The 55317-nt window shown below is 68.7% G+C and carries 51 protein-coding genes and 1 tRNA gene; 24 read left to right on the top strand and 28 right to left on the bottom strand.

Features of this window, described 5'->3' with window-relative positions:
* Positions 1–451: 451 nt before the first annotated feature.
* Positions 452–1045 (bottom strand): mechanosensitive ion channel domain-containing protein, encoded by a 594-nt coding sequence (locus tag AC06FA_RS18475; RefSeq protein ID WP_478069553.1) that lies wholly within the window; start codon positions 1043–1045, stop codon positions 452–454.
* Between the two features lie 37 nt (positions 1046–1082).
* Positions 1083–1262 (bottom strand): hypothetical protein, encoded by a 180-nt coding sequence (locus tag AC06FA_RS18470; RefSeq protein WP_478069552.1) that lies wholly within the window; start codon positions 1260–1262, stop codon positions 1083–1085.
* A 124-nt stretch (positions 1263–1386) separates the two neighbouring features.
* On the opposite strand from AC06FA_RS18470, the gene AC06FA_RS18465 reads away from it, so the two are divergent.
* Genes AC06FA_RS18465 through AC06FA_RS18455 form a run of 3 tightly spaced genes read left to right on the top strand, consistent with a single transcriptional unit; the run spans position 1387 to position 3367 of the window.
* Entirely contained in the window at positions 1387–1962 is a 576-nt protein-coding gene (locus AC06FA_RS18465; protein ID WP_312709848.1) for an RNA polymerase sigma factor, read from the top strand.
* Positions 1959–2477 (top strand): hypothetical protein, encoded by a 519-nt coding sequence (locus tag AC06FA_RS18460; RefSeq protein ID WP_478069551.1) that lies wholly within the window; start codon positions 1959–1961, stop codon positions 2475–2477. Before AC06FA_RS18465 ends, AC06FA_RS18460 begins: the two co-directional genes overlap by 4 nt.
* Positions 2478–2488: 11 nt before the next feature.
* A complete protein-coding gene (locus AC06FA_RS18455; RefSeq protein WP_478069550.1) occupies positions 2489–3367 on the top strand; it encodes a DUF4097 family beta strand repeat-containing protein in 879 nt (292 codons plus the stop codon).
* A 47-nt stretch (positions 3368–3414) separates the two neighbouring features.
* On the opposite strand, the gene AC06FA_RS18450 is transcribed toward AC06FA_RS18455, so the two are convergent.
* The 3 genes from AC06FA_RS18450 to AC06FA_RS18440 all read right to left on the bottom strand — a co-directional run bounded on the left by AC06FA_RS18450 (position 3415) and on the right by AC06FA_RS18440 (position 5492).
* On the bottom strand, positions 3415–3597 hold the full coding sequence (locus AC06FA_RS18450; RefSeq protein WP_478069549.1) for a hypothetical protein: 183 nt from the start codon (positions 3595–3597) through the stop codon (positions 3415–3417).
* 11 nt (positions 3598–3608) lie between these two features.
* Complete coding sequence (locus AC06FA_RS18445; RefSeq protein WP_478069554.1) at positions 3609–3995, bottom strand: YkgJ family cysteine cluster protein; 387 nt, start codon at positions 3993–3995, stop codon at positions 3609–3611.
* 135 nt (positions 3996–4130) lie between these two features.
* Positions 4131–5492 (bottom strand): Hsp70 family protein, encoded by a 1362-nt coding sequence (locus tag AC06FA_RS18440; protein WP_478069548.1) that lies wholly within the window; start codon positions 5490–5492, stop codon positions 4131–4133.
* Between the two features lie 441 nt (positions 5493–5933).
* On the opposite strand from AC06FA_RS18440, the gene AC06FA_RS18435 reads away from it, so the two are divergent.
* Entirely contained in the window at positions 5934–6269 is a 336-nt protein-coding gene (locus AC06FA_RS18435; protein ID WP_312709856.1) for a zinc ribbon domain-containing protein YjdM, read from the top strand.
* A 6-nt stretch (positions 6270–6275) separates the two neighbouring features.
* Here the strand turns inward: AC06FA_RS18435 and AC06FA_RS18430 are convergent, their stop codons facing one another.
* Complete coding sequence (locus AC06FA_RS18430) at positions 6276–7427, bottom strand: tetratricopeptide repeat protein (protein ID WP_478069547.1); 1152 nt, start codon at positions 7425–7427, stop codon at positions 6276–6278.
* Between the two features lie 231 nt (positions 7428–7658).
* Here AC06FA_RS18430 and AC06FA_RS18425 point away from each other — a divergent pair, with 231 nt between their 5' ends.
* From AC06FA_RS18425 to AC06FA_RS18410, 4 genes are all read left to right on the top strand, one after another.
* Positions 7659–8261 (top strand): HD domain-containing protein, encoded by a 603-nt coding sequence (locus AC06FA_RS18425; protein WP_478069546.1) that lies wholly within the window; start codon positions 7659–7661, stop codon positions 8259–8261.
* Between the two features lie 49 nt (positions 8262–8310).
* On the top strand, positions 8311–8490 hold the full coding sequence (locus tag AC06FA_RS18420) for an oxidoreductase-like domain-containing protein (RefSeq protein WP_108756846.1): 180 nt from the start codon (positions 8311–8313) through the stop codon (positions 8488–8490).
* The gene (locus tag AC06FA_RS18415; protein WP_478069545.1) at positions 8487–9104 is read left to right on the top strand and encodes a DUF998 domain-containing protein; all 618 of its coding nucleotides are present in this window, start codon (positions 8487–8489) and stop codon (positions 9102–9104) included. The genes AC06FA_RS18420 and AC06FA_RS18415 overlap by 4 nt, the downstream gene beginning before the upstream one ends.
* Positions 9105–9175: 71 nt before the next feature.
* Positions 9176–10513 carry a virulence factor family protein gene (locus AC06FA_RS18410; protein WP_478069544.1) on the top strand — a complete coding sequence of 446 codons (1338 nt, stop codon included), beginning with the start codon at positions 9176–9178 and terminating at the stop codon, positions 10511–10513.
* Between the two features lie 45 nt (positions 10514–10558).
* Here AC06FA_RS18410 and mprF read toward each other — a convergent pair whose 3' ends face one another.
* Complete coding sequence (gene mprF, locus AC06FA_RS18405) at positions 10559–13120, bottom strand: bifunctional lysylphosphatidylglycerol flippase/synthetase MprF (protein WP_478069543.1); 2562 nt, start codon at positions 13118–13120, stop codon at positions 10559–10561.
* Between the two features lie 190 nt (positions 13121–13310).
* Here mprF and AC06FA_RS18400 point away from each other — a divergent pair, with 190 nt between their 5' ends.
* The gene (locus AC06FA_RS18400) at positions 13311–13658 is read left to right on the top strand and encodes a RidA family protein (protein ID WP_108750666.1); all 348 of its coding nucleotides are present in this window, start codon (positions 13311–13313) and stop codon (positions 13656–13658) included.
* Positions 13659–13817: 159 nt separating this feature from the next.
* Here AC06FA_RS18400 and rnfB read toward each other — a convergent pair whose 3' ends face one another.
* The 8 genes from rnfB to AC06FA_RS18360 all read right to left on the bottom strand — a co-directional run bounded on the left by rnfB (position 13818) and on the right by AC06FA_RS18360 (position 21874).
* Positions 13818–14231, bottom strand: a complete 414-nt coding sequence (gene rnfB, locus AC06FA_RS18395) for an Rnf electron transport complex subunit RnfB (RefSeq protein WP_478069542.1) — start codon at positions 14229–14231, stop codon at positions 13818–13820.
* 23 nt (positions 14232–14254) lie between these two features.
* On the bottom strand, positions 14255–14845 hold the full coding sequence (locus AC06FA_RS18390; RefSeq protein WP_108750664.1) for an HAD family hydrolase: 591 nt from the start codon (positions 14843–14845) through the stop codon (positions 14255–14257).
* A 75-nt stretch (positions 14846–14920) separates the two neighbouring features.
* On the bottom strand, positions 14921–16996 hold the full coding sequence (gene metG, locus AC06FA_RS18385; RefSeq protein ID WP_478069541.1) for a methionine--tRNA ligase: 2076 nt from the start codon (positions 16994–16996) through the stop codon (positions 14921–14923).
* Positions 16997–17098: 102 nt separating this feature from the next.
* Positions 17099–17548, bottom strand: coding sequence for a DUF2147 domain-containing protein (locus AC06FA_RS18380; RefSeq protein WP_108750662.1), 450 nt, complete (start codon positions 17546–17548; stop codon positions 17099–17101).
* Between the two features lie 448 nt (positions 17549–17996).
* Positions 17997–18398, bottom strand: a complete 402-nt coding sequence (gene gloA2 / locus AC06FA_RS18375; RefSeq protein WP_478069540.1) for an SMU1112c/YaeR family gloxylase I-like metalloprotein — start codon at positions 18396–18398, stop codon at positions 17997–17999.
* Complete coding sequence (locus AC06FA_RS18370; RefSeq protein WP_478069539.1) at positions 18395–20302, bottom strand: DUF885 domain-containing protein; 1908 nt, start codon at positions 20300–20302, stop codon at positions 18395–18397. The genes gloA2 and AC06FA_RS18370 overlap by 4 nt, the downstream gene beginning before the upstream one ends.
* Before the next feature lie 94 nt (positions 20303–20396).
* On the bottom strand, positions 20397–21194 hold the full coding sequence (locus AC06FA_RS18365) for a queuosine precursor transporter (RefSeq protein WP_478069538.1): 798 nt from the start codon (positions 21192–21194) through the stop codon (positions 20397–20399).
* On the bottom strand, positions 21191–21874 hold the full coding sequence (locus AC06FA_RS18360) for a DUF502 domain-containing protein (protein ID WP_108750658.1): 684 nt from the start codon (positions 21872–21874) through the stop codon (positions 21191–21193). The genes AC06FA_RS18365 and AC06FA_RS18360 overlap by 4 nt, the downstream gene beginning before the upstream one ends.
* Before the next feature lie 74 nt (positions 21875–21948).
* Here AC06FA_RS18360 and AC06FA_RS18355 point away from each other — a divergent pair, with 74 nt between their 5' ends.
* Positions 21949–23226 carry a hypothetical protein gene (locus tag AC06FA_RS18355; RefSeq protein WP_478069537.1) on the top strand — a complete coding sequence of 426 codons (1278 nt, stop codon included), beginning with the start codon at positions 21949–21951 and terminating at the stop codon, positions 23224–23226.
* 16 nt (positions 23227–23242) lie between these two features.
* Here AC06FA_RS18355 and AC06FA_RS18350 read toward each other — a convergent pair whose 3' ends face one another.
* From AC06FA_RS18350 to trxA, 5 genes are all read right to left on the bottom strand, one after another.
* Positions 23243–23701 (bottom strand): DUF4442 domain-containing protein, encoded by a 459-nt coding sequence (locus tag AC06FA_RS18350; RefSeq protein WP_478069536.1) that lies wholly within the window; start codon positions 23699–23701, stop codon positions 23243–23245.
* A gap of 310 nt (positions 23702–24011) precedes the next feature.
* The gene (locus AC06FA_RS18345; RefSeq protein ID WP_478069535.1) at positions 24012–24464 is read right to left on the bottom strand and encodes an REP-associated tyrosine transposase; all 453 of its coding nucleotides are present in this window, start codon (positions 24462–24464) and stop codon (positions 24012–24014) included.
* A gap of 262 nt (positions 24465–24726) precedes the next feature.
* A complete protein-coding gene (locus AC06FA_RS18340; RefSeq protein WP_478069534.1) occupies positions 24727–26349 on the bottom strand; it encodes a CHASE2 domain-containing protein in 1623 nt (540 codons plus the stop codon).
* Positions 26346–27998 (bottom strand): FecR family protein, encoded by a 1653-nt coding sequence (locus AC06FA_RS18335; RefSeq protein ID WP_478069533.1) that lies wholly within the window; start codon positions 27996–27998, stop codon positions 26346–26348. Before AC06FA_RS18335 ends, AC06FA_RS18340 begins: the two co-directional genes overlap by 4 nt.
* Positions 27999–28148: 150 nt before the next feature.
* Entirely contained in the window at positions 28149–29006 is an 858-nt protein-coding gene (gene trxA / locus AC06FA_RS18330; RefSeq protein WP_478069532.1) for a thioredoxin, read from the bottom strand.
* A gap of 143 nt (positions 29007–29149) precedes the next feature.
* Between trxA and AC06FA_RS18325 the strand changes: the two genes are divergently transcribed.
* From AC06FA_RS18325 to AC06FA_RS18290, 8 genes are all read left to right on the top strand, one after another.
* Complete coding sequence (locus AC06FA_RS18325) at positions 29150–29749, top strand: DUF998 domain-containing protein (protein ID WP_478069531.1); 600 nt, start codon at positions 29150–29152, stop codon at positions 29747–29749.
* Positions 29750–29831: 82 nt separating this feature from the next.
* Positions 29832–32474, top strand: a complete 2643-nt coding sequence (leuS, locus tag AC06FA_RS18320; protein ID WP_478069530.1) for a leucine--tRNA ligase — start codon at positions 29832–29834, stop codon at positions 32472–32474.
* 138 nt (positions 32475–32612) lie between these two features.
* Positions 32613–33194, top strand: coding sequence for an LPS-assembly lipoprotein LptE (locus AC06FA_RS18315; protein ID WP_478069529.1), 582 nt, complete (start codon positions 32613–32615; stop codon positions 33192–33194).
* A gap of 12 nt (positions 33195–33206) precedes the next feature.
* Positions 33207–34244, top strand: coding sequence for a DNA polymerase III subunit delta (gene holA, locus AC06FA_RS18310; protein WP_108753754.1), 1038 nt, complete (start codon positions 33207–33209; stop codon positions 34242–34244).
* Positions 34245–34247: 3 nt separating this feature from the next.
* Positions 34248–34913 carry a nicotinate-nucleotide adenylyltransferase gene (gene nadD / locus AC06FA_RS18305; RefSeq protein WP_478069528.1) on the top strand — a complete coding sequence of 222 codons (666 nt, stop codon included), beginning with the start codon at positions 34248–34250 and terminating at the stop codon, positions 34911–34913.
* Between the two features lie 58 nt (positions 34914–34971).
* Positions 34972–35382: a ribosome silencing factor gene (gene rsfS, locus AC06FA_RS18300; RefSeq protein WP_312709891.1), complete on the top strand. Its 411-nt coding sequence runs from the start codon at positions 34972–34974 to the stop codon at positions 35380–35382.
* A 65-nt stretch (positions 35383–35447) separates the two neighbouring features.
* A complete protein-coding gene (gene rlmH / locus AC06FA_RS18295; RefSeq protein WP_197584414.1) occupies positions 35448–35918 on the top strand; it encodes a 23S rRNA (pseudouridine(1915)-N(3))-methyltransferase RlmH in 471 nt (156 codons plus the stop codon).
* Between the two features lie 22 nt (positions 35919–35940).
* Positions 35941–36017, top strand: a tRNA-Asn gene (locus tag AC06FA_RS18290).
* Between the two features lie 217 nt (positions 36018–36234).
* Here the strand turns inward: AC06FA_RS18290 and arcD are convergent.
* The 4 genes from arcD to AC06FA_RS18270 form a co-directional block, all read right to left on the bottom strand.
* Positions 36235–37656: an arginine-ornithine antiporter gene (gene arcD / locus AC06FA_RS18285; protein ID WP_478069527.1), complete on the bottom strand. Its 1422-nt coding sequence runs from the start codon at positions 37654–37656 to the stop codon at positions 36235–36237.
* 108 nt (positions 37657–37764) lie between these two features.
* Positions 37765–40575 (bottom strand): TonB-dependent receptor, encoded by a 2811-nt coding sequence (locus AC06FA_RS18280; RefSeq protein WP_478069526.1) that lies wholly within the window; start codon positions 40573–40575, stop codon positions 37765–37767.
* Between the two features lie 225 nt (positions 40576–40800).
* A complete protein-coding gene (locus tag AC06FA_RS18275; protein WP_478069525.1) occupies positions 40801–41460 on the bottom strand; it encodes an energy transducer TonB in 660 nt (219 codons plus the stop codon).
* A 267-nt stretch (positions 41461–41727) separates the two neighbouring features.
* Positions 41728–42465: an SIMPL domain-containing protein gene (locus tag AC06FA_RS18270; protein WP_108753748.1), complete on the bottom strand. Its 738-nt coding sequence runs from the start codon at positions 42463–42465 to the stop codon at positions 41728–41730.
* A 130-nt stretch (positions 42466–42595) separates the two neighbouring features.
* Between AC06FA_RS18270 and AC06FA_RS18265 the strand changes: the two genes are divergently transcribed.
* From AC06FA_RS18265 to tldD, 4 genes are all read left to right on the top strand, one after another.
* Positions 42596–43204: a Maf family nucleotide pyrophosphatase gene (locus AC06FA_RS18265; protein ID WP_478069524.1), complete on the top strand. Its 609-nt coding sequence runs from the start codon at positions 42596–42598 to the stop codon at positions 43202–43204.
* On the top strand, positions 43197–44684 hold the full coding sequence (rng, locus tag AC06FA_RS18260; protein WP_312709896.1) for a ribonuclease G: 1488 nt from the start codon (positions 43197–43199) through the stop codon (positions 44682–44684). Before AC06FA_RS18265 ends, rng begins: the two co-directional genes overlap by 8 nt.
* Before the next feature lie 30 nt (positions 44685–44714).
* Complete coding sequence (locus AC06FA_RS18255; protein ID WP_478069523.1) at positions 44715–48581, top strand: YhdP family protein; 3867 nt, start codon at positions 44715–44717, stop codon at positions 48579–48581.
* Between the two features lie 63 nt (positions 48582–48644).
* On the top strand, positions 48645–50090 hold the full coding sequence (gene tldD, locus AC06FA_RS18250) for a metalloprotease TldD (RefSeq protein WP_478069522.1): 1446 nt from the start codon (positions 48645–48647) through the stop codon (positions 50088–50090).
* Between the two features lie 41 nt (positions 50091–50131).
* Here tldD and yjgA read toward each other — a convergent pair whose 3' ends face one another.
* Positions 50132–50716, bottom strand: a complete 585-nt coding sequence (yjgA, locus tag AC06FA_RS18245) for a ribosome biogenesis factor YjgA (protein WP_478069521.1) — start codon at positions 50714–50716, stop codon at positions 50132–50134.
* A 68-nt stretch (positions 50717–50784) separates the two neighbouring features.
* On the opposite strand from yjgA, the gene pmbA reads away from it, so the two are divergent.
* The gene (gene pmbA / locus AC06FA_RS18240) at positions 50785–52152 is read left to right on the top strand and encodes a metalloprotease PmbA (RefSeq protein WP_478069520.1); all 1368 of its coding nucleotides are present in this window, start codon (positions 50785–50787) and stop codon (positions 52150–52152) included.
* Between the two features lie 87 nt (positions 52153–52239).
* The gene (locus AC06FA_RS18235) at positions 52240–52602 is read left to right on the top strand and encodes a DUF4870 domain-containing protein (protein WP_478069519.1); all 363 of its coding nucleotides are present in this window, start codon (positions 52240–52242) and stop codon (positions 52600–52602) included.
* A gap of 123 nt (positions 52603–52725) precedes the next feature.
* Here AC06FA_RS18235 and AC06FA_RS18230 read toward each other — a convergent pair whose 3' ends face one another.
* The 3 genes from AC06FA_RS18230 to tilS are packed head-to-tail and all read right to left on the bottom strand — an operon-like array spanning position 52726 to position 55177.
* Complete coding sequence (locus AC06FA_RS18230; RefSeq protein ID WP_478069518.1) at positions 52726–53604, bottom strand: polyprenyl synthetase family protein; 879 nt, start codon at positions 53602–53604, stop codon at positions 52726–52728.
* Positions 53594–53854 carry an exodeoxyribonuclease VII small subunit gene (locus AC06FA_RS18225; RefSeq protein WP_006381978.1) on the bottom strand — a complete coding sequence of 87 codons (261 nt, stop codon included), beginning with the start codon at positions 53852–53854 and terminating at the stop codon, positions 53594–53596. Before AC06FA_RS18225 ends, AC06FA_RS18230 begins: the two co-directional genes overlap by 11 nt.
* 36 nt (positions 53855–53890) lie before the next feature.
* Positions 53891–55177 carry a tRNA lysidine(34) synthetase TilS gene (gene tilS, locus AC06FA_RS18220; protein WP_478069517.1) on the bottom strand — a complete coding sequence of 429 codons (1287 nt, stop codon included), beginning with the start codon at positions 55175–55177 and terminating at the stop codon, positions 53891–53893.
* Positions 55178–55317 lie beyond the last annotated feature (140 nt).

Here is a 55317-nt window from a genome sequence, read left to right as displayed (position 1 = left end):
CTTCGCAAGCAAAGCGCCCTCACCCATGGGGGCTCGTAGGCGCCATCCATGGCGCCTGCGGTCCCGCCCACCCACACCGCCCCACCTCTGACAGATTCCCGCGATCGGGGGGATCCACGCCATGCGTGGATGGATCTCTGTCGTAATCGAAAATTTCGAATTGAATTCGAAACGCATCCACGCATGGCGTGGATCTACTGTCAGACATCGCAGCAACGGGATCCGACCCCGTGCCGTTCCGGCAGATCGCAGGAAACTGTCGAAGGCGGGGTGGGTCCGGTTGCGGGGGTGTCCGCGGCATGGATGCCGCGGCCAAGCTTACATGGACGTACTTGCAGCGTCCCCCGCAACCGGACCCACCCCGCCACCCCACGGAATGCACGCTTTTGCCGTTGCCGTTGCCGTTGCTCGTAGCAGGTGCAGGGCTGCAAGCCCTGCAGAAGAAAACCCCTCAGCCGTCGCCCTGGATGCCGCCGGGGGCCTGGGACGGGTCGCGCCAGCGCCGCACCGTGCGCTGGAAGAACAGGTTGTTCGGCAGCTGCAGCACCGTGCCCTGATGGCCATCGCCGGTTTCCTGCAGCGTGGTGTAGATCAGGTTCACGTCGATCACCCGGCCCTTCAGGCCCGGCTTCTCACCGTTCTCCAGCACTTCGATGTAATCGTGCAGGCGGAACGGGCGGGTGGTGAAGATCAGCAGCGTGCAGAAGATGTTGGACAGCACGCTCCAGGCGGCGAAGAAGGCCACCGCACCCACTGCCGCAAAGCCGGTGAAGGCGGTCCACAGCACCGATGGCGACGCGCCCAGCAGGCTGAGGATGTACAGCAGCGCGCTGAAGTACACCACGAAGCTGCTGATCCGCCGTGCGCCCATCGCCATTTCCTGCGGCAGGGTGTAATGGTCGGAAAAGCGCCGGATCAGGCGCCGCGCCAGCACCCGCAGCAACCAGGCCGCCAGCAGCGTGACCAGAATCTGCAGGCCGATCCCGATGTCGTGCAGCCACGGGTGGGTCCAGGCCGGCAGGTGATCCTTCAGTGACAACATCATGGGGCGACAACAAGGCAGCGGAAAACAGCCCCCGATGTTACCCGGGGTGCGGCGCTGTTTCGACTGTCGGTGCCCAGTGCAGGCAGACCAGGGCCTGCCGGTGGCGCTGCAGGCAGGCGCTCTGCGGTTCGGTGTGCCACTGCAGGCTCAGGCCCAGCCCCTGCACGGCGATGCAGGTGGCGATGGCCAGCAGGGCAGCACAATGCGGGGCGGACATGCGGTCTCCGGGCCAGGGGCCGTGCGGGGGATGCCTGCATGGATGCAGCGGACGCAGAAAAGGTTGCAGGCGGACCACGCGGGCGACCTCTAAACCTTTTGCCGGGGCGCTGCATCCAAGCGCTATGCTCGACACCACCATGCCGCCCCCTGCCGCCACGGATGCGCCCGATGAGCCCGCGTTGATACGGGCCGCAGCGGCGGGCGATACCTCGGCCTACGAACGCTTGTACCGCTGTCATGCACCGCGCCTGTTCGCGGTGCTGTGGCGGTTGTGCGGCGGCCAGCAGGCGCGCGCCGAGGATGCATTGCAGGAGGCGTTCCTGCAGGCCTGGAAGGCCTTGCCCGGCTTCCGCTTTGAAAGCAGCCTGGCGACCTGGCTGCACCGCCTTGGGGTGAACGCGGCGCTGATGGAGCTGCGCACACGCGCCGGCGGGCACGACCACGACAGCCTGGATGACATGGAGGGTGGTCTGCCGGAACTGGCCGTGCATGACCGTTGCGCCGGCACCGAGCGCGATCTGGAACGTGCACTGGCGATGCTGCCGCCGCGCGCCCGTGCCGTGCTGGTGCTGCATGACATCGAAGGCTGGAAACACCATGAAATCGCCGAGCAACTGCAGATGGCCGTCGGCAGTTCCAAGGCACAGTTGCATCGCGCGCGCGGTCTGTTGCGTGCGCGGCTGGGAGACATGACATGACCACACCCGATCCCGATCACGACCTGCTGGCGCGGCTGCGCGCGCTGCCACAGCAACGCACGCCGCCGGCGGAAGGCTGGGCGCAGTTGTCGGCACAGCTGCCACCGCGCGCACCGGTGCCGCAAGCCACCACCCCGCCCCCAGTGGTGGTGCTGCGGCGCCGCCCGCTGCGCCGCGCGTGGTGGCCACTGGGCGCGGCGCTGGCCGCGGGCCTGGCGGTGATTGCGGTGGCGCCGTGGCGGCCAGACAGCGGGCCGGCGCCGGGCAGCCTGCAGGTGCAGGCGAACGCGATGACCGCGCAGTACCAGCAGGCGGTGGCATCGCTGCCGGCAGAACGTGCGCCGGAATGGCAGCCGGCGCTGCAGGAACTGGACCGCAGCGTGGTGCAGATCCGCGCCGCGATGGCGCAGGACCCGCGCGCTGCACATCTACTGGCCCAACTGCGGCGCACCTACGCGCTGCGGCTGGAACTGACCCGGCAGGCGGCACAGGCCGCCGCCGGACTGACAACCTGAGGAGATTCCCGATGCGAGCCTTGCTTCCCTTGTCTGCTGCGCTGCTGCTGTTGCCCTCGTTGGCGCTGGCCGACACCCGCGTGGACGAACGCCACGCCCTGGCCAGCGGTGGACGTATTGAACTGAGCAACGTCGCCGGCAAGGTCACGGTGCGTGGCTGGGACCGCAACGATGTGCAGCTGACCGGCAGCCTCAGCGACGGCCTGCAGCTGCGTCAGGAAAAAAGCGCCAACCGCGTGCGCTGGGAAGTGGAATACCCGCGCCGCAGCAACAGCGGCGGGGCAACGCTGGTGCTCAATGTCCCGCGTTCGTCCGAACTGCTGCTCAGCACCGTCAGTGCCGACCAGGACATCAGTGGTATCGACGTGCGCCGGCTGCAGGCCGATACGGTCAGCGGCAATCTGAGCGCAGCAGGGCGCAGCGCCGACAGCAAGCTCAACACCGTCAGCGGCAACGTGACCGCACGGCTGCAGACACCGCGCCTGGACGTGAACACGGTCAGTGGGCAGATCCAGGCCGGTGGCGGCGTCTCCGGTGATATCGGAGCACAGACGGTGTCGGGCAGGGTCGGGGTGGACGCCGGTCGCATCCAGCGCCTGGCGGTGGAAACGGTGTCCGGCGGCATCGATCTGTCGGCGTCTGCGCTGGCGCCGGGCGGCCGGATCAGCGTGGAATCGGTCAGTGCCTCGGTCAGCCTGCGGCTGCCGCGTGCGGTGTCGGCACAACTGTCCGTCAACAGTTTCAGCGGCTCGATCAACAGCGATGCAGGCAGTGTCGAGCGCCCACGATATGGCCCGGGCAGTCATCTGGACACCCGGCTGGGCAGTGGTGATGGGGATATCCGTGTGCAGTCGCACTCGGGCAGCGTGCAGGTCCGTCTGGACCGCTGAGCCGGCCCGGCAGGCCGCGGCGGCAGCGCCGCCGCGGTCAGGGTGGGTCAGCTGGCTTTCTTCAGCGCCCAGGTCGTGCCAAGTACTTCGATCTTGCCACCACTCTTGCGGAACGCGGCCAGATCGGACGCGATCGAATCGCTGCTGACCACGGTGCTGGCGGTCGCGCCCTTGCGTTCGCTGCGGATGCTGTTGCTGGCCTTCGCGGGGGTCTTTGCCTTGCGGGGCATGGTTGCTCCTGTCAGGTGGAAGGGGAGGAAAGCGACCAGGCATCGGCCTGGCGCAGGTAGTCCTGCCGCTCGCGGCGGCAGTCATCGCCGCCCATCGCAAACTGGCGGCAGATCGCCGGGCGCTGCGAATAGATCGTGCAGCGCAGGTGATAGGGATCGATCGCCGCGCACCAGCCTTCTTCGTTGCGCGCCATCACGGCACGGCCGTGTCTGTCGCGCGCGGTATACTGGCGGGGCACGTCGTCGCCCGCCTGCAGCAGCACGGGCAACCGGCAACAGACCGCATCACAACGGCGGCAGTCGATGGGTGCTGGTGCTTCTTCAGGTTGTGCGGCCACAGGGGCCAGGCGGGTGCCCAAAGCGGGTCTCGATGGCGGCTCGGGTAGTACGCGGACCATGAACGAGCCAGAAGGCATGGCCGCAAGGCCCGCTGCGCGGGCCGGGCCCTACCCGGAGACACACACCGGCGCAGCCGGCGGAGGGTAGAGCCCTATCAAGCCTACCGAGGGTAGCAAACTACGCGTAACGAATTGTTAATCCTGGCTGGCTGCCGCCAGGGCCAGGCCCTGCACCACGCCCAGCGAGGGCTCCCCGTGCACCATGCGGGCGCCGGGGAAGGCCTCGGCCGCGGCCTGGCGCAGGTAGCCGGCGCGGGACATGCCGCCGGTCAGGAACACCGCGTCCGGATCGCCGCCGATATCACTGCGAACCTGCGCCAGCAGGGTCTGGATCTGTTCCAGGTAGCCGCGCGCGGCCGCGGTCAGGCCCTCGGCGGTGCTGTCGGCGTGCAGGTCGCGGGCGATGTAATCCAGCGTACTGCGGTGCTGCGGGCTGCTGCTCAGGGCGATCTTGGCGCGTTCCACGTCGCGGTACAGGCGCGCGGTGTTGCCGGTGTCCTGCAGCGCCTGCAGGCGGTCGCCCCACGGGGCGTCCACATGGTCGTACTTGTGCAGGCGGAACTCGCGCTGGCGGGTCATGTCCTGCACCGTGGCCGCTTCCACGTAGTGGTGGGCGGGCACGCGGGTGATGCCGCGGCCGAACAGCGGCATGTAGCTGGACAGGCTCAATGCCAGGTCGATATCGGTGCCGCCGCGGGCGATACCCCAGGCGCGGTGGATGCGCGGTGCCGCGTCGCCACCGACCTCGGCATGGGCGATATCGGTGGTGCCGCCGCCGATATCGACGATCACCGCCTGGTGCCGCTCACGGCTTTCGGCGTGGTAGTGCATGGCGGCGGCCGCGGGCTCTTCCAGGAAGTCGATCTGGTCGAAACCGGCCTGGCTGGCGGCCTCGCGCAGGATATCCAGGGCCTGGGCGTTGCCGGCATCACCGATGGAGCTGCGGAACTGCACCGGGCGCCCCAGCAGGGCGGCGCGCAGCGGCTGGCCCAGCTGTGCGCTGGCGGTCAGGCGGATGTGTTCCAGGATGTGCGCGGCAATACCGGTGATGGTCTGGCGGGCACGCGGGTGCAGGTTGTAGCCCAGCATCGACTTCGGGCTCTGCACCAGGTTGCCCTCGTGTTCTTCGAAGTAGGCTTCCAGCGCTTCGTCGCCGTACACCGCGTTCTGCAGCAGGTCGCTGGCGCTGCGTTCCTGCCCGGCGCGGGCTTCCATCCACTCGCGGCGCAGGGCACGCAGGGCCTCGCGGCGCAGGGCCTGGGGCGGGCGTTCCTGGCCGGCGGCGCGGGCCGCACGCGCGGCGCTGTCGATCATCTGCTGCAGCTGGTGCTCCTGCCCGGCGTCGAGCTGGAAGTCGTCCGGATCGGGCACCACGCCGGGGAAGTAGACGCTGGTGCGGAACTGCTCGGCATCGCCGAAGCGGATCGGCAGCAGGTGGCCATCGCGCACGATCGCGGCGGCGGAGTTGCTGGTACCAAAGTCGATGCCGAGGCGCATGGGGGGGATCCGGGGGGCAGGCGGGGGCCGCGCACTCTGCTGCAGATCGGGGCGTCCTGCAAGTTTCAGTCGGCTTCGGTTGGGATTGGGCGCCTGCCTGCTGTGCTCGGGCGGCGCGGGGAGGGGCGGCCGGGACACGCGGTAAATACGTCCATGTAGCTCGTAGGCGCCTTGCACGCGTGCGCTGTCCTGCGCACACGGCAAGACCGGGGTTGGGCGTCCTGCCCAACCCGCCCGAGGCATGCCTCGGGCCCATGGCGCCTACGGTCCCGTCCGCCCCTCCCCACGCCGCCATGACAGTTCCCTGCGCCGCGGCAGCAAAAGGCAGAGTCCGCCCATCCGCCCCAGCGAGATCAATCAAAGCGCCCCACACCGGAAAAATGAGCAGAACCAGCAGCCGGTTACAATGGCGGCTGTTGATTCATTTTGAGGTACTTGCCGATGTCGTCCGCCCCCGCTTGCCCGCAGTGCACCCTGGAAAACACCTATGCCGATGGCGCGCTGTGGATCTGCGCCGACTGCGGTTTCGAGTGGACCGCCGAGGAGGCGACCGGCGCCACGCTGGTCGTGCGTGACAGCAACGGCAACACGCTGCAGACCGGTGACACCGTCACTGTCATCAAGGATCTGAAGGTGAAGGGGTCTTCGATCCCGCTGAAGCAGGGCACGGTGATCCGCAACATCCGCCTGGTGGAAGACGATGCCGAGCACATCGAAGGCAACTCGGACAAGATCAAGGGCCTGGTGCTGAAGACCTGTTTCCTGAAAAAGGCCTGATCGGGTTCAGCGCCGCAGCTGCTGCTGCGCGCGCCAACGGGCCAGGCTGTCCAGCTTGGCCTGGTAGTGGGCCTGCTGTGGGGGGCCACCCAGCGCCTGCGCCCGCAGCAGTTCGCGGTCGGCGCGCTGCACCTGCCCGCTGAGGAAATAGGCGCGGGCCAGACCGAAATGGAACTGGTGCGCGTTGTCGTACAGGCGCACGGCGCGGCGGTAGTAGTAGATCGCCCGCCGCAGGTCGCCGTTGCGCTCGGCCTGCGCGCCCAGCATGTACTGCACGAATGGATCTTCGCGCTGCGCCGACCGCAGCTGCCGTTCCAGGCCGCTGGCCTGCGCGGTCAGCCCCAGTTGCCGGTACAGCGCCGCCGTGTTGCTCAGGGCTGAATCATGGCCCGGCTCCAGTTGCAGGGCGATTTCCAGCGCACGCCGCGCCGCGGCCAGGTCGCCGTCGCGGCTGCGCAGCACGCCGATGTTGTTCCAAGCCGCGGCGAACGACGGGTCCTGGGCCAGGGCGGCATCGAAGAAGGCCTGCGCGCCTGTCCGGTCATGCGCGGCCAGGCGCTCGGCGCCGCGGTTGTTGTAGAAGTGCGCCAGTGCCCGTTCGGTGGTGATCGGGTGCGGACCGCGGCGGTCGTACAGCACGTTGCGGTCCAGGTCGACCGTGCCGTTGCGGCCGTCCACCAGCACGCTGGCGTTGACATGGCCCACGCTGTAGACAACGCCCTGGTCCTGGTCCTGGTACCACGACACCACCCGGTCCACTTCCTGCACGCGCGCCTTGATGCCGGCTTCGCGCGCCAGGGTGACGAACATCAGGGTGAAGGCCAGGCAGTTGGCGCGCCGTTGCTGCCAGATCTCGGAGACGGTGTAGGTCGCGTTGGCGTCGTACTGCAGGTCCATGCCCTGCGAGCTGAAGATCATCGCCACCAGTGACTGCAGGCGCTGTTCGCGCGAGTTCCAGCGGCTGGTCACCTGACTGCGCAGCATCTGCCGCAACGGTGGCGGGATCGCCAGCACCTGCTGCGGCGACGGCACGGCGGTCGGCTGGTCGGCCACCTGCTGCACGGATGACGCGGGCGAGGGAACGGTGGGCTGCTGTGCCGGCGCCGCGCCGACCCACAGCGCGGACAGCAGCACGCAGAAGGCAGGAAAGCGGCACATGGTGGATCCCTGCGCGGCGGCGGCGGGTGCCGTCTGCCGGCAGTGTAGACCTGCGGCAGCAGCGCGGCGCACACCGTCCGTCGGCATGCGCGTTGATCCACAGGGGATGTGGACCAGCGCCTCACAAAGCTGTGGACAACTGCGTGCAGCGCTTGCCCGGCAAGCGTTGTGAGTGTGTGGTGAAAAACTGTCCAGCTTGCTCTGTCCAGGCGCTGGCGGGATCATCGTGGCATGGACTTCGCCCCGATTGCCCTGACGCCCGCGCATTGGCAGGCGCTGGAAGCGGCCTACGCCACGCCGCCCCGTGCCTACCACCACTTCGGCCACGTGCGCGCGGTGCTGCAGCACTGCCAGCAGGTGGCCGCCGGACCAGGCTGGCAGCAGCCGGTCGAGGTCTATCTGGCGGCGCTGTACCACGACGCGGTGTACCAGGCCGGGCGCAAGGACAACGAGGCACGCTCGGCGCAGTTGGCCCTGCAGGCCATTGCCGAAGTGCCCGCTCTTGCGCAGGTCGATGCCGCGCGGGTCGAGCAGCTGATCCTGCTGACCGCGCGCCATGGTGCGCTGGGTCCCGATGAGGTGGACGCCGAAGCAGCGCTGTTCCTGGATTGCGACATGGCCATCCTGGGCGCGCCGGCGGAGGTGTTCGACGCCTACGACCGGGGCGTGGCCGAAGAGTACCGGGGCGTGGTGCCGGGCTTCCTGTACCGCGCCGGTCGCCGCTGCTTCCTGCAGGGGCTGCTGCGCGCACCGCGCATTTTCCTCAGCGACTTCTTCCACCAGCGCCTGGATGCTGCGGCACGGGCCAACCTGCGCCGGCAGCTGGAACGCTGAGCGGGGCCGTTACACTGGCGCGGTGTTTCCTGTCCTGTCTGATCTGCCTGTGACCGATCCCGTGCCCGATCCCGACCCGCGCCCGCTGCCGCCGGAAGAACCCGGCCCCAACGAGTGCTGTGGCAGCGGCTGCCCCTTGTGCGTGCTGGACCTGTATTCGGAAGAACTGCAGCGTTACCGCAAGGCCCTGGCCGAATGGCAGGCGCGGCACCCGCAGGAGGCGCCGTGAGCCGCGCGCGGCCGGCCGCCCTGCTGGCGCTGGTGGCGCTGCTGCTGTTCGTGGCCACGGCCCTGTGGACGCAGTTCGCGCGTACCGACCTGGACTGGGTGCGGGCCACCCTGAGCCTGTACCTGCACGGCCCTTGGGGGCTGGCGCTGCGCACGGCCTACTGCCTGTTGGCGCTGGCCATCGCGGTGCTGGGTGTTGCGCTCTATCGCGGCAGCCGTGGGCCACGGCGCAGTGCTGCCGCGCCGCTGCTGTTCAGCGTGGCCGCGCTGGGCCTGGCCACGGTGGCGATCGGCGACAGCTGGCTGCCGCAGCTGGCGCCGCTGGTCGCGCCGCTGGTACACGGCCTGGCCGCCAACACCGCGTTCCTGTGTGCCAGCGTGGCCATGCTGCTGCAGGCCTGGTACCTGCGCCGCGAGCCGGGCTGGCAGCGCAGTGCGGCGCTGTTGTGGGCGTGGGCATGGCTGGCATTCGTGCTGCTGTGGGTGCACGTGCTGTGGCGTGACGGCCCGCCGCGCGGGCTGGGGCAGAAGCTGGTGATCGTGGTCATTGTCGGCTGGCTGCTGCAGCTGGCCGCGTCGCTGTACCGCCGCACGCGTATCGCCAGCACCGGCTGAACCGCCCACGCCGGTACATGCCGTGCACGCGCTGGCAGCGTATCGTGTGCGCATTCCAACGGGGATGCGACATGACGCGTGCAGGGCTGTGCGGGGCGATGGGACTGGTGTTGGCGCTGCTGGCCGGGTCGGCCGCCGCCGACGTGCAGCAGGTCAGCCACGGGCGTTTCGACCAGGTGCCGGTGCATTCGCCTGCCGGAGCGCCCAAGCGCGTGGTGATCTGGTTCCAGCAGAGCACCGCAGGCGCAGCCGAACGCGCGCCGATCGAAGCCCTGCGTGCCGACGGCGCACTGGTCGCGGCCGTTGACGTGGACCACCTGCGCGGCGTGCTCAAGCGCGAGGGCAACAGCAGCTGCGCATTCGGCGCCGGTGATGTGGAGAACTTTTCGCGCTGGGTGCAGGCCTACCTGCATCTGCCCGACTACCACCTGCCGCTGGTGGGCGGTGATGGTGAAGGCGCCGAGCTGGCCTACAGCCTGGCGGCGCAGGCCGATACGCAGGTGTTCGCCGGCCTGCTGACCAGCGGCTTCTGCCCGGATCACAGCCACGAACGCATGGTCTGCGGCGACGGGGTGAAGCACGGTCGCCTGCAGCCGGCCGAACTGAACCTGCCGTGGTTGAATGCCGCAGGCGGCGAGGGCTGCAAGGCCGGTCATGCCGATGCCTTCGTGCAGCAGGTGGCCATGGCCCGTAGCTTCAAGCGCACCGCCGCCGGCGATGCCACGCCGGGGCTGGTGGCCGCAGCACGGGTGATGGGCGCGCAGGCCGGGGTGAGCTTGGCGCCGCCGCCCGATGCGCTGAAGGGCCTGCCGGTGGTGGAGGTGCCTGCACGCGGCGACGGTGACACCTTGGCGGTGTTTGTTTCCGGCGACGGCGGCTGGGCCGGGCTGGACAAGAACGTGGCCGAGTCGCTGGCCGAGCACGGCGTGTCGGTGGTCGGCCTGGATTCGCTGCGCTACTTCTGGACCGCGCGCACGCCGAAAGGGTTCGCGGTGGACCTGCAGAAGATCATCGAGCACTACCGCCAGCAGTGGCACCGCGACAAGGTGATGCTGATCGGTTTCTCGCAGGGTGCCGACGTGCTGCCGGCCAGCATCAACCAGCTGGACGCCGCAACCCGTGAGCGCGTGCAGCGCATTGCCCTGCTGTCGGTGGGGCGCAAGGCCGACTTCGAATTCCATGTCAGCAACTGGCTGGGCGGTGGCGGCGATGGCCTGCCGATTGCCCCGGAAGTCGCCCGATTGCCGGCGGCGAAGACGCTGTGCGTGTTCGGCGAAAAAGATGCTGATGCGCTGTGCCCGGACCTGCCGGCCAACGACGGCGTGCAGAAAGTGAAGCTGCCGGGCGACCATCATTTCGGCGGCGATTACGATCGCCTGGCCGAGGTGATTTTGAAGGGCGGCGCGTAAGCCCCAGGCGTTCGCCGGGCCATGCCCGGCGCAAAACCTGCACGGTCAGCCGCGGCGCGGGTCCAGCGAGATCAGCCGGGTGGCATCCAGCAGCGCGGCGGGCAGGTGCATGCCGCCGGGTGCAGCCAGATAGCGCGGCCGCCACTGCGGGGCGAACTTCGACTTGAAGCGGCGCAGGCCGCTGAATCCATAGAAGCGTTCGCCATGCCGCGCCAGCAGTCCGGCCAGCCGGTTCCAGCGCCCGGCAAGGCGATGCTGGGCCAACCCGGACAGCGGCGCCATGCCCAGCGAGAAGCGGGCATAACCCTGCGCACGGCCCCACAGGAACAGCTCGATGAACAGGAAATCCATGGTGCCCTTCGGCGCCTCGTTGACGTGGCGCATCAGGTCCACCGACAGCTCGGCACCGGCGGGTGCCTGCCACAGGTTGGCGAAGGCCACGATCTCGCCTTCGGCCTCGACCAGCGCGATCGGGAAGCGCACCAGGTAGGCCGGGTCGAAGCTGCCCAGCGAAAAGCCCTTTTCATCGCCGGCCTTGTCTTCCAGCCAGGCGTTGGAAACGGCCTGCAGGCGCGGCAACAGGGCGGGGATCTCCTCCACCGGCGCTACCCGGAAACTGAGGCCGCCGCGCTTGCCGCGGTTCCAGGCCTGGCGCAGGTCCGCGCGCTCGCGCCCTTCCAGGCCGAAATCGTGCAGCGGCACCATCGCTTCTTCGCCCAGCTTGACCAGGCCCAGGCCCAGATCCAGGTAGGTCTGCCAGTAGGCTTCGCCGACCTGGTAGAACACCGGGCGCAGGCCCAGCCGGTCGGCTTCTTCGCGGAAACGCCAGATCAACGCGCGCGCTACCTCGGGCGGCCCGACCGGATCGCCCATGGCGATCAACGATCCGCCGTAGCGCTGCATCATCACGAAGCCCTGCTGCGCTTCGTCGCGCAGCACGGCCTTGTCGGCGGTCAGTACCAGGCAGGCCTGGGTATCGCTGGCGCCGGCCAGCACCGGTGCCAACGTCTGCAGGGTGGCATCGTCGGCCGCCGGCAGCGGCGTGCGCGTGCTGTGCAGCAGTCGGGCCAGGCCGAAAATCACCAGCGCGATCGCCACCACCAGCAGCGCACGCAGGGCGCGCGGGGCATTGCCGGACAGCGCGAACTGCCACCACAGCTCGTTCTGGTATTCCACGTGGCTGTAGGTGAAGAACAACAGCCAGGTAACGGCCACCAGCACCAGCCCCAGGTTGCGCAGCCAGGGCCAGGACCACGCCTCATCCAGCAGCGCGCCCTGGCGGTAGAACTCGCGGCGTGCGGCCCACAGGGCCATCGCCACCAGCAGCGCAGAGAGCGCGATCAGGGGTTGGCCACCGCGCAGCCAGATCGGCAACGGGGTGATCACGCAGATGGCCATGGCCAGTACCCAGGCGGCATGGCTGCGCCGGGCCAGGCCCTGGCCGATCAGCAGCAGGGCCACGCCAGTCAGGCTGCCGATCAGGTGCGAGGTTTCCAGGATCGGCAGCGAGGCGTTCAGCAGGTGCCGGCGTGGCGTGGGCAGGGTGCCATCGATCACCAGCGCCGCGCCCACGCTGAAGGCGGCCAGCGCGATGATCTGCGGCAGCCACGGGCGCAGGGCGTGCCAGCCGGCGCGGGTGGCACCGGCACTGGCCTGGAACGGTTGCCGCAACGCCGGCGCCAGGGCCAGCAGGGTGGCCAGCAGCAGCGGCAGCACGTAGTAGGTCACGCGGTAGATCAGCGCGGCGGCAAGCACGGCGGCCGGGGCCACCTGCGGCAGCAGCTTCAGCAGGCTCCATTCGAACACGCCCAGCCCGGCCGGCACCGTGGACACCAGCCCGGCCAGCACCGCCACCAGGTACAGGCCAACAAAGCCGGGCAACCCGGTGGGGGTGGAGTCGGGCAGCAGCACGTAGAAGGCGGCACTGGCCAGCACCAGTTCCACCACGCTGAGTGCGGTCACGCCCAGCATGGTGCGGCGGTCGGGCAGCCACAGGCCATGGCCGAAGATGTGGAAGGTACGGCCGTGGCGGCCGACCAGCAGCACGGTGAGCGCATATGCGGCCAATGCGGCGATGCCGACCACGCGTACCGCGGTCGGGTCCAGTGGCAGGGCCAGCGCCGCCGCGGCCGGTTCCATGCACAGGGCCAGGCCGATCAGCAGCCACGCACCGAACATGAAGCCCAGCGTGCTCATCAGCACCACCTGGCCGATCTGTGCCAGGTCCAGGCCGGCACTGCGGTAGCCGCGCAGGCGCACCGCGCCGCCGGTCAGCGCGGCAAAGCCGACGGTCTGGCCCAGCGTGTGGGCCAGGAAGGCGGTGATGCCGATCCGCGCCGGATGCACGCGGATGCCGCTGCGGCGCAGGCCGATGGCATCGAAGCCGATCAGGCAGGCATAGCTGGCCAGGCCCAGCAGCACCGTCAACGCGATCTGGCCCAGGCTGAGGTTCTGGAAGGCGTGGCGGATGGCGCGGTAGCCGTTCTCGTCGAATTCGTTGGCCAGCCCATGCAGGGCCAGGGCCAGGATCAACAGGGGGATGACGATGGTGGCGACGCGCTTCCAGGTGGACGCGGCGGAAGGTGTGGAATCGGTGGGGGCGGTCATCGGCGCAAGGGTGCGTCAGTGGGGGCGAGGGCGGTGTCAACGCAGCGTGGCGCATCGTGCGCCTGTCGCCGCCGTTTGACCAGCGTTGCACTGTGCGCAGGCTGGCCGGATGCAGTGGCCGCGCCGGGCACACACTTCGCACGCCGGGTGGGAGAGAATGCAGGTCTGTCCACCCGCAGGAGCCACGCCCATGATGGAGCGTTACGACGTCGGACCGCGTATGTCCGAAATGACCGTGCACAACAAGGTCGCCTACCTTTCCGGCCAGATTCCGGAAGACACCAGCCAGGACATCACCGGCCAGACCCGGCAGGTGCTGGCCGAGATCGACAAGCTGCTGGCGCTGGTGGCCAGTGACCGCCAGCACGTGCTGCGTGCGGAAGTGTTCCTGGCCGACATTGCCGATTTCGATGGCATGAACAAGGCGTGGGATGAGTGGGTGGTTGAAGGCGCAACCCCGGCCCGCGCCACGTTCGAGGCCAAGCTGGCGCACGCCGAGTGGAAGGTCGAGATCGTGATCACGGCGGCGGTGCCGTAACGGCAGACGACCAGCGAAAGGTGGGTAGAGTCGACTGTCAGTCGACTGCTCTGGTAGTCGACTGCTCTGGTAGTCGACCGTCGCGCGCAGCGCAGGATTTTCAATCCTGGGCGCGAGGAGCAGTCGACTGACAGTCGACTCTACCCCCACCGCCGGCGGCTACAGCGGCTGCAGATCGATGCAGTCCACCGGGCACGGCGGGATGCACAGCTCGCAGCCGGTGCACAGGTCGGCAATGACGGTGTGCATGTACTTGGCGCCGCCCACGATCGCATCGACCGGGCAGGCCTGGATGCATTTGGTGCAGCCGATGCAGTCCGCTTCCACGATCACTGCCACCTGCGGTGCCTTGTGCGCGCCGCGCGTGCGGTCGAACGGCAGCGCCGGAACGCCCAGCACCTGCGCCAGTGCGCGCGCCCCGGCATCGCCGCCGGGCGGGCAGCGGTCCACGCCGGCGTCGCCACGGGCCATCGCCTGCGCGTACGGGCGGCAGCCATCAAAGCCGCATTGGCCACATTGGGTCTGCGGCAGCAGGCGGTCCAGGCGTTCGGTCAGGGGCGGGATCAGGCTCATGCGTGGCGAAGGCTGCGCGTTGGTTATTTCAGGGGCTTGCCGCGATACCAGCGCTCGTGGGCGAGGGCCAGCATGGGGCGGTCTTCGTAGCTGTCGCCGTAGGCGTGGATGCGCACATAGCGTGACAGGTCGAAGCGGCGGCGGATGTGGTCGACCTTGCGCGGGCCACAGTCGCCATCGGCGTAGCGCCCGGTCAATCGACCGTCCTGGCTTTCCAGCCGGTTGCAGATCAACTGCAGGCCCCACTGTTCGCACCACGGCCGCAGGTACAGATCCAGCGAACCGGACACGACCACCACGGTGTGCTGTTGTTCCTTGTGCCAGCGGATCTGTTCCAGCATTTCCGGCCGCATCACCTCGGGCAGCACCTCGCGGGCGAAGCCGGCAGCCAGTGTGGCGATGTCATCGGCGTGGCGTTCGCTGAAGGTCAGCCGGGTCACGCGCGCGCGGATGCGTTCGGCGGAAATGATGCGCAGTCGGTAGGCCAGCAGCCACGGCCCCACCTTCCACCAGGCGCGTGCCAGTTGTTCGGGCGTGGCCACGCGGCGCACGAAGCGGCCATAGGTATCGCAGGTGGTGATGGTGTGGTCGAAATCGAACAGCGCCAGCTCCATCCTGCTCTCTCCCATGGCGGTGCCTTCCGTGGCGGTCTGCGGGTCGGGCGCGGTGTGGGCCGCGCCCGGGGTGCATCAGCGGACCGGCATGCCCGGCTGCGCGCCGCTGTCGGCGTCCAGCAACGCCAGCGCGCCACCGTCGAAACCGGCCGACAGGATCATGCCTTCGCTCAGGCCGAAGCGCATCTTGCGCGGGGCCAGGTTGGCGATGAACACCACGCTGCGGCCGACCAGCGTTTCCGGTTCGCCATAGCTGGCGCGGATGCCGGAGAAGATCTGGCGCTTGCCCAGGTCGCCGGCGTCCAGTTCGAAGCGCAGCAGCTTGTCCGAGCCTTCCACGAACTCGCACACCAGCACCTTGCCGATGCGCAGGTCGAGCTTGGCGAAATCGTCGATGCCGATGTAGGCCGGCGCGTCGGCGCTGTCTGCTTCGTCCTTGGCCGGGGCCGGGGCGGCCGGCTTGGCGGCAGCAGCGGCGGGGGCAGCAGCGGCGGCCGGCTGCAGGGTGTCCTTGGAGGCGTCGATCATGGCGTCAATCTTCTTCGGGTCGATACGGGTGAACAGCGGGGTGTATTCGGCAATGCGGTGGCCCAGCAGCGGCTGCGCCAGCGCGGTCCAGTCGTTGACCGGCGCGGCCAGGAAGGCTTCGGCCTGGGCCGCGGTGGTCGGCAGCACCGGCTTCAGTGCGGTCACCAGCACGCGGAACAGGTTCAGGCCCTGGCTGCAGACCGCCTGCAGCTGCGCATCGGCGCCTTCCTGCTTGGCGATCACCCAGGGCTTCACATCGTCGATGTAGCGGTTGGCTTCGTCGGCCAGGGCCATGGTCAGGCGGATGGCCGCAGCCGGGTCGTTGCGCTCATAGGCTTCGCGGATCGGCGCCAGGCCATCGACGAAACGCTGGTACTGCGCCGCGTCGGGCAGCTGCGCGGCCAGCAGGCCGTCGAAGCGCTTGCTGATGAAGCCGGCGCAGCGGCTGGCCAGGTTGACGAACTTGCCGACCAGATCGGCGTTCACGCGGGCAATGAAGTCGCCCAGGTTCAGGTCAAGATCGTCCACGCCGCCGCTGGTCTTGGCGGCGTAGTAGTAGCGCAGCGCTTCCGGTTCCAGGCCGGCGTCCAGGAAGGTACGCGCCATCACGAAGGTGCCGCGCGACTTGCTCATCTTGGCGCCGTCCACGGTCAGGTAACCGTTCACGTGCAGGCGGGTGGGCGCGCGGTGGCCGGTGCCATGCAGCACCGCCGGCCAGAACAGGCCGTGGAAATTGACGATGTCCTTGCCGATGAAGTGGTGCAGTTCGGTGCTGGTGCCGGCGCGCAGGTGCGCCTCGAAGTCTTCGCCCAGCTTGCCGCACAGGGTCTGGAAGCTGGACAGGTAGCCGATCGGGGCATCCAGCCAGACGTAGAAATACTTGCCCGACTGGCCGGGAATCTGGAAGCCGAAGTACGGCGCATCGCGCGAGATGTCCCACGCGCGCAGGCCGCCTTCGGCGTTCAGCCACTCACCCAGCTTGGCCTTCACGCCGGGCAGGGCGACATCGCCGGCCAGCCACTCGCGCAGGAACGCATCGAAGTGGCCGACCTCGAAGAAGAAGTGTTCCGAGTCGCGCATCTCCGGGGTGGCCCCGGAAATGACCGAACGCGGTTCCTTCAGGTCGGTGGGCGCGTAGGTGGCGCCGCAGACTTCGCAGTTGTCGCCGTACTGGTCGGCGCTGCCGCAGTTGGGGCAGATGCCTTTCACGTAGCGGTCGGGCAGGAACATGCCCTTGGCCGGGTCGTAGAACTGCGCCACCGAACGGCGGCTGATGTGGCCGGCCGCTTCCAGCTTCAGGTAGAACTGTTCGGTCAGCGCCTTGTTGGCCGCCGAGTTGGTCGAATCGTAGTGATCGAAGGCCACGCCGAAGGCGGCGAAGTCACGCTCGTGGCTGGCCTGGATGTTGGCGATGAAGGTTTCCGGGGTGACCCCGGCCTTTTCGGCGGCCAGCATGATCGGCGTGCCGTGGGTGTCGTCGGCGCAGACGAACCAGGCCTTGCCGCCGCTCATTCGCCGCGCGCGCACCCAGATGTCAGCCTGGATGTAGCCGACCAGATGGCCCAGGTGCAGCGGGCCGTTGGCGTAGGGCAGGGCGGTGGTGACGAGCGCGGTACGGGTCATGGTCGCGGGGTGCAGCCGAGGGGAACCGCAGATTATCGCATGCCCGCAACGTCGTGACCCGGCCGGGGCCGGGTCACGGGGTGCAGCGCGGGGCGGGGCGGCTTACTCGCGCACCCAGGTCTGCGCGCGGCAGATGAACGCGATGCAGCCGGACACGTCCAGCTTGCCGCCGCCGGGCTGCAGCTCGATCTTGGACTTGTAGGTCTTGCCGTTGGCCGGGTCCAGGATGGTGCCGCCGGACCACTTGCTGTGGCTGCCCTTGTCCTGCGACAGGTTCCACAGAATGGTCATGCCCTTCACCGGCTTGTTCTTGTTGGCGCCTTCGCAGCCGTCGCAGACCGGGTTCGGGCCCTTGTCCGAGTGCAGGATGTCGACCACCTTGCCAGACAGCGTGCCGTTGGCGGCCTGGGTGATCTCGACGATCGACTTCACCTTGCCGGTCTTGTCGTCGATGGTCTTCCAGCGGCCGGCGGCACTGTCGGCGGCCTGCGCCGAGAGCGCGGCCAGGCACAGCGGCAGTGCCAGCAGCAGGGTCTTGAAGGTCTTGCGCATGGTCCCCTCCCAGGGTTCATTCCGGCACGATGCCGGTACAGGGCGACTGTATACCCATTCGGCGGGGTATGGGGAAGAGGGGGCCTTGCAGGGCTGCGCCCTGCACCCGCAGAGGCCGAAGCCGAAGGGTAGGTGTCGACCTTGGTCGACACGGGGTCGGATCCCGTTGCGGCCTGCACCTGCCGAAGCAGAAGCACGAGCGGCATTCCGTGGCATGGCGGGGTACTGTGGGTTTGCGGGGACGGCGCAAGTACGTCCATGTAGCCTTGGTCGCCGCATCCATGCGGCTCACACCCCGCAAACCCACAGTGCCCCGCCTTCGACAGGTTCACGCGGCTGTGGGGCGTACGGGGTCGGATCCCGTTGCTGCGCAACGGGCTCTGACCCCATTGGGGATCGCATGCATGGGGTCAGAGCCCTTTCCTGTGGAAAGGGATCTGACCCCGGGTCAGATGGCTTCGTACAGTTCCAGCGGCAGGCCGTCGGGGTCGGCGAAGAAGGTGAAGCGGGCGCCGGTGTATTCGTCCACGCGGATCGGTTCGCACGCCACGCCGTGCTCAGCCAGGCGCTGGATGAACGGCTCCAGTGCGGCCACCCGGAACGCCAGGTGGCGCAGGCCCTGTGCTTCGGGCCGGCTGGGCCGCGGCGGCGGCGCGGGGAACGAGAACAGTTCCAGCTGCCCGCCGTCGGGCAGGGCCAGGTCCAGCTTCCACGAATCGCGCGCGGGGCGGTGGTTTTCCGCCAGCACGCGCAGGCCGAGTACGCGCACGTAGAAATCCTTCGAGCGCGCGTAGTCGCTGCAGATCAGCGCCACATGGTGGATGCCCAGCAATGCGGCGGCCTCGCTCATGGCGTGGCCGCTGCGGCGGGCTGGGCCATCCAGCGGTCCATCTTGCGGCCCAGGACATCCAGCGGCATCGAGCCGTCCTTCAGCAGTTCGGCATGGAAGCGGCGCAGGTCGAACGCGGCCCCCTGCTGCGCGCGGGCCTTGTCACGCAGGGCGACGATGGTGGTCAGGCCGGCCACGTTGGACAGCGCCTGGCCGGGCTGGGCCATGATCCGCTCCACTTCGGCGCTGGCATCGTCGGCGCTCATGTCTGCATTTTTCTGCAGGTAGCTGACCGCCTGCTGCTTGCTCCAGCCCTGCGCGTGCACGCCGGTGTCGGCCACCACGCGGGTGGCGCGCAACAGGCGCGAGTACAGGTAGCCAATGCGGTCGTAGGGGTCGTTGTAGGCGCCCAGGTCGTCGCCCAGGGTTTCCGCGTAGAGGCCCCAGCCTTCAATGAAGGCCACGTCGCCGCCCTGGCGGCGGAAGCGTGGCAGCTTGGCCAGTTCCTGCTGCAGGCCCAACTGCACGTGGTGGCCGGGAATGGCTTCGTGCAGGTACTGCACCGGCACGCTCCAGCGCTTGCGGCTGGGCAGGTCGCGGGTGTTCACGTACAGCACGCCGGGCTGCCCGGCCGGCGAAGGCTGGTAGGCGGCTGCGGCGGCAGCCAGTGCGCGTTCCGGATCGACCGGGCGGATCTCCAGCCCGGCCTTGGGCAGCGTGTCCAGCACCTGCGGCAGGCGCGTGGACACCTGCTGCTGCACCTGGCGGTAGCGGTTCAGCAGGTCGTCGGCGTTGACGTACTGGAACTGGCGATCGTTGCGCATGCTCTTCAGCAGCTTGGCCTGCGAACCGCGCAGCTTGTTGTCCTTCATCACCGCGGCGATCTGCGCCTGCAGCTCCTGCACGCGCTGTTCGCCCAGCGCATGCAGCTGCGCGGCGGTCTGGTCGCTGGCGGTGGTCTGCACGATCAGGTTGGCGTACCAGGCCTGGCCATCGGGCAGTGCGCCCAGGCCGCTGCTGGCGCGCGTGGCCGGCAGGTATTCGGTGGCAATGAAACCGCGCAGCGCACGGTAGGCCGGCATGATGCGCAGTTCGATCATGCGCTTGTACTCGGCGCTGATGCGCGCCTTGTCTTCGGCGGCAATGCTGTCGGGCATGGTGCGGATGGGCGACCAGAAGATGCTTTCCTCCGCGGTCGGCTTGATCACCGCATCCAGTTGCGGCAGCACCTTTTCCATCAGGTCACGCGGCTGCACCACGCCGGCCTTCATGCCCTGGCGCATGTTGTCGATGGCCTGATCGAAAAGCGGCGGAATGCCCAGTGACCGGCGCGACCAGGTGTCGTAGTCCTGCGCGGTATTGAAGGGCTGGGCACCGGCACCGGCGCCCAGGATCGCCATGATGCTGCCGATGTTGTAGTACTGGCTGATCGGCATCATCCAGCTGGGGTAGCGTTCGGCATCCAGCGTGGCGCGCGCATCGCGCACGAAGATCTGGTAGCTGAGCAGGTCCTGGCCCTGCAGGCCTTCACTGCCGACTTTTTCCACCTTGCCCAGCCATTCCACGGTGAAATCGTGCGATTGCTGGCGCCAGGCGGCGGACAGGATGTTGGGCAGCTGGTCGTTGTAGCGGGTTTCGCCCTGGAAGGTGGCCTGCAGCGGGTTCAACCGCATCGAGGCATCCCAGTATTCGTCGTACAGGCGCTCCAGCTGCACCGCGCGCGGCACGGCACGGGCCGGGGCGGTGGGGCGCGGCGCGGCGCGGCGTGGGGCGGCGCGCGGCTTGGCCTTGGGTTTGGCGGCCTGGCGGCTCTGCGCGGCGGCGGGGCGGCTGGCCTTTTTCTTCGCTGCTTCGGCCGAGGGCACGGCACTGAACAGGAACAACGCAGCGATGGCGGCGGCCAGGACGCGGGGGGAATACGGCATCAGGAGCTTCCGTGGAACACAGACCGTGGAGCTTGCACGATCCGCGCGCGTACGGCCAGCGTGAAGCCGCAGTCAGCTTGCCGGCGCTGGGGCTTCAGTCAGCCGCGGCGGCAGCGCGCAGATCGGCCGCGCGCTGTGGCCCCAAATAGCGGGTGATGGCGCGGCGCATCAGGTACAGCAGGGGGATGAGGGCGATCGCAAAGCCCATCTTGTACACATAGTTGACGCTGCTGACCGCCAGGAACAGCGACGTGGGCCACTGCTGCGGGCCCAGCACGAAGGCGATCCAGATCACCACGAAGCTGTCCACCAGCTGCGACACGGCAGTCGAACCGGTGGCGCGCAGCCACACGTGGCGCTCGCCGGTGGCCTGGCGGATGCGGTGGAACACGGCCACGTCGATCAACTGGCCGACCAGGAAGGCCACCAGCGAACCGCCGATGGTCCACATGCCCTGGCCGAATACGGCGGCAAAGGCCGCCTGGTAATCCGGCACGCCATGCGCATCCATCGAGGTGATCCACCAGCTGGCCGGGGCCAGCGAGATGGCGGCAAAGGCGAACAGGAAACCGTAGGCGATCAGCACCACCGCCAGCCACGAGATGAAGCGCACGCCGCGCTTGCCGAAGAACTCGTTGATGGTGTCGGTCATGATGAACACCACCGGCCACAGCAGCGTGCCGGCGGTGAAGCTGAGCGAACCGGTCTGGCCGAACAGGTTCCAGTTCAGCGGGTTGATGCCCAGAGTGTCTTCCAGCGCGAAGATCTTCACCCCGATCAGTTCGGCCAGCACGGCGTTGCCGCAGAAGAACGTGGCCAGCACGATGAACAGCAGGACCGCGCGGTCCTGCAGCGGCCGTGCATGCGGCGTGGCGTGCGCCGGCTCGCTCACTCGGCGCGTTCGCCGGCGCGGGTGAAGGGCACGCTGGCCGGGGCCACGGCACCGCCGGAGATGATGAAGCTCATGGCCTGGTCCACGGTCCAGTCGGTCGGGGTCAGCAGTTCCACCGGCACGATTTCCAGATAGCCCGAGGTGGGGTTGGGCGTGGTCGGCACGTACACCGCGGCCAGTTCACGGTCGCTGCCCTGTTCCTTGATGACCCGGGTGACCAGACCCACCGATTTCATGTCCCGGTGCGGGAAGTCGATCAGCACTACGCGCTGGGTGCTGCCCGGTTCGGTCTGCAGCATGTCCAGCAGCTTCTTGGCACTGTCGTAGATGATGCTGGCCAGCGGAATGCGCTTGATGACCGCACCTACCCAGCGCAGCAGGCGCTGGCCGACCACGCGGCGGCTGGCCACGCCCACGGCCAGGATCACCAGCAGGGTCGCCAGCAGGGCGATGGTGTTCTGGATCCACTCCGCGCGCACCCAGCCCAGGTAGTGCGGGAAGTTGGTGGCGATCTGTTCGGACAACGGCACCACCAGCGGACTGGAAATGCCCGACAGCAGCACGAACACGAACTTCACCACGACCCAGGTCAGCCAGATCGGCAACAGGGTCAGCAGGCCGGTCAGGAACAGGCGCTGCAGGGAGGGGCGGGGAACCAGGGCGGGGGCTTCGAGCGACATGCGCGCATTGTAGCGGTCGCGGGCTGTCGATTACGCTGCCCGCTCACGATGGCGGGCTGCAGGGCAGGGATGCTGTGTTGAGGATTCTGCGCGGAATCGGTTGGAGCGTGCTGGCCCTGGTGGGGCTGCTGGTGGTGGCATGGCTGGTGGCGCGGTTCTGGCCGCTGTCGGCCGCGCAGCGCGAGCAGGTGCGCCTGCTGGAAGACGTGCAGCCCCTGCCTGGGCGCAACGGTTTTGCCCTGCTGTGGACCCTGCCGTTCGACGGCCTGGATGCGGCGCAGCGCGAGCAGGCCCTGTTGAAGGATGTGCAGCGGTGGCGGGACGGGCCGGTGCAGGGCATGACCGACTCCCTGCTGGAAGGCACCCAGCCGCAGGTCACGGCGCAGGTGGGAGTCACCTGTGGGTCCCGTGAGCCGGATTGCCTGGCGCGCGTGCGCGCCGATCCGCAGCGCTTCATCGACGGCCATGTCGGCCATGCCGGCCTGCATGCACGGCAGCAACAGCTGGCCGACTTCGATCGTTTCGATTCCCCGTTCCAGGGGCTGGGTGACCCGCTGATGATGCCGGTGCCGCGCTATCAGCTGCTGATGGAGGGAAACAGCGCACATGCGCTGGCCTTCGTGCAGGGCGATACGGCGGCAGCGCTGGCCGGCAGTTGCCGTTCCCTGCAGCTGGGCCGACGCCTGATGCGCGGCGGTGGCACCTTGTTGGACAGCATGATCGGCGCCGCGAGCGTGCAGGTGAACGCGCAGTTGCTGGCCGACATGCTGGCGGAACTGCCGGCCGACCACGTGCTGCCAGCGGTCTGCGAAACGGCGCTGCAGCCGCTGGCGAGCGACGAACAGAGCCTGTGCCGTGCAATGCAGGGCGAGTTCGCACTGAACGAGCGGGCCATCGATGCCTCGCTGCGGCAGGGCGCCACGGTGCTGATGCTGGACCGCAGCCAGACCCGCGCGCGCATCGCGCAGAACTTCGCCTGGGCCTGCGGTGCTGCTGCCGAACGCAGGCTGGCCGAGGATGCGCCGGCGCAGCGCAGCTGGGAACAGCCGTGGGACGTCCGCTGCGTGGCCAACTGGATCGGCTGCACGCTGGCCAGCATCAGTGGCCCGGCATACCAGGATTACGCCGCGCGCAGCCAGGACAGCGCGGCGCTGGTGCGCCTGCTGGGCGCGCAGCGGTGGCTGCGGCAGCAGCCCGATGCCCCGGCGCAGGCACTGGCACGCCTGCCCGCACAATGGCGCTCGCCCAGCCGGGTACCGACGCTGTCGGCCGATGGCCGCCACCTGCAGGTGCCGCGCCGCCAGCAGGACGCCACGGGCGAACTGACGACGATGCTGTCGGTGCCACTGTAGCTGCCGGCGCGGCGGGTCAGCCGCCGCGTGCCTGCGGTTTCAGGCGCACATAGACCTGCTTGCGCACGCGTGCGACTACTTCGCCCGATGCATCGACCACATCGTTGCTGAACCAGCGCAGCACCTTTTCGCCACCGGCGGCCTCGGTGCGCAGTTCGTCCAGCACCGCATCATCGATGTGGAAGGTGGTGCGCACCGTGCCGCGGCCGGGCTTGAGGAATTCGATGGCACCGGCGCGATCCCACACGTAGTAGTCGCGCCCCAGCGTATGCAGCAGGCCCAACATCCAGAACGGGTCGGTCATGGCAAACAGGCTGCCGCCGAAGTGGGTGCCCACGTAGTTGCGGTTCCACGGCCGCATGCGCAGCTCGACGTCGATCTGCCGGTAGTCGGCCGTGATGCGGGTGACATGGATGCCGGTGAACAGGAACGGCGGCCACAGATTGATGCCGAGACGGAACGTACTGGCTTTCATGCGGGTGCGGGGCAGGAGGCGATGCCCTGAGTCTAACCATTCGCCACCGTATGTTGAACCCCGGGGCTTGCCGGGTCGCGCGGGATGATCGTTCACAGCGCGTGCTCCCAGCTGCCGCGCGCCGCCACGGGCCTGGCATCTGCCCCTGCCTTGGTAGCGTCGAGCTTGCTCGACGGCTTTGCATTTGATCCCGCCTTGGTAGCGTCGAGCTTGCTCGACGGCTTTGCATTTGATCCTGCTCTGGTAGCGTCGAGCTTGCTCGACGGCTCTGCATTCCCTGTCGGGAAAAGACAGTCGAGCAAGCTCGACGCTACCAAAGCGGCCAGCGACACCATGCATGGGGATATTCCCCCAACCGTTGCGCCAATCCTGCTCGTACGGGATTGGCCATCACATACAGGGCCTGCCGGCGTACATCGCGCTCGTCCCGAATCCAATGATCGTAATAGCCGCGCTGCCACACCGTCGCATGACCGCCCAGCGCAGTGTTGATGGCAATGGCCGACTGTGATTTCAACGCCTGCACGCATCGCCCCAGTGAGCCCTCGCGCAGTTGCATGACCCAATGGAAGTGGTCGGGCATGACCACCCAGGCACAGGAGCGTGTCAGCCCCTGCTGGTCGCTGTAGCGGAAGGCGTCTTCCAGTAGGGCCGCGCGCGCAGGGACGCGGAACAGGCAGCGGCGATCAGCCGTCACGCTGGTGATGACGTAGAAGTGACCGATGGCGGAGTGGCGGTGTTGCAGGAGTGCTCGGCTGGGCATGCCCCAGAATGCTTGGCGCCGGGGGGCATTGCTGTCAGGCAGCTCTGATTTTTTCGTCCGTAGACTCGAGCTTGCTCGACTGTTTCTTGCCGACATCGCGCGAAGGGCAGTCGAGCAAGCTCGACTCTACGGGGGGGGCGCGAAGGGCAGTCGAGCAAGCTCGACTCTACGGGGGGGCGCGAAGAGCAGTCGAGCAAGCTCGACTCTACGGGGCGGCGGAGGGTAGCGGCGTCATGCGCGAACCCGTCGGGCGGGGCCGGGGTTACGCGCCGTCCATGGCGTAGCCGTCGCGGCCGTTGGCCTTGGCGCGGTACAGGGCGGTGTCGGCGCCTTCCACGAAATGGTGCGGCTGCATCTGGCTGTCGGGTACGCGCGTGTAGACGCCGATGGTGAGCGTGATGCGGCTGTCATCCCCTGCAGCAGGGGCGGGCAGGGCGCGTACGTCGGCAATCAGATCTTCGATCACCTGGCGCGCGCCGCTGGTTGGCGTGTCCGGCAGCACCATCGCAAATTCGTCGCCGCCGTAACGGGCGGCCATGTCGCGCGGGCGTCGCGCATGGGCGGCGATCAACGCGGCCACGTCGCGCAGTACGCGATCGCCCAGCTGGTGGCCGTGGCGGTCGTTGTGCCGCTTGAAATGATCCACGTCGATCAGCACCAGACTCAGTGGCTTGCCGCTGCGCCGTGCGGCGTCGCATTCCTGTTGAAGCGATTGTTCGAAGCGCAGGCGGTTGCCCAGCCCGGTCAATGCGTCGCGGTTGGCCTGGCGGTGCCAGGCGGAGATGCGCCAGACCGCCCAAACCAGCAGCACCATCAGAATGCCGAACGTGGCCGCGGCCGGTGCCCACCACAGGCTGGCCGTGCGCAGCAGCATCCAGCTGGTGGCCAGGCCCATCGGCAGTGAGCACAGCGCGGCCAGCCACGGCAGGCGCAGGCCCAGCAGCAGCACGCACACCGCGGCCAGAAGACCGGCCAGCAGGTCCTGCGCCAGCGGCGGAACCACCTGGATCTGTTTTCCCTGCAGCAGCATCGAGGCGATGTTGGCCTGGTACTCGCTGCCGCTCATCCAGTATTCGCGGGTGGTGGGGGTCAGCAGCCGCGGGGCGATGCCGCTGGCGGTCATGCCCACCACGATGCGGCGGTCGCGCAGCAGGGCGGCATCCACCTGGCCGTCCAGCACATCGGCATAGGACACCTGCGGCAACTGTTCCGGCGGACCGGCGTAGCGCACCCGCACGTAGTCATCGCGGCGCCACTGGTAGGGCGATTCCAGCGCCGGATCGGGGTCGGGCAGCCCGCGCGCGGCCTGTACCGGCAGGTCGGCCAGGGCCAGCCCCAGTGCCGGCCAATGCGGCTGGCCGATGCCCGCATGCAGGTACACGCCGCGGGCCACGCCGTCGCCATCCACTTCCACATCGCTGTGGCCCAGCGCCGCGGCGCTGTCGGCAATCAGGGGTATGGGCAGCAGTTCTTCGGCCATGCGGTCACCGGCGGCGGGCGCAGCCAGTACCGGCAGCACCACGCGACCATTGCGGCGGATGGCCGCGGCCAGCTCGGCATCCTGGCGGCTGTCGCGGCGGTCGGGCTCGGTCAGCAGCAGGTCCAGCGCAACGCGTTCGGCACCGGCATCGGTCAGGCGGTCCAGCAGGCGTGCGTGCACCGAACGCGGCCACGGCCACTGGCCGATACGCGCCAGGCTGTCTTCGTCGATGGCCACCACCAGCACGCTGGGGTCGGGCCGGTAGGTCCAGTTGCCGACCATCAGGTCGTAGGCCGCTTCATCCTGCCGCCAGAGCCACTGCCCGTGGCTGGCCACGGCGGTGGCCACGAAGGCCAGCACGGCCAGCACCACCCGCCGCGACCAGGGCAGCGGCGAGCGCCTCACAGCAGCAACCAGAGCAGGGCGGCCCCGCCGCCGGCGCCGTAGCACAGCCGGCACGGCAGGCTGACCTGCTGGGCGGGCGAGAACGGGCCGGCGTGGCCATCGTCATCGATGTACTGCACGCGCACATGCAGGGTGCCGTGCCAAGGGCGCTTGAAACTCACCTGGGGCTGCTCGACGGTCTGGTCCAGCCATGGTGCCTCGAACGCCCCGTTGCGGGAAACCTGCACGCGGTAAGTCTGGCCTTCGCTGCCGGGCTGCCAGCGCAGGGTCAGCTCGCCGCCGGCAGCTTCCGGCGGCTGCAGGGCCGGGTCCACGGGCAGGTCGGTCAACTGCAGGGGCAGCGCGTCGCCGTAAGGGCCTTGTCGGCCCTGTCCGTCGCGGGACGCCACGCGCCAGAAATACGGGCCCGGCGGCAATGGCTGGCGCAGGCGCAGATCGGTGCCGTTGGTGGTCTGCTCCTGCAAGGGGGACAGGAACTGCGCATCGCTGGCAATCTGCAGCACGCTGGTCTGCGCGCCGGGGGCGCGGCTCCAGCGGAAGCGGGGGCGGTCGGTATTGATCGTCTGGCCGTGCAGCGGCGCGACCGTCAGCGGCGGTGGCGGCTGGTCGTCCAGGCGGAAATCGAGGCTGGCGTCGACGCCTTCCACGCCCTGGGCATCCACGGCGCGCAGCAGCAGGCGGTGTTCGCCGGGGGGAAGGTCGGCGATCGTCAGCCGGGTATCGGCCGTGGTCGTTGCGAACAGCAGGATCTCCGCCGTGGCCGCCTGCACCACTTCAACGCGGTAGTGATCGGCACCGGCCACCGCCTGCCACTGCACCTGCAGGGGCAGGCCGGGGCGCTGCAACGTGTCCGGCGCCAATGCAGGCGGCGGCAGCAGGGCCGACGCGGCCGCCGGCGCCGCATCGGCCCGGGCCGCCACACTGGCCTGGCCCGGGTGCACCAGCTGCTGGCCCTGCCGGTTGCCGACCTGGACCTTGCCCTGCAGCACTTCGGTGGCGGCCGGGTGGCCGTCTTCGCCTGCGCTTACCCGGAATACGGTGCCGCGCACGCTGCTGGTCGCGGTGGGGGCATCGATGATGTAGCGCGACGCCGGGCCGCGCGCCGGGGTGACGCGATTGCTGGCGCGGCCCTGCTGCAGGCGCATGCGGGTATCGACCATGCCGGTACGGCCGTAGCGGCTGAGCTGGTCCAGGCGCAGGCGCGAGTGTTCGCGCAGCTGCAGGCGCGAGGCGTCGGCAAATTCCAGGGTCAGGCTGGCATCGGCACCGGTCTGCACCACATCGCCGATGTGCAGCTGCTCACCGGCCTGCAGTGACCGGCTGGCCGCACCGTTGCCGGCGGCCAACTGCACCGGGCCACGCACGGCCAGCACGCGTGCCGGCGCCGGTTCCACCCGCAGCCAGCTGATCGGGAAGCGCAGCGGTTGCCCCGGGGGCAGGCGGTAGGGGTTGTCGATGCGGTTGTGCTGCTGCAACTGCTGCCAGGGCACGCTGGGCTTCAGGTACAGGCCGCCCAGGTCCCACAGGGTGTCGCCCGGGCGCACCCGGTAGGTCCAGTCCTGCGCGGCTGCAGTGACCGGCAGCAGGCTGGCGGCGGCAAGCAGCGCGGCGAACACGCGCACAACAACAGACGAGATCCCAACGGTCACGGCATGCAGTCCCGGCAATGCGGGGGCCAGCGTGCAGACCCCATGGCCCTGACTTATTCCCCCCGGAATGGATGCCGGCTGCTCAAAAGTGCGGCCGGCATCACATTATTGCCCGGTGTGTGCCGGGAATCCTGAACGAAAACAGCGCGATCAGAACAGCAGCGAGGCCATCTTGCGGCGGTAACGGCCCACCAGGTCTTCATCGGCGATGACATTGAAGGCATCGATCAACGTGCGGCGCGGCAGGTTGTCGTCATAGCTGCGGTCGATGCGCAGCATTTCCAGGAACTGTTCCAGCGCGGCTTCGTCGTGGCCGCCCAGCAGCAGCTGCACGCCGCGCAGGTGGCGCGCCTGCAGGTCCTTGCCGTCGGCGGCAATGCGCGCGTCCAGTGCATCGGCGGCCGGTGCGTCTTTCAGTGCCGTGGCAAAGGCCAGGCGGGCACGGCCACGCACGGCGCGGTCATCGGTGGCCAGGTTGGCCGGCAGGGCGTCGATCAGCTTCCCCGCTTCGTCCACCCCACCGATCTGCAACAGGGCCAGCGCCAGGTCCAGCTTCAACTCGTCCTTGTCCGGTTCGGCGGCGATCTGCGCGCGCAGCACGTCCACCTGGCCCTGCGGATCCAGCGGCGCTTCTTCTTCGGCGCCGGTATCGCCAACGTCGGCCGGCACGATGCCGTGCTGGGCCAGGAATTCGCGCAGCTGCCCTTCCGGAATCGCGCCCGGGAAGCCGTCCACCAGCTGGCCACCCTTGACCAGGAACACGGTGGGCACCGAACGGATCTGGAAGGCGGCCGCGATCTGCTGTTCGGCATCCACGTCGACCTTGGCCAGTTCGAAGGCGCCGTTGTACTCGGCGGCCAGCTTTTCCAGCATCGGGCCCAGGGTCTTGCACGGGCCGCACCAGGTGGCCCAGAAGTCGACCAGCACCGGCGTCTGCAGCGACTTCTGCAGGACTTCGGCCTCGAAGGTCGCGGTCGTGGCGTCGAATACGTAGGTCGTCTCGGTCATGGGGGCACATCGTTTCGGCAACAGGAGACCGATTCTATGGTGTCGATTGCTGTCGGTCTCAACCCTGCCGTCACGCCCTGGCTTGGCGCACTGCGCGCAGGCCGCGACAATGTCCGGATTCTTCTGCCGTGTGGGTGTGCACCATGTCGTGGGTCCGGATCGATCGTTGGCTGGGGCTGTGCGCCGCCGTGCTGTTCATGGCCGCGGTGGTCGGCTTCGGCGCCAGTCTGGGCGGTTACGCGCAGGGCGTGCACCCGGTGGCCCTGCTCGGCGCGCAGGGGGTGCCACATGCGCTGGCGTTCAACCTGCTGGGCTTCGTGCTGCCGGGCATGCTGGCGATGGTCGTGGCCGAGCGCCTGCGCCGGCGACTGCCGGCCACCGAAGGCTGGGCGGGTCGGGTGGGCAGCCAGATGCTGCTGCTGGCTGGCCTGGCGTTCGCGGCCATGGGCGTGCTGCCGTTGGACCTGGACGATCTGCATGGGGGCGCCAGCCAGTTGCATGCCAGCGCCTGGATGGTCTGGGTGCTGGGTTTCGTGGCCGGCACGCTGATGCTGGGGGGCAGCCAGATGCGCGGCGCCGGTTCCCGCGCGCCGGGCGTGTTCGCGCTGGCCGCCGGCGTGGCCGCTGCGCTGGCCGCTTTCGGCCTGCAGGGCCTGCTGCCGGCACCGCTGGCACAGCGCCTGGCGTTCGCCTGCTGGGCGGTCTGGCTGGCGCTGGCGCTGCCCTTGTCGCGGGGGCGCTGAGACTGCCCACGATGGGCGGGATTGGAGACGTTTGCCGCACTGCGGTACGCTGTACCGCTTTGCCGCCGCATCCGCGTGTTCCATGACCAGCGCTGAACCCATCGCCTACGACCCGCAGCAGGTTGAATCCGCCGCCCAGCAGTACTGGGACGCCACCCGTGCCTTCGAGGTCAGCGAGACCTCGGACAAGCCGAAGTACTACTGCCTGTCGATGCTTCCGTACCCGTCCGGTGCGCTGCACATGGGCCACGTGCGCAACTACACCATTGGCGACGTCATCAGCCGCTACAAGCGCATGACCGGCCACAACGTGCTGCAGCCCATGGGCTGGGACGCATTCGGCCTGCCGGCGGAAAACGCGGCCATCAAGAACAAGACCGCGCCGGCGGCGTGGACCTACAAGAACATCGACCACATGCGCAGCCAGCTGAAATCGCTGGGCTATGCCATCGACTGGTCGCGCGAATTCGCCACCTGCCGCCCGGACTACTACGTCCACGAGCAGCGCATGTTCACCCGCCTGATGCGCAAGGGCCTGGCCTACCGCCGCAACTCGGTGGTGAACTGGGACCCGGTGGACCAGACCGTGCTGGCCAACGAGCAGGTGATCGACGGCCGCGGCTGGCGTTCCGGCGCGCTGGTGGAAAAGCGCGAGATTCCGCAGTGGTTCCTGCGCATCACCGATTACGCCCAGGAACTGCTGGACGGCCTGGATGAGCTGGACGGCTGGCCGGAATCGGTCAAGACCATGCAGCGCAACTGGATCGGCCGTTCCGAGGGGCTGGAGATCCAGTTCGACGTGCGCGACGTGGACGGCAGCGTGCTGGACCCGCTGCGCGTGTTCACCACCCGTCCGGACACCGTGATGGGCGTGACCTTCGTGTCGATCGCCGCCGAACACCCGCTGGCCCTGCACGCCGCCAAGGGCAACCCGGCGCTGGCCGCGCTGCTGGCCGAGCTGAAGCAGGGCGGCGTGACCGAAGCCGAACTGGAAACCCAGGAAAAGCGCGGCATGGATACCGGCCTGCGCGCGATCCATCCGGTCACCGGCGAACAGGTGCCGGTGTGGGTGGCCAACTTCGTGCTGATGGGCTACGGCACCGGCGCGGTGATGGCCGTTCCCGGCCACGACCAGCGCGACAATGAAGTGGCCAACAAGTACGGCCTGCCGATCGTCCAGGTGATCGCGCTGAAAGATGCGCGCAACGACGACGAGCGCAACTGGGATGGCGCCCGCTGGCAGGACTGGTACAGCGACAAGAGCCGTCAGACCGAACTGGTCAATTCGGCTGAATTCGATGGCCTGGATTTCCAGGGCGCTTTCGAGGCGCTGGCCGAACGTTTCGAGCGCAAGGCCCAGGGCCAGCGCCGCGTCAACTACCGCCTGCGCGATTGGGGCGTGAGCCGCCAGCGTTACTGGGGCTGCCCGATTCCGGTGATCTACTGCGACAAGTGTGGCGCGGTGCCGGTGCCGGAAGAACAGTTGCCGGTGGTGCTGCCGGAAGACGTGGCGTTCTCCGGTACCGGGTCGCCGATCAAGACCGACCCGGAATGGCGCAAGACCGCCTGCCCGGACTGCGGCGGCGCGGCCGAGCGCGAAACCGACACCTTCGATACCTTCATGGAATCGAGCTGGTACTACGCCCGCTACACCTCGCCGGGTGCGCGTGACGCGGTGGACAAGCGCGGCAACTACTGGCTGCCGGTGGACCAGTACATCGGTGGCATCGAGCACGCGATCCTGCACCTGATGTATTTCCGCTTCTACCACAAGCTGCTGCGTGACGCGCGCATGGTCGACAGCAACGAACCGGCACGCAACCTGCTGTGCCAGGGCATGGTGATCGCCGAAACCTATTACCGCCCGAATCCGGACGGTTCGAAGGACTGGATCAACCCGGCCGACGTGGACGTGCAGCGCGACGAGCGCGGTCGCATCACCGGCGCCACCCTGGTGGCCGATGGCCAGCCGGTGGTGGTGGGCGGCACCGAGAAGATGTCCAAGTCGAAGAACAACGGCGTGGACCCGCAGGCGATGGTCGGCAAGTACGGCGCCGACACCGTGCGCCTGTTCTCGATGTTCGCCGCACCGCCGGAACAGTCGCTGGAGTGGAACGAGGCCGGCGTGGACGGCATGGCCCGCTTCCTGCGCCGCCTGTGGACCCAGGTGCACAAGCACGCCGAAGAAGGCGTTGCGCCGGCACTGGACGTGGCCGCACTGGATGCCAGCCAGAAGGCGCTGCGCCGCAAGACCCACGAAACCATCGGCAAGGTGGGTGACGACTACGGTCGCCGCCACAGCTTCAACACCGCCATCGCGGCGGTGATGGAACTGATGAACGCGCTGGCCAAGTTCGACGATGCCAGCGCGCAGGGCCGCGCGGTGCGGCAGGAAGCCCTGCAGGCCGTGGTGCTGCTGCTGAACCCGATCACCCCGCATGCCAGCCACGCCCTGTGGCAGGTGCTGGGCCATGGCGAAACGCTGCTGGAAGACCAGGTCTTCCCGCAGGCCGACAGCAGTGCGCTGGTGCGCGATGCGGTCACCCTGGCGGTGCAGGTGAACGGCAAGCTGCGCGGCACCATCGAGGTCGCCGCCGATGCCGCGCGCGACCATATCGAAGCGCTGGCCCAGGCCGAGCCGAACGCGGCCAAGTTCATGGAGGGCCTGACGGTGCGCAAGATCATCATCGTGCCCGGCAAGATCGTGAACATCGTCGCTGCCTGATGTCCCCGGCACCGGCCGCCTGCGTGGCGGCCGGTGCCTGTTCGCCACACCGGCGGCAGCGGCCTGTGGCCCTGCGTTCACGCGTGATCGGGCACGCTGTCTGTTGCCGTGATCGCCCGGCTCCGCCAGACTGTTCCCATGACCCGAATCCTGCTTGCCCTCGTCCTTGTCCTCGGCCTCGCTGGCTGCGGTTTCCACCTGCGCAACAAGCTGATGCTGCCGACCGATACGGCGCCAGTACAGGTGGTGTCCACCGCGCCCTACAGCGAACTGGTCAAGCTGCTCAACCGCAGTCTGCTGGCGTCCGGCGCCAGGCTGGCCGATGACGAAAGCACCGGGCCGAACACCCAGTTGCAGGTGCTGTCCGAGCGCTGGGGCGATCTGCCCATTGCCATCGATGCGCAGGGCCGTGCCCAGGAATACAGCCTGCGCTACGCGGTCATCTTCATCTTCCGCCGCGAAGACGGCAGTGAGCTGGTGCCGCAGCAGGTGATCGAGCTGTCGCGCGATTATGTGTCGCCGCCGACCGACGCCACCGGTACCACCACCGAACGCGAAATCCTGGCCGACGAACTGCGCCGGGAAATGTCCGCCTCGATCATCCGCCGCATCGACAGCGTGGTGCGTGCCGAACTGGAGCGGGGCGGCAGCCTGGCGGCGCCGAAGCCGGCCGCGGCCGACGGCGTGCAGCCCACGCCGGCACCGCCGGTCGAGCGCTGAGCCGGCACAGCGATGGAACTGCGTCCGGAGCAGCTTGCCAGCCAGGGCGGTGACACCGCGCTGGCGCCGGTCTATCTGATCGCCGGGCCGGAAACCCTGCGTGTGCTGGAAGCGGCCGACGCCGTGCGCGCACGCGCGCGCGCTGCCGGCATCGGCGAACGTGAAGTGTTCGATGCCGACGGCCGTGATTTCGACTGGAACCAGCTCGACGCCAGTTTCAACGCGCCCAGCCTGTTCAGCGCCCGCCGCCTGGTCGAAGTGCGCCTGCCCAGTGGCAAGCCCGGCAAGGACGGCGCCGAGGTCATCAGCCAGTTCTGCGCCAACCCCGCGCCGGACGTGGTCCTGCTGATCACCGCCAACGAATGGAGCAAGGCCCACCAGGGCAAGTGGGCCGAGGCGGTGAACCGCGTCGGTGTGCTGTCGGTGGCCTGGGCGATCAAGCCCCACGAACTGCCCGACTGGATCGAACGCCGCCTGCGCGGCAAGGGCCTGCGCGCCGATCCGGCCGCCGTGCAGCGGCTGGCCGAGCGGGTGGAGGGCAACCTGCTGGCAGCTGCGCAGGAAATCGACAAACTGGCACTGCTGGCCGATGGCCAGCCGCTGGACGTGGAACGCATGGAATCGCTGGTGGCCGACGCCGCCCGCTACGACGTGTTCCGACTGCTGGAAGCCACTTTCTCCGGGCAGCCGCAGGCGGTACTGCGCATGCTGGCCGGGCTGCGCGGCGAAGGCGAGGCGGTGGCCGCGCTGATGCCGATGGTCATCCGTGAGCTGCTGGCCGGTGCCGGTCTGGCGCGGGTACAGGCCCGCGGCGGCAACCTGGCGGCGGAAATGAAATCCCGTGGCATCTGGGAATCGCGCCAGGCGCCTTACAAGCGCGCGCTGCAGCGGCACCCGGAAGGCAAGCGCTGGGAGCGCTTCGTGGCCGAGGCCGGTCTGGTCGACCGCATCGCCAAGGGGCGCGCCGACGGCGATGCCTGGCTGGCGCTGGAGCGCCTGCTGGTGGCGGTGGCCGAGGCCCGCGCCGTGCGCCTGCTGGCCCGTGCCTGAGCCATGAGCCTGCGTATCTATTACGGGGGCACCTTCGATCCGGTGCATCTGGGGCACCTGGCCATCGCGCGCGCCGCGCGTGATGAGCTGCAGGTGGCGGTACGGCTGCTGCCAGCCGCCGATCCGCCGCACCGCGCACCGCCCGGTGCCACCGCCGAACAGCGCTGCCGCATGCTCTCGCTGGCCATTGGCGATGAGCCGGGCCTGCTGTTGGACCGGCGTGAGCTGGAGCGTGCCAAGCGCTTCCCGGGGCGCCCGTCGTACACCGTCGATACCCTGCGCGAACTGCGCGCCGAGCTGGGGCCGAGCCGCCCGCTGGCGTGGCTGGTGGGTGCCGACAGCCTGCTGGCCCTGCCGGCCTGGCATGAATGGCAGAGCCTGTTCGACCTGGCCCATTTCATCGTTGCCGAACGCCCGGGCAGCCCCCTGCAGGATTCGGTGGACGGCGTGCTGGGGCAGGCCCTGGATGGGCGTTGGGCCGACAACGAGCAGGCGCTGTTCGCCAGCCCGGCCGGTCGCGTGCTGCGCCTGCACCACCCGCTGCGCTCGGAATCGGCCAGCGCGGTGCGCGCGCAGATTGCCGCCACCGGCCCGTGGCGGGCCCTGCTGCCGCCGGCGGTGGCCGATTACGTGGTGGACCACGGCCTGTACCGCCCGGCCCCCCGGTGAATGCCGCGGGCGCGCCTTGCCCGTATAATCGCCCCCACGTTTATCGAGTCGATCCGCTTTGAGCAACCAGACCCAGCCCCAGACCATCAAGGTCGAACTGCCCAGCCCGCCGCCTTCGGTGCCGGAACTGCTGGCCAGCGTCCGCCAAGCCACCGAAGACCTGAAGGCCAAGGACCCGGTCGAGATCGACGTGCGCGGCAAGTCCAGCGTCGCCGACTACCTGGTCATCGTCTCGGGTACGTCCACCCGTCATGTGAAGTCGATTGCCGATGAAGTCGTGCGCTTCGCCAAGAAGATCGACGTGATGCCGCTGGGCGTGGAAGGCGAGCGCGAAGCCGAATGGGTGCTGGTGGACCTGGGCGATGTGATCGTGCATGTGATGCTGCCGCGCGTGCGCGAGTTCTACGCGCTGGAGCGCCTGTGGACCGTCGGCGACCAGCCGCCGTCCAGCGACGACGAAGTGGCCTGAGCCACCCGTAGCTGCATCCCCTCGACGGCGCCGATGGCGCCGTCGACGTTTCTGGAGGACTGTTGATGAAAGCCCGACTGATTGCGACCGGTGAGCGCGCCCCGAGCTGGGTGGCGCAGGGGTTTGCCGAATACCAGAAGCGACTCTCGCACTGGTTGCCGTTCGAGCTGGTGGAGATCGAGCCCGGCCTGCGCGGCAAGGGCCGCGATGCACGGCGCGCGACCGAAGACGAAGGCAAGCGTGTGATCGCTGCATTGCCGAAGAACGCGTATGTGGTGGCGCTGGATGTTCCCGGCCGCCAGCTCAGTTCCGAACAGTTGGCACAGCGCCTGGAGCACTGGCGCGGGCAGGGCAGGGATCTGGCGTTCCTGATCGGTGGCCCGGAAGGGCATTCGGCGGAAGTATCGGCACTGGCCGATGAGAAGTGGTCGATCGGCCCGCTGACCCTGCCACACATGCTGGTGCGGCTGGTGGTGGCCGAGCAGTTGTATCGGGCTGCCGCAATGATTGCCAATCACCCCTACCATCGCGCGTGAAGAGTGGTTATACTAGTCGTCTGCCCGAATAGCTCAGCCGGTTAGAGCACTTGACTGTTAATCAGGGGGTCGTTGGTTCGAGTCCAACTTCGGGCGCCACCTTTGAAAACCCGCATCGCGAGATGCGGGTTTTTTTTGTGCGTGTGCGTGTGCGTGTGCGTGTGCGTGTGCGTGTGCTTGGTAGAGTCGAGCTTGCTCGACTGCTGTGTGCACGATGCAAGCGGCAGTCGAGCATGGCTCGACTCTACAAAGGCGGTGGCGCAGTCGAGCAAGCTCGACTCTACAAAGGCGGCGGCGCAGTCGAGCAAGCTCGACTCTACAAGGTCAAGATGCCGCGCCAGAACGCGACCAACGTGGCGATCGCCACCAGCACGATCGCGCCGAACAGCACCCACTCCCAGCGGGTGAACACGGCCTGCCCCTGCTGGCGCCGGGTCAATGCGAACAGCACCACGCCGGGCACGTACAGCAGCACCGACAGCAGCAGGTTGTCCAGGCCGCCGGCGTAGACCAGCCACAGCGCGTATGCACTGGCCAGCACTGCCACCACGAAGTCGCGCCAGCGCACGCCCGCCTCGCCGGCATAGGCCTGGCCGCGCCAGGCCAGCTGCACAGCGAAGGCCGCCGACAGAAAGTAGGGCACCAGGCTCATCGAGGCGGCCAGCAGCACCAGGCTTGTGTAACTGCCCGAATTGAACAGCACCAGCAGCAGGAACACCTGGATCAGGCCATTGCTCATCCACAGCGCGTTGGCCGGTACGCCGCGCGCATTCTCGCGGCCCAGGAAGGCGGGCATGGTGCCGTCGCCGGCAGCGGCGTACAGCACCTCGCCGCACAGCAGCACCCAGGCCAGCAGCGCGCCCAATACCGAAATGATCGAGCCGATGATGATCAGCGTGGCGCCCCATTCGCCCACGATGGCGCGCAGCACGTAGGCCATCGAGGGATTGGGCAGGCCGGCCAGCTCGGCCTGTGACAACACGCCCATCGACAGCAGGCTGACCAGCACCAGCAGCAACCACACGCCAACGAAACCGATCACGGTGGCGCGGCCGACGTCGGCGCGGCGCGCGGCCCGTCGTGAGTAGATGCTGGCGCCTTCGATGCCGATGAATACCCAGACCGTCACCAGCATCATGCCGCGCAGCTGCGTGCCCAGGTCGCCCAGTGCCGGTGTGCCGAAGAAGTCGGCACGGAACACATCCAGGCGGAACGCCGCGGCCGCCAGCACCAGGAACAGCGCGATCGGCACCAGCTTGGCGACGGTGACCAGGCCGTTGATGATCGCGGCGGTACGCAGGCCGCGCAGCACCAGCAGGTGCACCGTCCACAGCAGCAGCGACGAGGCAGCGAAAGCAACCGGCGTGTTGCCTTCGCCAAAGATCGGCAGGAAGTGGCCCAGGCCGCTGAAGATCAGCACGAAGAAGCTGGTGTTGCCCAGCACCGACGCCACCCAGTAGCCCCATGCGGCGGAGAAACCGATGTAGTTGCCGAAGCCCTCGCGGGCATAGGCGTAGATGCCGGTGTCCAGGTCGGGGCGGCGGTTGGCCAGCGCCTGGAACACGAAGGCCAGCATCAGCATGCCGGCGCCGCTCAGGGCCCATCCGATCAGCGCGGCGGCCGGCCCGGCGCTGCGCGCCACGTTCTGCGGCAGGGAGAAGATGCCGGCGCCGACCATTGAACCCACCACCAGCGCGGTCAGTGCGGCCAGGCCCAGGCGTTGCGTGGAAGACGGCATGCAGGCGTGCCTCGCGCGGTAGGCCCCCATCATGGCGGCGTGCATGTGGTGAAAAAGCAAAGGCCCGGGACATGCCCGGGCCTTTGCAGTACGGTTCGCCTTCGTGGATCAGTTGAAGGTGTACTTGGCGCCGACGGTGAAGTAACGGCCGATCGCACCGCTGAAGTGCAGCGGGTTGTAGTTGACCGCGCCGTAGGTGGACGGGTCGAGCGGGGCGATGCGGTCGAACACGTTCTGCACCGAGGCATTCAGCTCGAAGGCATCGGTGATGTTCCAGCGACCGGACAGATCGAAGGTGGTGAACGAAGAGATCTTCTCCACCGGCGAGCCGTCTTCATAGAAGGCCAGGTAGTCGCCACCGCGGCGATCCTTGTTTTCCATGCTGTCGATGTAGTTCACCACGCCGCTGACGCTCCACGGACCCTGCTTCCAGGTGGTGCCGAAGTTGATGCGGTCCTGCGGGGTGCCGATGCAGTTGGTCACGTCGCAGTTGCCGTGGGTGCCCACGTAATCGACGGTGGTGTCACCCTCGGTACGCTCGAACTTCAGCAGGTGGCTCCACTGCAGGTCCATTTCCAGCTGGCCCGGGCCGAGGTCGAAGGTCTGGCGGATATCGGTATCGATACCGCGCACACGCGACGAGTTGGCGTTCACGTACTGCGTGTTGACCGCCAGGATGGTACCGCTGTTGGCCACGCCACCGATGTTGTTGCTGTCGCGCAGGACGTTGCCGGCGGCGATGGCGTCGGCGGTGCTGCCCTGGGCGATTTCGTTGGTGCGCTTGATTTCCCAGGCGTCAACCGTCAGCGAGGTGCTGGAGGTCGGCTGCAGCACGATACCCACCGAGTAGCTCTTCGACTCTTCCGGCTTCAGGCCGGCATTGGGGCGGGTGATGATCGCCACCGAGCGCGCGGTGCACTCGTTGTCCGGATCGATGGCGCAGCGCACCGGATCGCGGGCGTTGGAGAACGCGGCCAGGCCGCCGTCACCGTTTTCGGCCGGGTTCGGCGCGCGGAAGCCTTCGGCGTAGCTGGCGCGCAGGGCGATCCAGTCGGCCGGGGTGAACTTCACGCCCAGCTTCGGCGTCGCCTTGCCTTCACCGCTCTCGTACTTGTCGTAGCGCAGTGCGGCCGACAGTTCCAACTGTTCCAGTACCGGCGCGGACAGTTCCACGTAGCCGGCATACACGTTCTGGGTACCGTCATAGGCCGAATAGCCCAGGCCGATGATGTCACCCTGGTCGGTGTAGGTCTGCGGGGTCAGGCTGTTGCTGGTCTTGCGCCATTCGGTACCCATGGCCAGGCCCAGCGGGCCGCCCTTCAGGCCCATCAGGCTGCGCGACACGGTGAAGTCGAACATGTCCAGGCTGGACTTGGCGCGGGCGCTGATGGTGGGCGAAATGTAGTCGTACAGCGCCTGCGAGTTCAGACCGGCGTTGTCGCCGATGCGCCACACGCCACCGGCACAGGTCGGGTTGCCCAGCGCGCACTGCACGGCGCTGTAGCGCAGGAAGCCGGTGCGCTTGTTGACCAGGTCGGTGCCCGAATGCAGGTAGGCGGTGTCGTAGCTCCACTCACCCCAGTTGCCCTTCACGCCCACCAGGAAGCGGTTGAACTCGTTGGTGTTGTTGGTGACGCGCGGGCCGACGTCCCAGGCGGAGTAGCGCAGGCGCGACGCCTGGCCCGGAATCGGATTGTCCGGATGGGTCGGGCTGAGCACGACGGCGCCGGCGCCACTGCTGGCGTTGACCGGGCCGCCGGGGTAGCCCCAACCGCCGGACACACCGGACGGCGTGTTGCTGAAGATGGTTTCCTTCTTCGAGTAGCCGATCTCGGTGTAGACCTCGCCGCCTTCGCCGAAGGCGAAGCTGGCACGGCCGAACACGTTCACGTACTTCTCTTCAGGGCTCAGGTCGCGGTACAGCTGGGCCGGGTTCCACAGACAGCCCTGCGCCTGCGCGGTGGCATCGCTCTGGCCGGGGATGGTGGTCAGGCCGGCACAGCCGGGCAGGGCGACCAGGAAGGCCGGGTTGTCCTCGTCCACGTTGCGGTCGTCGAACACCGAACCGTTCGGGCCCACGCCACCGGCGGTGCCGCCGGACAGGTAGGCGCCGCCCAGGAACTGCGCATCGGCGGCGTCATAGCCCCAGCGACGGATGTCACCGGTGCCGATCCACTTGCGGTTCTTGCGGTCGCTGATCTTGATCGCGTCGGTCTTGCCGACGTCCAGGCTGAAGAACGCGTTCCAGCCATCGCTGGCCAGGTCGCCGGTACCGGCGGTCAGCGTGGCCTTCTTGGCATCGCCATCGCCGTCGCCTGATACGCCGTAGGAACCGCGCAGGATCGCGCCCTGGAAGTCGCTGCGCAGGATGATGTTGACCACGCCGGCGATCGCATCGGAACCGTAGATGGCCGAGGCGCCGTCCTTCAGCACTTCCACGCGCTCGACGGCGTCAAGCGGAATGGTGCTGAGGTCGGTGAACACCTTCTGGCCGTCATCGGCCAGGCCGTAGGTGGCCATGCGGCGGCCGTTCAACAGCACCAGCGTGGAGCCGGCGCCCAGGCCGCGCAGCGAGATGCCGGCGCCGCCACCGGCGAAGCCGTTGCCGAAGGTCTTGGGAATGGAGCCTGCACCGTCGGAGGTCAGGGTCTGCAGGTATTCGGCAACCGTGGTCTTGCCGCTGCGGTCGATTTCCTGGCGGGTCACCACCTGCACCGGCGACGGTGTTTCGGTGTTGGTGCGCGGAATGTTCGACCCGGTCACGGTGATCCGGTCGAGGTTGGTGGCCTGGTCCTGTGCGAAGGCAGGGGAGACCACGGCGCCGGCCAGCAGCAGTGCGCCGCCGGTAAGGATGTGGGTGATGGAAGATGCCAGGTGGTTATGGCGGCGGCTGGCGGGCCGTTGGATCGGGTGTTTCACAGCTTCTCTCCTGACTGGAAAACTCGAGCATCGAGGGCGTCACCGGTGTGCCCCGGGACGCGTCAATCTAGGTTTCCCTCAGGTGACGGCGCTGTGAAGTTTTACTGAATTCGTAACGGAATTGTGATCGCCACTGAAGAACCGGAGTGCGCTGGCCGGGTCGAGGCGCAACCCACGTATTGCACCGGCCCGGCGTGCTGCCGGGCCGGTCTGCGAACAGAACCGTCAGTCCGGCAGGCTGAACTGCACCGGTACCATGCCGATGGCAGCCACCGCCTGCCCATCGCGCTCGGCCGGAACGAAGCGCCAGTGGCGCAGCACCTGCTGGCGGGCGGCCTGGTCCAGGCTGCGCGAACCGCTGCTGCGTTCGATGCTCACGTTCACCGGTTGCCCGCTCGGGTCCACTTCAACCCGCAGCAACACCGTGCCCTGCTCGTGATTGCGCAGGGCCGGTATCGGGTAGCTCGGTGGCGGGGCGGTGCGGTACTGCAGCTGTGCGCCGGTGACCGGTGCGCCCGGCTCCAGCGCCGGCGGGGCCTCGACCGCTGTCTGGGAGGCCGCGGGCAGGATGATGCCCTGGGCCTCTTCCAGCGTGGCGGTGGGCGCGGGCAGCGGCGGGGTGACTGTCGGCACCGGTTGCGATTTCGGTACCAGCTTCACCACCTCCTGCTTCGGCGGCAGCGGCGTGGGTTCCAGCGGCTTGGGGTCTTCCGTGGGGATCCAGCGCACGATGGTGTTGTCACGCGGCAGTGCGCTGATGGCCTGGTAGGTCGCTGGGATCAGCAGCAACAGCAGGGCGAGCAGGTGCAGGGCAATGGCCGCGCTCCAGGCGGCAATGCGGGCGGGGTCGAAGTGCTGGGATGCTACGGGATAGGTACGAACCATGGTCCACCTCCATGCCAGTGTCGAAGTCCTTAACGCACCAGGGCCGCCATCGGGGTTGCCGCACGCGGCTGGCAGTCCATCATTAGCGCCAGCCGAGGGCGACTGCCTAGAGTCAGGTGCGACCCCGTTGGGCTGGGCTTCATGAAGCGGTAGCGCCGGGCCGTGCCCGGCGGCAGGTGCGGCGCCGCTGCGCTCGCGGGGCATGGCCCCGCGCTACTGGTGGGTCGTGTGCTTCGCCAGGTAGCGCCGGGCCATGCCCGGCGGCGGTTACCGGCCCAGTTCGAACACCACGTCCAGGTTCACCGACACGGTCGATTCACCCGGCGCCACCGGGGTGGCCTTGTCCATCGCGGCGCCGGCGGCCATCGCCCGCATCATCGGCATCGGGCGGAAGCCACCATTGCTGTTCTCGGAAATGCTGACGATGCGACGCACCTGCAGGCCCAGCGACTTCGCATAGGTCTGGGCGCGGGCCTGGGCCTTCTTCAGTGCGGCCAGGCGGGCTTCGTCGTAGACCGGCTCGGGCTGGTCGATCTCGAACTGCGGGCCGTTGATCTGGTTGGCGCCCTGCGCGGCCAGTGCGTCCAGCACCTTGCCCAGCTTGGCGATGTCGCGCACCTTCAGGCTGACCGTGTTGCTGGCCTGGTAGCCGGTGATCTTCGGTGCTTCGTTGTCGGCATAGCGGTACTGCGGGTTGAGGCTGACGCCGCTGGTCTGCACGTCGCGCTCGGCAATGCCGGCGGCCTTGATCGCGGCCAGCACCTTGTCCATCTGCTGGGCGTTCTGGCGCATGGCGCTGTTGCCGTCGGCCGCCTGGGTGACCACGCCGGCCGACAGGGTGGCCACGTCCGGCACGCGGGTGGCTTCGGCGTTGGCCGAGATGTTCAGCAGGGTGCCTTCGGCGGCAGCGACGGCGGGCGGCGGCGGCGGGGCAGCATGGGCGGTCATCGAAGCTCCAAGAGCGAGGGACAGGGCAAGCAGCAGCGGGGTGGCGGTGCGGCGCATGGGATCTCCTTGTAGTGCCGGTGAGGGTGGTGTCGTAGCGATGAACGCGCTGTGAGTCCGTTCGGGGTTGAACGCACCGAAGGCGGGGTTGCCGACGATTCAGGCGGCGGCCTCAGGTTATGCTGTGCCGATGCTCTATCTCGCTTCCCGATCGCCCCGACGCAACCAGCTGCTGGCCCGACTTGAACGCCCCTTCCAGGCCCTCGACCTGGAGGTGCCGGAGCAGCGTGCGCCCGGCGAAAGCGCCGAACAGTATGTGTGCCGGGTGGCGGCCGACAAGGCCCGTGCCGGCCTGGCGCGGGTGCTGGCGGACGACCCGCAGGCGCGGGTGCTGGGCTCGGATACCGAAGTGGTGCTGGACGGTGATGTGTTCGGCAAGCCCGCCGATGCGGCCGAGGCCTGCGCCATGCTGGCCCGCCTGGCCGGGCGCACCCACCAGGTGATGACCGCCGTGGTGGTCGTGCACGCGCAGGGCCAGGAGACCGAACTGGTGGTTTCCGAGGTCACCTTCGCACCGATCACCGCCGCCGACATCGCCGCCTACGTGGCCACCGGTGAACCCCTGGACAAGGCGGGTGCCTACGCCATCCAGGGCGGCGCCGAGCGCTGGATCGAACACCTGTCAGGCAGCTACTCCGGCGTGATGGGCCTGCCTTTGCTGCACACTGATCGCCTGCTGGCCCGCTGCGGCGTGCCGGCCCCCACTGCCCATGCCGCCAGGGAGGCTGCCGATGTCTGAGGAAATCCTGGTCAATGTGACCCCGCGCGAGACCCGGGTCGCGGTGATCGAAAATGGCATGCTGCAGGAACTGCACATCGAGCGCGGCTGGCGCCGGGGCGTGGTCGGCAACATCTACAAGGGCAAGGTGCAGCGGGTCATGCCCGGCATGCAGGCCGCGTTCGTGGAAGTGGGGCTGGAGCGCGCCGCGTTCCTGCACGCCAACGACGTGGTGCGGCCGGCCCCGGTGGCCAGCGCCGATACCGAGAACACCACCCTGCCGCCGCCCTCCAGCGTGCCCATCGTGGAACTGCTGCGTGACGGCCAGGACATCGTGGTGCAGGTGGTGAAGGACCCGATCGGCACCAAGGGCGCGCGCCTGACCACGCAGATCAGCATTCCCTCGCGTTACATGGTGCTGCTGCCGCAGTCGAAGGTGGTGGGCGTTTCGGCGCGCATCGAAGACGAAGGCGAGCGCGCACGCCTGAAGGCGCTGGTGACCGAACTGTCGGCGCAGCACGGCGGCTACGGCTATATCGTGCGCACCAATGCCGAGGGCCAGCCGGCCGAAGCCATTGCCGAGGACATCGCCTATCTGTCGCGGGTCTGGAACGTGGTCGAGCGTCGTGGCCGCGAAGCGGCCTCGTGCAGCAACATCTATGAAGACCTGAGCCTGCCGCTGCGTTCGGTGCGCGACCTGATCCGCAAGGACGTGGACAAGGTGAAGGTCGATTCCAAGGAAACCTTCGCCCAGCTGCAGGCGTTCGTGGCCAAGTACATGCCGGTGCTGGCCGAGAAGATCGAGCTGTACAGCGGCGACCGCCCGATCTTCGACATGTTCGGCGTGGAAGACGAGATCGGTCGCGCGCTGGACAAGCAGGTGCCGCTGAAATCCGGGGGCTATCTGGTGATCGACCAGACCGAGGCGATGACCACCATCGATGTGAACACCGGTTCGTTCCTGGGCCAGCGCAACCTGGAAGAAACCGTGTTCCGCACCAACCTGGAGGCCGCGCAGGCGGTGGCCCGGCAGCTTCGCCTGCGCAACCTGGGCGGCATCATCATCATCGATTTCATCGACATGGACGACGCCGAGCACCGCCGCCAGGTGCTGCGCACGCTGGAAAAGGCGCTGGCCCGCGACCATGCCAAGACCACGGTGTACGACTTCTCGCCGCTGGGCCTGGTGGAAATGACCCGCAAGCGCACCGTGGAAAGCCTGGAGCGCCAGCTGTCGGAAACCTGCCCGCAGTGCAGTGGCCGCGGCAGCATCAAGACCACCGAGACGGTGACCTACGAAATTTTCCGGGAGATCACCCGCGCCGTGCGCCAGTTCGATGCCGCCCGGCTGCTGGTGATTGCCTCGACCAAGGTGGTGGCACGCATCACCGAAGAGGAATCGGCGGCCGTGGCCGAGCTGGAGGAGTTCCTCGGCAAGAGCATCCGCTTCCAGGCGGACGAGCAGTACCTGCAGGAGCAGTTCGATGTGGTTCTGCTCTGATCCATGCCGGCGCTTGGCCGGCAACGGCCGATGAGCGCGCCGCCGCGCCTGCGACTGCGAAGGATCCGCCGTCACCTTGTTGCCGCCTGCGCGGTAGGCCTGGTCGTGCTGGCGCTGCTGGTCGGCACCCTCAGCCAGCTGCTGCCGCTGGCCGAGCGCCACCCGCAGCAGATTGCCGCGTGGCTGAGCGCGCGCGCCGGGCAGCCGGTGCGTTTCGACCGCCTGCAGACGGCCTGGACCCGGCGCGGTCCGCTGCTGCAGTTGAAGGGGCTGCATATCGGCGCCGGGCAGGGCCTGGCCATCGGCGAAGCCGAGGTGCTGGTGTCGATGTACAGCGGCCTGTTGCCCGGGCGCTCGCTGACCGAGCTGCGCCTGCGCGGGCTGTCACTGGACCTGCAGCAGGCGGCGGATGGTCGCTGGAGCGTGCGTGGCCTGCCGCAGTCGACCAGCGGCGGCGATCCGCTGGATGCGCTGCGCCGTCTGGGCGAGCTGCAGGTGATTGGCGGCCGGCTGGCCGTGCATGCGCCCGCGCTGGGCATCGAGGCCACCTTGCCGCGCATCGATCTGCGCCTGCGCGTGCAGGGCGATCGGCTGCAGGCGGGCGTGCGCGCCTGGGCGCAGCCTGAGGCGCTGCCGCTGACGGCGGTGCTGGAACTGGACCGGCGCAAGGGCAACGGCCAGGCGTGGCTGGGGGCCGATCCGGTGGATTTCCAGGCGTGGGCGCCACTGCTGTCCGGCGCCGGCGTGCGCCTGCGCGAAGGCAAGGGCGAACTGAACCTGTGGCTGACCCTGCGTGATTTCGCCCCGGTGGCGGTGACCACCGATTCGGACCTGCGCGGGCTGCGTATTGAAGGTGCACCGATGCCGGGCGTGGCCCGCCCGCAGCTGCAGCTGCAGCGCCTGCAGGCACGGCTGCGCTGGCAGCGGCAGGCCGATGGCTGGGTGCTGCAGGTGCCGAAGCTGCGCCTGCAGGGCGAAGACGGCGCCCAACAACTGGATGGCCTGCAGGTGCGCCTGGGTCGGCAGCTGCAGATCAGCAGCGGTGCGGTGCAGGCCGGCACGGCCGTGCGCGCGCTGGCCTTGAGTGACCGTCTGGATCCGGGCCTGCGCCGTTGGCTGTATCTGGCCCGGCCACAGCTGGACCTGGCGGCCCTGCAGCTGAGCGGCCAGCGCGATGGCCCGCTGTGGGCCCAGGGCGAGCTGCAGTCGCTGGGCTTTGCCAGCGTGGCCGGCGCGCCGGGCCTGCGCGGACTGGGCGGGCGTTTCGAAGGCGATGCCAATGGCTTCAGCCTGCAGCTGCAGCCGCAACGGCAGTTGCAGTTCGATTGGCCCAGCGGCTTCGGCGTGCGCCACGACCTGCACCTGGCCGGACAGGTGGTGGGTTGGCGCGATGAAGCCGGTGGGTGGCGCATCGGTACCCCGGCCATGCGCGTGCAGGGCACCGACTACGCCGCCGATGTGCGCGGCGGTGTCTGGTTCCAGGGCGATGGTACGCGGCCGTGGCTGCAGCTGGCGGCCAAGCTGGACGACGTGCCGATGACCGCCGCCAAGCGCTTCTGGATCCACTCCAAGATGAGCAAGGGCGCCACCGACTGGCTGGACATGGCGTTGGCCGGAGGCCAGGTGCGGGGCGGCATCGGTCTGGTCAGCGGTGATTTGGATGACTGGCCGTTCGACAACAACGATGGCCGCTTCGAGGCCACCGGGCATATCAGCAACGGCCAGATCCGCTTCCAGCACGACTGGCCGCTGATGGGGCAGGTGGACGCCGATGTGGCCTTCATCGGCCCGGGCTTTGAAATCCAGGGCCGCGGCGATCTGGCCGGGGTGGCGGTGCAGCATTTCGAAGCCGGCATTCCCGATTTCGGCCAGCAACCGCTGTACGTGCGTGCCGACAGCCGCAGCGAGGCCGGCGCGCTGCTGGCCATGCTGCGGCAGAGCGGGCTGCACAAGGAGTACGGCGACACGCTGGACAACCTGAGCGCGAGCGGCCCGGCCAACGTGCACTTCGACCTGCTGCAGCCGCTGCACCATGACCAGGGCGGCGGCCACCTGCAGGGCACGGTGGACCTGGCCGGGGTGAAGCTGGCCGACAAGCGCTTCGATGTGGCCTTCGATGGCATGCACGGCCAGGCCCGTTACAGCAACGCCGGGTTCGCCGCCGAATCGCTGGCGGTGCGCCACCTGGGCCAGGACGGCACGCTGAGCCTGCGCGCCGGCGGCTTCGTGCGCGATGCGCGGCTGGCGTTCGAATCGGAGTTGTCGGCAAGCCTGGATGCCGGCGTGCTGATCGACCGCGCGCCGGAAATGGCCTGGCTGAAGCCTTACATCAATGGCACCTCGCCATGGACGATCGCGGTCAACCTGCCCAAGGTCGCCCCGGGCAGTCCCACTCCACCCAGTGAACTGCGCCTGCGCTCGGATCTGGTCGGTACCCGCCTGGACCTGCCGGCGCCGCTGGACAAGGCGGCCGCTGAGCCGCTGGCCACCACCGTGGCCGCACAGCTGCCGATGGGGGCGGGCCGCATCGACGTCGCCTTCGGCAACCGCCTGGCGCTGGCCGCGCGCAGCCACAACAACCAGACAGGCGTGCAGGTGACCCTGGGCAGCAGCCAGGTGGACCGCGAACCGCCGCCCAGCGGCCTGACCATCAACGGCCGCAGCCCCACCCTGGATGCGCTGGAATGGATCGGCCTGGCCCGTGGGGCCGGTGGCGATGGCGATCCGATGCCGCTGCGAGCGGTGGATGTGCAGGTGGGCCAGCTGATGCTGATCGGCGGTGTCTTCGAGCAGACCCGGCTGCAGCTGCACCCCGGCCCGCAGGCGCTGGATGTGCGCATGGACGGCCCGTCGCTGGCCGGCCGCCTGAGCGTGCCCAATGCCGACGGCGGCACCATCAGTGGCCGCCTGGATCGCGTTTACTGGCAGTCGCCGCCGGCCGTGGCCGGCGCAGCAGCGGCGCCAGCGGCGAAGGTGCAGGCCGGTGCCGACGACATGGACCCGGCCAAGCTGCCGCCGTTCGCCCTGGATATCGCCGACCTGAAGTTCGGCAAGGTGGTGCTGGGCCAGGCGGTGCTGCGCACCCGTCCGCTGGCGCAGGGCCTGAGCGTGGACGAGCTGCGCTTCCGCGCACCGGACCAGGAAATCGACATCACCGGCCGCTGGCTGGGCAGGAGCGCCGGTGCCCGTACCGAACTGAACGCCCAGCTGCGCAGTGAAGATCTGGGCGGGCTGCTGCAGAACTTCGACTACGGCGGACAGTTGCGCGGGGGCTCCGGACAGGCGCAGCTGCAGGCCTCGTGGGCCGGTGGCCCTTCGGACTTCCAGCTGGGCAACCTGCAGGGGCAGCTGGACATCCATGCCCGCAACGGCCAGTTGCTGGAGCTGGAGCCGGGCGCCGGGCGCGTGCTGGGCCTGCTGAGCGTGGCCCAGCTGCCGCGCCGGCTGATGTTCGACTTCCGCGATTTCTTCTCCAAGGGCTTTGCCTTCAACCAGGTCGAGGGCGGCATGCAGTTCGCCAACGGCATGGCGCGCACCGACAAGGTGCTGATCGAAGGCCCGGCGGCCAACATCACCATCCGCGGCCAGACCGACCTGCGCCAGCAGCAGTTCGACCAGACCATCGATGTGAACCCGCGTGCCGGCAACCTGCTGACCGTGGTCGGCGCGGTGGCCGGTGGCCCGGTGGGCGCGGCGCTGGGCGCGGCCACCAATGCGGTATTGTCCAAACCGTTGGGTGAGATCGGCGCCCGAACCTACCGGCTGACCGGGCCGTGGAAGGAGCCCAAGGTCGAGGTGATCGAGCGCGGCCGCGACCGCAGCCCGGCACCTGCGCCGGTTCCGGTGCCCGTGCCGGTTCCGCCGCCGACCGTGACCGACCTGCCGCGCCCGCGCTGAGCGCGGCGCCCCCGTTCATCGCGTGGCCTTGCCTGGCCGCGCCAGCACCCCCAGATCGAGACCATGACTGATACTGCCCTGACTCTTGCCCACGACCGCCTGCTGCGCCCCGGCGGCCTGGATACCGCTGGCCTGGAGCGCGCCTTCGGCCAGCTGCTCGGCCCCGGCGTGGACTTCGGTGACCTCTATTTCCAGCACGCCCGGCGCGAAAGCTGGAGCGTGGAAGACGGCATCGTCAAGGACGGTGCGCATTCCATTGAACAGGGCGTGGGCGTGCGTGCCATTGCCGGGGAAAAGACCGGCTTCGCCTATTCCGACGACATCCATGCCGATGCACTGCTGAGCGCCGCACAGTCGGCGCGCGCGATCTCGCGCGAAGGCGGGGCGCAGGCCGGGCGTTCGCTGCTGCGCGGCAGTGCCCGCGCGCTGTACCCCACGCTGGACCCGATCGACAGCCTGGGCAACGAAGCGAAGGTGGAAGTGCTCAAGCGCCTGGACGGTTACCTGCGCGCGGCCGACCCGCGGGTGAAGCAGGTGATGGTCAGCCTGTCCGGCGGCGTGGACACCGTGCTGGTGGCCCGCACCGACGGCGTGCTCGGCGCCGACGTGCGCCCGCTGGTGCGCCTGAACGTGCAGGTGATCGTGGAACAGAACGGTCGCCGCGAGTCGGGTTATGCCGGTGGCGGCGGCCGCTACGGCTATGCCGAACTGTTTGCCGATGGCCGCCCGGAAGCCTTCGCCCGCGAAGCCCTGCGCCAGGCGCTGGTGAACCTGGACGCCGTGCCGGCCCCGGCCGGGGTGATGCCGGTGGTGCTGGGCCCGGGCTGGCCGGGCGTGCTGCTGCACGAGGCGGTGGGCCACGGCCTGGAAGGTGATTTCAACCGCAAGGGCACCAGCGTCTATGCCGGCCGCATCGGCGAGCGCGTGGCCGCGCCGGGCGTGACCATCGTCGACGATGGCACCCTGGACGGACGCCGCGGTTCGCTGAACATCGACGACGAAGGCCACCCCAGCCAGTGCACCACGCTGATCGAGGACGGCATCCTGGTGGGCTACATGCAGGATGCGCTGAACGCGCGCCTGATGGGCATGGCCCCGACCGGCAACGGCCGCCGCGAATCGTTCGCGCACCTGACCATGCCGCGCATGACCAACACCTACATGCGGGCCGGCGAGCACGACCCGCAGGAGATGATCCGTTCGGTGAAGAAGGGCCTGTACGCGGTCAACTTCGGCGGCGGCCAGGTGGATATCACCAGCGGCAAGTACGTGTTCTCGGCCACCGAGGCCTACCTGATCGAAGATGGCCGCATCACCGCGCCGGTGAAGGGCGCCACGCTGATCGGCAATGGCCCGGAAACCATGCAGAAGGTGCGCATGGTCGGCAACGACCTGGCCCTGGACGAGGGCGTGGGCATCTGTGGCAAGGATGGCCAGAGCGTGCCGGTGGGTGTCGGCCAGCCCTCGCTGCTGATCGAAGGGCTGACCGTGGGCGGTACCCAGGCCTGAGCGCGGCGATGGCCAGCGCCCATGCCCGGACCGGCGGGGACTCAGTCCTCGTCGGCTTCGTCGGTCGCGCCGTCGACGTCTTCCGCGGCGCTCTTCAGGCCCAGCGCGGCCGGCAGCATCAGCGTGCGCAGCACCTGGAAGATTTCGCGGAAGGCGCGCGGCGGCTTGTTCTTCGCCTTCTCGGCCTGGGCGTTGCGCACCAGGGTGCGCAGCTGCTGGCGGTCGGCCTGCGGGTAGTCGTCAAGCAGCGCGGCCAGCGCCTTGTCGCCGTCGTTGAGCAGGCGCTCGCGCCAGTCTTCCACGCGGTGCATCATCGCCACCTCGCGGCGGCCGGTTTCACTGTTGGCGTCCAGCGCATCGCGGATCGCGTCCAGGGTGGCCTCGTCCTCGCGACGCATGTGCTTGGCCAGGAACGCCAGCTGCCGCTTGTGGGCGATGTGCGCGGTAATGCGCTTGCACTCGGCGATGTGCGGCAGCAGGTCCTCCGGGATCGGCAGGCGCGCCAGCTGGGCCGGGGTCAGCGACACCAGCTTCTCGCCCAGGGCCAGCACGTCAAGTGCGTCGCGCCGGTTCTGGCTGCGGCTCTTGTCGTGGAATTCACCGGTTTCTTCGTCGCGTCCGCGCATCGTTCCTACCTGATCTCAAAAAAAGTCGCCCGGCGTGATGCCGGGCCCAACCCGTACAGGATAAAGCATTGAACGTGATCGCCCCTGAAGTGGCCACCGGCGACGACAGCCTGGCCCGTCTGGAACGGCTGGCTGACCTTTCCCAGCAGTTGATCGACCGCGCCCGCGCGCTGGGCGCCAGCCAGGCCGAAGTGAGCTGCAGTGAAGACCGTGGGCTGGAGGTCAATGTCCGCCTGGGTGAGGTGGAGACGGTGCAGTCCACCCGTGACCGCGGCATTGCCGTGACCGTCTACTTCGGCCAGCGCAAGGGCAGTGCCAGCACCGCCGATCTGAACGAGGCCAGCCTGCAGGCCACGGTGGAGCAGGCCTGTGCCATTGCCCGCCACACCGAGGACGACCCGGCCGCCGGCCTGGCCGACGCCGCGCTGATGGCACGTGACTTCCCCGATCTGGACAGCTGGCACCCGTGGGCGCTGCAGGCTGACCAGGCGGTGGACCTGGCCCTGGCCTGCGAGGCCGCCGGCCGCGAGGCCGATGCGCAGATCCGCAATTCCGACGGCGCCTCGGTGTCGAGCATGCAGAGCGTGTCGGTGTACGCCAACTCGCATGGCTTCATCGGCCGCGAGCGCGGCACCCACCATTCGATCGGCTGCGCGCTGATTGCCGGTACCGGCGATGGCATGCAGCGCGATGGCTGGTACACCGGTGCACTGGCCCGCGAAGACCTGGAAGACCCGGCCAGTGTCGGCCGTCGCGCCGCCGAACGGACCGTCGCCCGGCTGCAGCCGCGTTCGCTGCCGACCGGCAGCCTGCCGGTGCTGTTTGCCCCGGAAGTGGCGCGCAGCCTGGTCGGGCACCTGTTGTCGGCCGTGTCCGGCGGCGCCCTGTACCGCCAGGCCAGCTTCCTGCTGGACAGCGTGGGCCAGCGCCTGTTCCCCGAGTGGATGCAGATTGAAGAGCTGCCGCACCTGCGCCGCGGCCTGCGTTCGGCCGCCTTCGATGGCGATGGCGTGGCCACCCGGGCATCGGCCCTGGTGACCGATGGCGTGCTGCAGCGCTACGTGCTGGGCAGCTACTCGGCCCGCAAGCTGGGGCTGCAGACCACCGCCAACGCCGGCGGTGTGCACAACCTGCAGCTGGCTGCCAATGCCGGCTCGCTGCACGAGATCGCCCGGCAGATGGGCAACGGCCTGCTGGTGACCGAGCTGATGGGGCAGGGCGTGAACGGGGTGACCGGCGACTACTCGCGCGGTGCCGGTGGCTTCCGGGTCGAGAACGGCGAGATCCAGTTCCCGGTCGACGGCATCACCATTGCCGGCAACCTGCGGGAGATGTTTGCCAGCATCGAAGCGGTCGGCAGCGACGTCGACCCGCGCTCGCACATCCGCACCGGTTCGATCCTGGTGGGGCGGATGACGATCGCCGGTAATGATTGATGGCGTTGATGGCGTAAGCTATGCCCGCCTGACGCGACCGGCCCGCTGCCGGTCGCGCATGACCACCCAAAAACAAGGAGTTTTGTCGTGAGCGAATTCGATAACGTCCCGGCGGCGGGCAACGCGCCGTCCGACCAGCGCACCATGGCACTGGCCGCGCACCTGCTGGGCATCTTCACCGGCTTCATTGGTGCGCTGATCATCTGGCTGATCAACAAGGACGATGCAAGCAAGTCCTTCGTGACCGACCAGTCCAAGGAAGCGCTGAACTTCCAGATCACCATCGCCATCGCGATGTTCGTCTGCATCATCCTGACCTTCGTGGTCATCGGTGCCATCCTGATGCCGATCGTCGGTCTGCTCAGCCTGATCTTCAGCATCATCGCTGCGGTGAAGGCCAACAACGGCGAGCTGTACCGCTACCCGTTCGCGCTGCGCCTGATCAAGTAAGCGACAACGATCCATCGCGCACAAAGAATCGCCCGGCTATGCCGGGCGTTTCCATTTGCGGCGCGGAGGTAGCGCCGGGCCACGCCCGGCGAGCGCGCAGCGCGGCTGCGCCGGCGAGTGCGATCAATGATCGCGTTCCACCGCCAGCGTGGCCAGCGCACGCAGCGCGTCGGCTTCCTCGTGGTAACCGGCCAGCGACGCCTGCATGCGCGTGGCCAGCTCGCGCAGCTGCGCCTTGGCCCCGTCCATGCCCAGCAGGGCCGGGAAGGTGCTCTTGTCCTGCGCCAGGTCCTTGCCGGCGGTCTTGCCCAACTGTTCGGAACTGGCCTCGACATCCAGGATGTCATCGCGCACCTGGAAGGCCAGGCCCAGCGCATCGGCAAAGCCGTCCAGCTGTGCCAGCACCGGCGCCGGCGCTTCGCCGCACAACGCGCCCATGCGCACCGCCGCACGGATCAGTGCACCGGTCTTCAGTGCGTGCATGCGGGTGAGCGCGGCCAGCGACTGCTGCTGCCCGGTGGCATCGATATCCAGTGCCTGGCCGCCGCACATGCCGGCCGCGCCGGAGGCGTGGGCCAGGGTCTGCAGGCAGGCCACGCGCAGGGTGGCGGGCAGGGCGGCATCGGCCAGCAGGCCGAAGGCGCGGGTCTGCAGGGCATCGCCGGCCAGGATCGCCGTCGCTTCATCAAAGGCAATGTGCGTGGTCGGCTTGCCGCGGCGCAGGGCGTCATCGTCCATGGCCGGCAGGTCGTCATGCACCAGCGAATAGGCGTGGATCAGCTCGACCGCCATGGCGGCCGCATCCAGGCGTTCCAGCGGCGCGCCGAACAGACGGCCACTGGCGTAGACCAGCAGCGGACGCATGCGCTTGCCACCGCCCAGCACCGAATAGCGCATGGCCTGGTGCAGCCGCTGCGGCGCATCGGCCGGCGAGGGCAGGGCCGCATCCAGCTGGCTTTCAATACGGTCGCGCCACTGCGCGAACAGCGCCTCAACCGTCATGGCTGGGCGGATCGAACGGTTCGGCCGTTTCCGGCTGCGCCGGATCGCTGAGCAGGCGCACGCGCAGTTCGGCCTGCTCCAGCGCCTGCTGGCACTGCCGGTACAGACCGACGCCGCGTTCGTAAGCACTGAGCGAAGCTTCCAGGCTCAGCTCGCCGGTTTCCATCTGCTCCACCAGCTGTTCCAGCGATTCGAGCGACTGTTCGAACTGGGCAACGGGGGAGGCGTTTTCGGGGGACTTCTTGGCCATGTGACAAGTGTGGACGGGCCACGCGCGGGGGTCAATTCACCAGCCGCCGGGTCGCCACTGCAGCTGTGCGTTGGCGGACTGCAACCACGCCTGGAAGGGGGCGGAAACCACTACGTCGGCGGCGGCCAGCAACTGCTCACCGGCGTACAGCAGGGGCAGCTGCGCGCGTCGCCAGGGGGCCAGGTGCTCGCGTTGCAGGCAGTCTTTCAGCGCATGTGAATGGGTACGGCCCGGCAGCAGGATGCGTTCGCCGCCGCGCCGCGCGCGCACCTGCACCGGCTGCGCGAACGCTTCGCCGCCGAGCAGGCGCAGCTGCCCGCCATCGGGCAAGGGCAGCGGCGCGCGGCCGTCCCAGGTGGTCTGCCAATCGGCGGGCAGTACCGGCAGTTCCGCCGGCAGCAGGTACGCATGGCCGCGCCACTGTTGGATGGCGTGGTCCTGCCAGCGCACCTGTGCCTGCCGATCGCTGGCCGCTGCCAGCAGTTCGTGCTGCAGTTGCCGCAGCACCGTGGCCGGCAGCGGTGCGGCACCGTGCGCGCGTACCCAGGCGCGCAGCACGCGCGCACCGCGCGCGGGCGACACCTGGCGCAGCAGTTCCAGCGACAGCACCCGGGGAGCCACCTCCAGGTGCGCGATCAGTTCGGCGTCTTCCTCGTCCAGCAGTGCGCGGGTCTGTGCGCAGTGATCGGCGCTGCCGGCCAGGGCCGCGGCCGCGTGTGGCCAGCGCTGGCGCAGCAGCGGCAGCACGTGCAGGCGCAGGAAGTTGCGGTCGGCATGGTCCTGGCCATTGCTGGGGTCTTCGATCCAGCGCAGGGCCTGCTGCTGTGCGTAGTGCTGCAGCGCGCTGCGCGCGGTGTGCAGCAAGGGCCGCCAGACGCGGTGGCCCTGCAGCCTGCTGTCGGCGGCCATCGCCGCCAGGCCATCGATGCCGGAGCCGCGCAGTGCGCGCAGCAGGAAGGTTTCGGCCTGGTCATCCTGGTGCTGGGCCAGGGCCAGGGTTTCGCCCTCGCGCAGCTCGGCGGCAAATGCGGCGCGCCGGGCCTGGCGGGCGGCGCCTTCCAGTCCCAGGCCAGCGGTCGTGGCGACCTGCACGCGGTGCACGGCCAGTTCGATGCCCAGGGCATCGCACTGTTGCTGGCAATGGCGCACCCAGGCATCGGCATCGGCCTGCAGGCCGTGATGCACGTGGATGGCGCGCAGCCGGCTGCCGTTGGCCTGCGCGCAGCGCCACAGCCAGTGCAGCAGCACGGTCGAATCCAGCCCGCCGCTGTAACCGACCAGCAGCGGTGCATCCAACGGGACAAGGGCGGGGAAGTGGCTCACGGCGGCAAGTATAGGGTGGGGGGGGGCTGGCAGGGCTGCGCCCTGCACCCGCTCAATGCAACGTCAACGGCAACGGCAAAAGCCAAAGCCAAAGCTGGCATTCCGTGGGATGGCGGGGTGGGTCCGGTTGCGGGGGACGC

It is taken from the genome of Stenotrophomonas sp. Steno-C17, from assembly GCF_056393165.1.
This window is presented reverse-complemented; position numbering and strand designations above follow the sequence as displayed.

Bases quoted from the DNA above. Each gene is read 5' to 3' on its own strand.
- AC06FA_RS18475 (WP_478069553.1), bottom strand. From the start codon at position 1,045: ATGATGTTGTCACTGAAGGATCACCTGCCGGCCTGGACCCACCCGTGG.
- AC06FA_RS18470 (WP_478069552.1), bottom strand. From the start codon at position 1,262: ATGTCCGCCCCGCATTGTGCTGCCCTGCTGGCCATCGCCACCTGCATC.
- AC06FA_RS18465 (WP_312709848.1), top strand. From the start codon at position 1,387: ATGCTCGACACCACCATGCCGCCCCCTGCCGCCACGGATGCGCCCGAT.
- AC06FA_RS18460 (WP_478069551.1), top strand. From the start codon at position 1,959: ATGACCACACCCGATCCCGATCACGACCTGCTGGCGCGGCTGCGCGCG.
- AC06FA_RS18455 (WP_478069550.1), top strand. From the start codon at position 2,489: ATGCGAGCCTTGCTTCCCTTGTCTGCTGCGCTGCTGCTGTTGCCCTCG.
- AC06FA_RS18450 (WP_478069549.1), bottom strand. From the start codon at position 3,597: ATGCCCCGCAAGGCAAAGACCCCCGCGAAGGCCAGCAACAGCATCCGC.
- AC06FA_RS18445 (WP_478069554.1), bottom strand. From the start codon at position 3,995: ATGGTCCGCGTACTACCCGAGCCGCCATCGAGACCCGCTTTGGGCACC.
- AC06FA_RS18440 (WP_478069548.1), bottom strand. From the start codon at position 5,492: ATGCGCCTCGGCATCGACTTTGGTACCAGCAACTCCGCCGCCGCGATC.
- AC06FA_RS18435 (WP_312709856.1), top strand. From the start codon at position 5,934: ATGTCGTCCGCCCCCGCTTGCCCGCAGTGCACCCTGGAAAACACCTAT.
- AC06FA_RS18430 (WP_478069547.1), bottom strand. From the start codon at position 7,427: ATGTGCCGCTTTCCTGCCTTCTGCGTGCTGCTGTCCGCGCTGTGGGTC.
- AC06FA_RS18425 (WP_478069546.1), top strand. From the start codon at position 7,659: ATGGACTTCGCCCCGATTGCCCTGACGCCCGCGCATTGGCAGGCGCTG.
- AC06FA_RS18410 (WP_478069544.1), top strand. From the start codon at position 9,176: ATGACGCGTGCAGGGCTGTGCGGGGCGATGGGACTGGTGTTGGCGCTG.
- mprF (WP_478069543.1), bottom strand. From the start codon at position 13,120: ATGACCGCCCCCACCGATTCCACACCTTCCGCCGCGTCCACCTGGAAG.
- AC06FA_RS18400 (WP_108750666.1), top strand. From the start codon at position 13,311: ATGATGGAGCGTTACGACGTCGGACCGCGTATGTCCGAAATGACCGTG.
- rnfB (WP_478069542.1), bottom strand. From the start codon at position 14,231: ATGAGCCTGATCCCGCCCCTGACCGAACGCCTGGACCGCCTGCTGCCG.
- AC06FA_RS18390 (WP_108750664.1), bottom strand. From the start codon at position 14,845: ATGGAGCTGGCGCTGTTCGATTTCGACCACACCATCACCACCTGCGAT.
- metG (WP_478069541.1), bottom strand. From the start codon at position 16,996: ATGACCCGTACCGCGCTCGTCACCACCGCCCTGCCCTACGCCAACGGC.
- AC06FA_RS18380 (WP_108750662.1), bottom strand. From the start codon at position 17,548: ATGCGCAAGACCTTCAAGACCCTGCTGCTGGCACTGCCGCTGTGCCTG.
- gloA2 (WP_478069540.1), bottom strand. From the start codon at position 18,398: ATGAGCGAGGCCGCCGCATTGCTGGGCATCCACCATGTGGCGCTGATC.
- AC06FA_RS18370 (WP_478069539.1), bottom strand. From the start codon at position 20,302: ATGCCGTATTCCCCCCGCGTCCTGGCCGCCGCCATCGCTGCGTTGTTC.
- AC06FA_RS18360 (WP_108750658.1), bottom strand. From the start codon at position 21,874: ATGTCGCTCGAAGCCCCCGCCCTGGTTCCCCGCCCCTCCCTGCAGCGC.
- AC06FA_RS18350 (WP_478069536.1), bottom strand. From the start codon at position 23,701: ATGAAAGCCAGTACGTTCCGTCTCGGCATCAATCTGTGGCCGCCGTTC.
- AC06FA_RS18345 (WP_478069535.1), bottom strand. From the start codon at position 24,464: ATGCCCAGCCGAGCACTCCTGCAACACCGCCACTCCGCCATCGGTCAC.
- trxA (WP_478069532.1), bottom strand. From the start codon at position 29,006: ATGACCGAGACGACCTACGTATTCGACGCCACGACCGCGACCTTCGAG.
- AC06FA_RS18325 (WP_478069531.1), top strand. From the start codon at position 29,150: ATGTCGTGGGTCCGGATCGATCGTTGGCTGGGGCTGTGCGCCGCCGTG.
- leuS (WP_478069530.1), top strand. From the start codon at position 29,832: ATGACCAGCGCTGAACCCATCGCCTACGACCCGCAGCAGGTTGAATCC.
- AC06FA_RS18315 (WP_478069529.1), top strand. From the start codon at position 32,613: ATGACCCGAATCCTGCTTGCCCTCGTCCTTGTCCTCGGCCTCGCTGGC.
- holA (WP_108753754.1), top strand. From the start codon at position 33,207: ATGGAACTGCGTCCGGAGCAGCTTGCCAGCCAGGGCGGTGACACCGCG.
- nadD (WP_478069528.1), top strand. From the start codon at position 34,248: ATGAGCCTGCGTATCTATTACGGGGGCACCTTCGATCCGGTGCATCTG.
- rlmH (WP_197584414.1), top strand. From the start codon at position 35,448: ATGAAAGCCCGACTGATTGCGACCGGTGAGCGCGCCCCGAGCTGGGTG.
- arcD (WP_478069527.1), bottom strand. From the start codon at position 37,656: ATGCCGTCTTCCACGCAACGCCTGGGCCTGGCCGCACTGACCGCGCTG.
- AC06FA_RS18275 (WP_478069525.1), bottom strand. From the start codon at position 41,460: ATGGTTCGTACCTATCCCGTAGCATCCCAGCACTTCGACCCCGCCCGC.
- AC06FA_RS18270 (WP_108753748.1), bottom strand. From the start codon at position 42,465: ATGCGCCGCACCGCCACCCCGCTGCTGCTTGCCCTGTCCCTCGCTCTT.
- AC06FA_RS18265 (WP_478069524.1), top strand. From the start codon at position 42,596: ATGCTCTATCTCGCTTCCCGATCGCCCCGACGCAACCAGCTGCTGGCC.
- rng (WP_312709896.1), top strand. From the start codon at position 43,197: ATGTCTGAGGAAATCCTGGTCAATGTGACCCCGCGCGAGACCCGGGTC.
- AC06FA_RS18255 (WP_478069523.1), top strand. From the start codon at position 44,715: ATGAGCGCGCCGCCGCGCCTGCGACTGCGAAGGATCCGCCGTCACCTT.
- tldD (WP_478069522.1), top strand. From the start codon at position 48,645: ATGACTGATACTGCCCTGACTCTTGCCCACGACCGCCTGCTGCGCCCC.
- yjgA (WP_478069521.1), bottom strand. From the start codon at position 50,716: ATGCGCGGACGCGACGAAGAAACCGGTGAATTCCACGACAAGAGCCGC.
- AC06FA_RS18230 (WP_478069518.1), bottom strand. From the start codon at position 53,604: ATGACGGTTGAGGCGCTGTTCGCGCAGTGGCGCGACCGTATTGAAAGC.
- AC06FA_RS18225 (WP_006381978.1), bottom strand. From the start codon at position 53,854: ATGGCCAAGAAGTCCCCCGAAAACGCCTCCCCCGTTGCCCAGTTCGAA.